This is a genomic window from Aeromonas intestinalis (assembly GCF_054052485.1).
Genome location: NZ_JBSTYK010000020.1, coordinates 1 through 55,893, shown reverse-complemented (window position 1 = coordinate 55,893; position 55,893 = coordinate 1). Strand labels below are relative to the sequence as shown.

The window sequence follows — 55,893 nt, the reverse complement described above, 5'->3', positions numbered from 1 at the left end:
CTCTATGGCAGCAGCCAGAGCCAGCAGATCTATCACATCAATGAAGGCACCCCTTACGACGGTACCTATGCCGAGGACAGAGGCAGCAATCCTCTCGATTTCAGGGATCCGACTCTGGGGATAGGGCTGCGATGGAAGCCTTTCTCCAGCCAGACCTTCTTCCTCGCGGCCGAGGAGCTGCTCCCCCTCAACAACAGCCAGGGGGGCGAACACGACACCCTGATCCGGGCCAGCGCCTCCTTCCTGAATGACGGCAAATACAGCGACGAGTGGCATGTGGGGGAGAGTGGCTGGTGGGCCCAGAACCTCTATCTGGACGCGGCTCGCTACCTGCGTTCACAGCAGACCAGCCTGGTAGCCGATTATCGTCTCAGCTATCACCACAAGATCCGCTGGGGTGACACCCTCGAGCCCTATGCCCATGTGCAGGGGCGCCAGTACTGGAACGACAAGAGCCCGGATCGGGGTTATTACAACGCTGAGGGGGGCACGGTGGAATATTCGTCGGGATCCGATGACTACACCCTGCTGATGGGGGGCGTCGGGGTGCGCTGGAATCACTGGTTCGGGGAGACCCGCTACGATGCCTGGCCCCACAAGCTGAGCCTGGGGATCGAATACCAGCACAGACTGAAGAGCAATCCCGTCATCAAGGACATCGAAACCGGCGATGACTACGACAAAGGCACCCTGATGATGACCATGGGAGTGAGATGGTGATGAGACATTGGATAACGGCATTGACTCTCATCCTGCTGGCGGCGGCATGGCCCGCCCAGGCGAGTCAGGGGATTATTTATCAGCCCCAGCTGCGGGATGCCGCCATCGGCGAGACGCGCTGGGACGAGATCCTGGCCCAGGTGAAACGGGAAGGTTTCGATACCCTGATCGTGCAATGGACCCGTTACGGTGAGGCCTTCGCCAAGCCGGAGGAGAGTGCCTGGCTGGCGGACCGGCTCAAGCGTGTCAAGGAGGCGGGACTGACCCTGATCCTGGGACTCTATTCCGACCCCGAATTCTTCCAGCATCAGGATCAGAGCGCAGGTCATCTCGATCGCTATCTCGGTCAGCAGGAGAGCCACAACCTCTCGCTGGCGCAGGAATGGCAGGCGCGTCTCGGCGAGGGGCACATCGCAGGCTGGTACCTGCCTGCCGAACTCGATGATCTCAACTGGCGGGCGCCCGAGCGCCAGGCACTGCTGGCTCGTCACCTGGCGAGTCTTGGCAAGGCGCTCAATGAGTTGAACCCGGTGCCCGTCTATATCAGCAGCTTCTTTACCGGCAAGATGAGCCCTGAAGCCTATCGGGAAATGCTGACCCTGATGGCGCAGAACGGGGTGAGCCTGCTGGTGCAGGATGGCAGCGGGACCGGCGTATTGAGTCAGCCGGAGCGGAACCTCTATCTGAGCGCCCTCGAGCCCTGCGAGGGACGGGTGGCCGGGCTCATCCACGAGCTGTTCGTCCAGCAGCAGGGCGAAGGCGCCTTCCAGGCCAAGCCCCTGGCTGAGAGCCAGCAACGGGCTCTCTGGTCGGCACCGGGCCGGTGCGGCAGCCAGCGCTGGTTCTTCTCCTTGCGCTACTTGCCAGGCTTGGCAGACCTGCGTTGAAGCCAGGGGCTGCGACACTTGCGGTCGCAGCCCCTGCCGTTTAAAACTGTTAATTTTAATAGCGAATTATCAGCCTCAGGTAGCGTCTATTAATCGATATGGCTTGATAACCCTGGCCATAACAATGTTTTTCGCCGCAAATTTTATCCCCACCATCAGTCTGCGTTCAGGCCAAGTTCATAATATCCCCCCATTGACTAATGTCGACGCAGACTCAAAATCGACCGCCTCGCCACCCCCGATGTGAATCGGGTTCGGAAAGTCGCAGGTCTCCTCTGGAGATGGCTGGACCGCACATACGAAGGGCAATCTCTGCCTTTCACCCTCAAATCCCCGAGTGTCCATGTCCCGTTGAATGATCAGGCTCAACCCTGATCCGCCATGGCTGGCGCCACGAAATCTGGGTGTATGTTGCGAATGAATCGCATGTTTTATCTTCTCGCGTTGTTGCCCGGGTTGTCCCGGGCGGGGGCGCTCGATCAGGAAAGAGAAGCCTGGGTCATCCAGGCGCGGCAGGGGCAGCTCGAGCGTGCTGCCGCAGGTCTGGATGCCCTCTACCGGCGCAGCCAGGATGGCAAGGTGCTCGACGACCTCATCGCCGTGCAACTCTGGCGCAAGGATCCGGCAGCCGCCCTGGCGAGCTGTGAGCCCTGCGAGTTCAAACCCATCTCCGATGTCTCCCTCGAAGCTCTCGCCAGAGCGGCGCGGGACGAGCGTCGTTATCCCCTCGCCATCAGCTACTACCGCATCTTGCAGGGGCGGGCGCCGGATAACCGCAATGCCTGGCTCGGTCTCTACCTGAGCGCCAGCGATCAGGGCAACCTGACCCTGGCCCGGCAGGCCGCCAGCGATTATGAGTCCCGCTTCGGCCGGGATGAGGCCATTCTGGATGCCCGCATCTATGGGGCATGCAGACAGGATGATGCCATGGGGGAGATGCTGGCCCGTCAGCAGTGGCTGGAGCAGGACCCCGACAACCCCGAGCAGCTGCTGGCGCTCTATCGGGTCGCGGTGAGCCTGGGGGCGGGTCCGGCGGCGTCGGATCTGATGCGCCAGCACCCTGCGCTGTTCAATCAGATCGACCGGCTCTGGCTGGATCACTATGAGGCGGTCAGCCTGCTGCGCAGTGTCGCCCAGACCGAGGATCCCGCGCTCACCACCCACGCATTGCAGCGGGCGCTGGCGTTGCAGGAGCGGATCCTGCGCGAGGCGCCGAGCGATCACCCCCTGCATCTGAGCAACGAACGGGATCGCATCGTGACCCTGGTGGCCCTCGGGCGCTTCGCACTCGCCGAGCGGGGCTCCGCCGCCCTGCTGGCCAAAGAGGCCCAGCCCGATTATGTGCTGATGGCTCGCGCCGATGCCCTGGCGGGCCTTGGGCGCAGCCGTGAGGCCAGCCTCATCTACGACGAGTTGGCACAGCGGATGCCGGCGGACAAGGAGCTGCGGGAGAAGCGTTTCTATGCCTACACGGATCAGGAACGTTATGAGGCGGCCAGCGGGGTGCTGACCCAGTGGCAGGAACCCCTGACCCGCTGGGACTTCACCGGCAACACCCGCATGGACAACGACGATTACGAGCGACTGCTGCAGTTGCAAAACCTGCTGCTGGCCTGGCGCGGCCAGGCCGATGAGGCCGAGCGCCAACTGCTTGGCTGGCTTGACAGTGCGCCGGCCAATCCCTGGCTCTGGATGCAGCTCGGGGATCTGCGCCGCTGGCGTGGTCAGCCGGATCGGGCCGATGAGGCCTATGCCCAGGCGGCTCGCTGGCTGGCTCCCGCCAGTCAGGTGCAACTCGAACCGGGGCGGCTCAATGCCCGCCTCGATCGGGGTCAGTGGCAACTGACCCCGGCCCGCATCCGCGCCCTGGGGGAGGGCAACCGGGATCGCAAGGCGCTGGGTCAGCGTCTCAAGCAGGAACAGGCGCCCACCCTGATGACCGAGTTCAACCACGGCAGCAGCGAGGGGGGATCCGTGCTGGCAAGCCGGGACTGGCGCTACGACGCCCGTCTCTACAGCGCCCGCAGCGACGCGGGCCATCGTTTGTTCGTGCGCCGTCAGGGGGGCTTTGGCGAGTTTGACGATGAACCCGAGCGCGCCGCCTACAGCGGCCTTGGCATGGAGCTCGCGTTCTACCCGTTGCAATGGACTGTGGAAGGAGGCATGGGCTCGGAGCTCAATCACAGGGGCTATCTGTGGAACCGGCTGGACTGGCGGCTCGGGGATCAGTGGTCCCTCGCGGGAGCCGTCAACCTCAACAGTGCCGACACCCCCCTGCGGGCACTCGCCCGGGGCGACTACGCCGATCAATATCAGCTCGCGCTGAACTGGCGCCAGGACGAGAGCCGGGAGGCGGGGGCTCAACTCGAGCTGATGGATCTTGGCGACGGCAACCTGCGCAAGAGCGTCTCCGGCTTCGTGCGCCAGGATCTGTGGCGCCGGGATCGCTGGTGGTTCGATGGCACATTGCGCGCCGCCAGCTCCCGCAACGATGACGTCGAGGTGGATTACTTCAACCCTCTCGAGGATCGCAACCTGGAGCTGGAGCTGGGCGCCCGCTATCGCCTGCCGCTGGATGCCAACCGTACCCTGACCCAGGGTCTCTTCCTGTCCAGCAGCAGCTACTGGCAACAGGGTTATGGCGGCAGTCAGGGCTGGCAGCTCAGCTACCGCCATGACTGGGTTATCTCACCAGCCCTGAGCCTGGGTTACGGCCTTGGCCGTAGCAAAGCCACCTATGACGGCGATGCCGAGTACGGCGATTTCGTCTTTGCCAATCTGCAATGGAGCTTCCTGTGATGCGCCGACTGCTCACCCCGTTCTATGTGCTCATCTCTCTGCTGCTGCCCTGGGCAACCCAGGCCGCTCGCGAGGGGGAGGACTATGTGGTGCTCTGCTACCACGACATCATCGACCTCAAGCTGACCCCGGATCGCAAGCTGTATCCCCAGACCATGCGTCGGGACACCTTGATCCGCCATTTCAACTGGATCCGGCAGCAGGGTTATCAGCCGGTCAGCTTCCAGCAGATCCTGGATGCCAAGGCGGGCAAGGCTCCCCTGCCTCCCAAGGCCATACTGCTCAGCTTCGACGATGGCTACGAGAGCTTCTATCGCCTGGTCTATCCCCTGCTCAAGCTCTATCAGTACCCGGCGGTGTTCGCGCTGGTGGGCAGCTGGCTGGATGTCCCCCGGGATCAGATGGTGCCCTATGGCGACGACAAGCTGCCCCGTGACTACTTCGTCGGCTGGCCGCAGATCCAGGAGATGCAGGACTCCGGCCTGGTGGAGATAGCCTCCCACACCTTCGCTTCCCACTTCGGCCTGCTGGCGAACCCCCAGGGCAATGTGCAACCCGCGGTGACCACGGCGGGCTGGAGCCCCAAGGGTTACGAGAGCCAGGCGCAATACCGGGCGCGGCTCAAGGCGGATTTCGAGGCGTCGAGCCAGCAGATCCGCCAGCACCTTGGGCAGAGTCCGCGCATCATGGTCTGGCCCTATGGCGCCTTCAACGAGACCGCGCTAGCGGTCGCCAACGACGCGGGCATGCCCTACACCTTCACCCTGGATGACGGGGTCAACCGGTTGGCGGAGTCCGGCAGTCAGGTGCGCCGCTACCTGCTGGAGGAGGAGACCAGCCTGCAGAACCTGGACGAGATCATGGGGGGCAACACCTGGTCCCAGTCGCTGCAGCGGCTGGTGCACGTGGATCTCGACTATGTCTACGACAAGGATCCGGTGCAGCAGGGCAAGAACCTCGACAAGCTGCTGGATCGCATCAAGAACTACGGCATCACCACCGTCTACCTGCAGGCCTATGCCGATGACAACGGCGACGGGGTGGCGGAGGCGCTCTACTTCCCGAATCGCCACATGCCGATGAAGGCGGACTTGTTCAACCGGGTCGCCTGGCAACTGCGCACCCGGGCCGGGGTCAAGGTCTACGCCTGGATGCCGGTGCTGGCCTATGATCTCGGCCCGGGTCACCCTTATGTCACCGACAGCCGCACCGGCAAGCCGGCCCCGGATCAGTATCTGCGCCTGGCGCCCTGGGATCCGGCCAATCGTCGGTTGATTGCGGACATCTACGAGGATCTCGGTTTTTACACCAAGTTCGACGGCCTGCTGTTCCACGACGATGCCTTCCTCGGGGATTACGAAGGGGAGGGGTTGCTGTCGCGCAGCCCGGCGGCGCTCAAGGCGCAGGGGGAGCACAAGACCCGCCAGCTCATCGACTTCACCCTCGAACTGAAAGCGGCCGCCGCCCGCTACCGGCAGGGAGGGCTGGATGGACTCAAGACGGCGCGCAACATCTATGCCGCCCTCATCACCGAGCCCGAGTCCCAGCAGTGGTTTGCCCAGAGCATGGCAGGCTTTGCCGGAGCCTATGACTACACCGCCGTGATGGCCATGCCCTACATGGAACAAGCCGAGGATCCGGATGCCTGGCTCGCCAAGTTGGCGAAGGATGCGCTGGTGACGGTGCCCGCCGACAAGCTGGTGTTCGAGCTGCAAAGCCGCAACTGGCGCACCGATAAGCCCGTCCCCGATGCGGAGCTGGCGCGCTGGATGCGGATCATCCGCGAGCAAGGGGTGACCAACTTCGGCTACTACCCGGACGATTTTCACAACAACCAGCCGGATCCTGCCGAGTTGAAACCCGTTTTTTCGGCGGCGAGCCAGCCAGGTTCCATGACCGGGGCCGTATCAGGGCAGGCGACAGCCTCCGGTAGTCAGGTCGGGAGCCCGCAGCCATGACGACCTTTCTTGACGGACTGGCAGTCTTCACCCTGGCCTACCCCAGCCTGATGGCCATGGTGTGGATGTGCGGCGGTCTCTATTACTACTTCCAGTGGGAGCGGCGGGATCTGGCGCTGGCGAGGCGGGGGGTGACCCTGCCCCGTTATCCCAGAGTGACCCTGATGGTGCCTTGCTACAACGAGGGGGCCAATGTGGAAGAGACCATAGGCCACCTACTGCGCCAGCGCTATCCCGACTTCGAGGTGCTGGCCATCAACGATGGCAGCCGGGACGACACCGGGGCGCGTCTCGATCGACTGGCACTGAAGGATGAGCGGCTGCGGGTGCTGCACCAGCCCAATCAGGGCAAGGCGATGGCCCTCAACCATGCCCTGGGAGAGGCCAGTGGCGAGATCCTGGTGGGCATAGATGGTGATGCGGTCCTCGATCACGACGCCGTTATCTGGATGGTGAAGCACTTTCTGGATAGCCCCAGAGTGGGTGCCGTGACCGGCAACCCCAGGGTGCGCACCCGTTCCACCATCATCGGCAAGATCCAGACCGGGGAGTTCAGCTCCATCATCGGCCTCATCAAGCGAGCCCAGCGCATCTATGGCACCGTCTTCACCGTCTCCGGGGTGGTGGTGGCGTTTCGCAAAGCAGCGGTGGAAGCGGTCGGTGGCTGGAGCACCGACATGGTGACCGAGGACATCGACATCAGCTGGAAGCTGCAACTGGCGGGCTGGCTCATCCACTATCAACCCCAGGCCCTGTGCTGGGTGCTGATGCCGGAGACGGTACGCGGTCTCTACAAGCAGCGGCTGCGCTGGGCCCAGGGGGGGGCTGAGGTGATGTTGCGCTACGGCTCCCGGGTGCTGCGCTGGCAGAACCGGCGTTTCTGGCCGCTGCTGCTCGAGTATGCCGCCAGTGTGGCCTGGTGTTACGGCATGCTGCTTCTGGCCCTGAGCTGGCTGCTGCACCCGGATCTTGCCGCCCTGGCCGAGGGGCACTTTTTCGCCTGGTCCGGGGTGCTGATGACCGGCATCTGCCTGCTGCAATTTGGCATCAGCATCTTCATCGACAGCCATTACGACCGCACCATGCTGCGCAGTTTCATCTGGTGCGCCTGGTATCCCCTGGTCTACTGGCTGCTCAACCTGGTGACCGTGGTTGTCGCCGTGCCCAAGGCCCTGCTGCGCCGTCGCGGCCAGCTGGCGGTATGGGAGAGCCCGGACAGAGGAGAGTCCTTCCGTGAGTAAACATCGACTCGGCAAGGCGATGATCATTCGCAACGGCAACAGACGCAGCTGGCGTTATCGGCTCCGTGACCTGCTGCTGCTGTTGCTGACCTGGGGCAGCTGGCTGTTTCTGGCGCTCCAGCCCTGGTTCAACTATCTCAAGAGCGGTGAGGAGGTGGGCTTCATCGGCTCGCTGGGCTGGCAGGAGCTGGGACAGCTGTTTCTGGCGCTGATAGCGGGTCTGTTCCTGCTGATCCACTCCTGGGCCAGATACAACAAGTTGCTCCATCGGCTGCTGCAACGGCGTCTCCAGTCACGGGAGCGAGATTGAGGCACCCAAAAAACAGGCCCTGCCAATGAGCAGGGCCTGATGTTTCGGGATGGCTCCGCCTAGATCTTCAACAGACGGACGGGCTGGTCCTTGAGGGCCACCAGCAACTGGTGCCCCGGCAGCTTGTGGCCATCGATCAGGATGCTGCCCTTGCCGAAGTTCGCCACCAGCCGGCTGCAGTCGGAGAAGCGGGTCTCCTGCACCCGTCCCACGCCGTCACGCCAGCGAAAGCCCACCAATGCCTTGTCCCACAGCGCCTCGTGCAGGGGGGCGAACTGGGCATCCAGCTTGACCAGTTCCGGCAGACGGCTCTTGAGGGTGCTGCGGCTCAGGTTGACCAGAGGCGGGGTGTTGTAGAGCAAGCCGAGCAGGGCCCGCTCCTCCCGGATGGCGGGGAACTTGAGATTGTCCAGCAGCCAGTGGTGGCTGTTGATCACCGAGTCGTGGAAGACCGCCTGATAGAGGGGCAGCCTATCTGCCGGGTTGAACACCGTCTTGAGGTAGCGGGGTTTGAGGCGAGCGGGCTGGAAGAAGACCTGGGGCGCCTCGTCCGGCCACCACTGGCCGAGGTAGTAGGGGGACTTGGCCTGCTTGCGCATGGCGGCGTCTTCCCAGCCAAAGCCCCAGCTCTGGATGCCGTGGGCAAACATCAGCGGCTGGCTGGTGAGGGCATTGCCATCCTCCGAGCCCAGCACCAGTCCGAGGCGCTCCCCCACCCAGCTCATGCGGGCGTTGCGGGCGGCAATCATGGCCGCGCTGCCCTGCTGGTGGGCCGGGCTGTAGTCGCTGGAGGCCATGGCGGTGCCATCCACATCGAGGAACAGGCTGTTGATGGCGCTGGCTTTGGCCAGCTCCCCCATGCGCTCCTTGGCGAATGACAGGGTGCAGCCGGGGTTGAGATAGACCCCTTCGCCACCAAAGCCGGGTCTGGGCTTGCCGTCTGCCTCTATGATGGCGCAGCGCTTGCCGAGCTCGGTGGGCAGCTGGGCGGTGAGCCAGCTGTCATTGCTACCCGGGGGAATGGCTGTGTCATAGGAGTCATAGCTGCCCACCAGATAACCCAGTCGCTTGGCGGCAGCGATGGCCTGATCCTGTTGCAGGGCGGCGGTCCATTGGGGGGTACCGAGCCAGAGCTTGCGCAGCCCCGCCTGATGGAGCGCCTCTATGACCGGCAGGGAGAGCCCCTGGCCCCAACGAGCCTGGGACACCAGCTGAGCGCCAAACTGGCTCTTGGCCCACTGCTGACGCAAGGCGAGCACCTTGCCTTGCAGCAGAGGGCCCTGCTGGGCGGGGAGCGGCAGCTGGCGGGCGATCAGCCGGTTGACCCCCTCCATGATCTGGGTCTGTTGCCAGATCTGGGGGGCTGGTGTTGCCAGTGCGGCCTGCTCCTCGCTGCCAAAGGCCTTGAGCCACTCCGGCTTGCTCAGGATCTTGGCCTGCAGGCCGGCCCAGTCTTTCACATCCTGCCTGTCCAGCAGGGCATCCCCCCACAGATAGAGATGGCTGGCACCGATGAGGCGCCGCCCGGCCGGGATGTGGCCGAACTTGTCGGCGAGGGATTGCCAGGCACCCTCGGCCTGCAGCCATTCCCTATAGCGCCTCGCCCCCGCCAGCCAGTCGTCCCCGACGTTCAGGCGCACCACCAGGGGAGCCCGGTTGAAGTGATTGAACTCGTGGCTGGCGGTGAGTTGCAACCTGCCCCCCTTGCGGCTGAAGGCGAGGTGGTTGTCATAGGGGCTCTGCAGGATCCAGCTGTAGGTCTGCTTGCCCGCATCCTGGCTCCACATCGGCAGCTTGAGGTCGTAATGGGTGTCGATCTCGCTCAGCTCGTCGCCGATATAGCCGAGCCAGTCGCTGTCACGCACCGAGAAGCGGCTGCCCTCACCAAAGGCCATGGAGAGGTGGGTCTGGTTCTTTGGCAGGCTGTACCAAGCGATCTGGCGGGGACCGTCACTGGTGAGGGTGAGCAGCAGGTCCTGGCCGTCCAGTTCCACTTCGACCTGGGTCTCCTGTGCGGGCCAGCGCCAGCGTATGCCTTGCTTGTCCTGCTGCAGGTGGCTGACCTGACGAGCCGCCTGTCCCGCGCTGACCGGCACGTCGCCCACCGAGATGGCGAGGGTGTCCGGATCGATGCGATAGCTCAGATGTTCCCCTTGCAGCAGCAGAGGAGCCGCACTCAGGGGGGCGGCCAGCAAGAGGCCGAGCAGGCCGGTGCCGACGAGGGAAAGAGGGGGCATGGGGTCTCCTTGGAACACGATCGGCGTCAGGGTATATCCAGAGGAAAGGGAAGGAAAGTATCAATAAAGAAGTGGGATTATTTGAGTCTTCCTTTTGTGAGCCAATGCCTATCTCTCTGTTTTGGCTGTGCATTCATCCGGGGAAGCATGATCACTGGCATGAGCCCGTCGGACTGGTCTCAGATATGTTTCTCTGGATATATTGAGTATTGATGGCGATCCAATATCATGGCGCTCGCTTGCCACAGTGCCCCCGTCAGGGCGTGGCGACATTCAGATGATGTGCTAACAAAAAAGCCCCAGAGGCTTGTCGAGGGATGGAATGAGAGCCGTATTGCTGTGTTTGCTGGGGCTGTGGCCCGCATTGAGTTTTGCCAGCCTGTCTGCGGACATGGTGGTGGTCAAGAAGTCGAGCTATAGCCTGACCCTGATGAAGGATGGCAAAGAGGTCAAACGCTACTGGATCGCCCTGGGCCCGGCGCCCATCGGTCACAAGCAGAAGGAAGGGGATCAGCGTACGCCGGAAGGACGCTACATCCTCGACTACAAGAAGACCAACTCAGGCTTCTACAAGGCCATCCACATCAACTACCCGAATCTGGACGACATCAAGGCGGCCAACGAGAAGGGGGTCAATCCGGGTGGCATGATCATGATCCATGGTCAGCGCAACGACATCGGCAACCGCCGCCTGCAGCCGTCCAACTGGACCAACGGCTGCATCGCCATGCTGAACCACGATCTGGACGAAGTGTGGGGCGCCATCGAGCCCGGTACCCCCATCGTCATCCAGCCCTGATCCCCATGGATCCTGCCCGTCTCGTCGCCGCATCGGCGAGGCGGGCTGTCTCCTGCTCTGCCCATCCACCCGCCTCGACGGTGGCATGGTATCTCCCCCCGCGCTGTGATAGGTTTTTCGGTTCTCGTTGACAGGACAAGGATGACCTCATGATCTCGCAAACTCGCCCCCAGCCGTCCGGGGCCGAGAGCACGGGTGCGCTCTGGTGGCGCGCCTCCCTCGATATTCTCCCGTTGTCCGTTTCGGTCATTCCCTGGGGTATTCTGTGCGGCGCCCTGGCGCTGCAGGTGGGGCTGAGCCCCATCCAGGCCCAGCTGATGTCCCTGCTGGTCTATGCCGGGGCGGCCCAGCTTTCGGCCACCACGCTGTTTGGCGCCGGCACGCCGCTCTTGCCCATCGTGGGCTCCACCTTCGTCATCACCTCCCAGCACCTGCTGTATGGCTTCACCTTCCGCCGTGATGTGCTCTCGCTCCCCTTGCGTTGGCGTGCCAGCCTGGCCTTCTTCCTGACCGACGAGATGTTCGCGGTGGCCCTCAAGGACAGGGAGCGCAGCGGTGCCTTCAACCACGCCTATGCGTTGATCGCGGGCTTCGTGTTCTATCTGTTCTGGAATGTGGCGACCCTGCTCGGCATCGCCGCCGGTCAGTACATCGAAGGGCTGGATCACATGGGGCTGGACTTCGCCATCGCGGCCACCTTCATCGCCATGACGATCCCGGCCATGAAGAACCTGCCCATGGTGGCGGCGACCCTGGTGAGCGGCGTGACGGCCCTCGTCACCAAGCCGCTGCTGGCGGAGATCCACATCATCGTCTCGGCCCTGGCCGGCATGGTGGTGGGCTATGTGCTGCATCGGATGAGGAGGTAGTCATGGCCTGGCTGATGATAGGGCTGCTGACCTTGATCACCTTCTTCAACCGCTTCGCCTTCTTCTCCCGGCTGACCCGCTATCAGCCCGGTGCGGAGATGGGGGCTTTTCTGAGCTTCTCGGCCCAGTCGGTGCTGACCGCCATCTGGCTGCCCATCGTCTTCAGCTATGAGCCGGGCAAGGGGCTGGACTGGGATCCCGATTACCTCGCCGCCACCCTGTTGGTGACTGTGCTGACCCTGCTGCGGCTGCCGACCCTGGTAGTGGTGGTGGTCGGCATGGGGGGCTTCTTCCTGCTGCGCTGGCAAGGGGGCTTGCTGACCCTGCTGCCCTGGCTGGGTTGAGCCGTGATCCCGCACAGCGGATGTCGTTTATGGATATCCGCTCTGTTGTGAATGTCACTTCAAATAAGGCCCTGCAAGTGTGAGGATTTAGCCTCCACCGTCAAGGAGCCTTCCATGTCCCTCACCGCCACCTGTCAGCGCATCGTTTGCGATCCCTTGCTCTCTCCGGCCCAGAAACGCCAGGCCCTGGCCCTAGCTGCCGAGAACGCCCTGCCTTACCCCGCCCTGCCCACCACCGTCACGGCCGCCATGGCCGAGGGGGCGCTGTGCGACATGTTCGAAGGCCATGCCCCTCACAAGCCACGCTACGTGCTGCCGGATTACCAGCGTTTCCTGAGCCAGGGCTCGGCCTGGCTGGAGCTGTCGCCCCCCCGGGATTTTGACGAGGCTCTCGATGCCCTGCGCATCCTCTACCACCATGTGCCCTCGGTCACCGGCATGCCGGTCTGGCTGGGACGGCTGGATCAGCTGCTGCTGCCCTTTGTCGGGGAACTGGACGACGAGACCCTCTATGGCAAGTTGCGGCGCTTCTGGATCTATCTGGACAGGGTGCTGCCGGATGCCTTCATGCACGTCAATATCGGCCCGGATGACAACCGCCTCTGCCGCCTGATCCTGCGCATCGACGGCGAACTCAAGCAGGTGGCACCGAACCTCAGCCTGTTCCGGGATCCCGATGCGACCCCGGACAGCCTGCTGATGCAGGCGGTAGAAAATATCGCCTTGTGCGGAAAACCCCATATCGTCAACTACCCCATGCACAAGTCTGTGTTCGATGAGCGCGGTTTTGGCATCGTCAGCTGTTACAACGCACTGCCGCTCGGGGGCGGTGCCAATACCCTGGTGCGTCTCTCCCTCAAGGCGTTGGCGGAGCGCAGCCCCGACATCGAGACGTTCATGCACCGCTGGCTGCCCCACTACTGCGAGCAGGCTTCCCTGCTCATCGAGGCGCGCACCCGCTTCCTCCACGACGCGTCCGGCTTCTTCGACAGTTTCCTGGTGCAGGAGAGGCTCATCGACGAGGATCGCTTCGTGCCCATGTTCGGGATCTATGGCATGGCGGAGGCGGTGAACCTGCTGCTGGAAAAAGAGGGGTTGCCGGGGCGCTACGGCCACGACGAGGGGGCGAATCGGCTCGGCTACCGCATCTCGGCCCAGCTGTCGCTGCTTGTGACCGAACGCCCCCAGCCCCGCGCCTGGAACGGGCGGGCCCTGCTCCATGCCCAGGGGGGGCTGAGCGTGGATCGGGGGGTGACCCCAGGGGTGCGGATCCCCTACGGCGAGGAGCCGGATCCCGCCAGTCACGTGCTGGCACTGGCCCCCCATCACGACTATTACGGCTCGGGGATCAGCGAGATCCTGACTCTGGATCCCACCATACGCCAGAACCCGCAGGCCCTGCTGCAGCTCTGCAAGGGGGCCTTCGCCCTCGGCATGCGTGAGTTCAGCGCCAACGTGGCCGACAGCGATCTGGTGCGGGTGACCGGTTACATGATCCGCCAGAGCGATGTGGCCCGCTTCGCGGACGAGGGCTCTCGCTTGCAGACAACCTGCCTCGGCGCCGAGGCTAGCGAGCTGACCGGCATCCGCCGACGGGCTCCCCGGGTGGTGGGGCTGGAGGCGAGCCTGGGTGGGGTCTGACCGGAGCCGTTTGCTGGCGAGAACCGCCATCGTCAGCAGGATTTTGCCCTTCTCCTGTGTGGATGGGCCAGGTAATCGTCTGGTCATCTTCCTGCAGGGGTGCAACTTTCGCTGCCCCGGCTGTCACAATCCGCACACCATAGGGCGATGCGATCACTGCGGCGACTGTGTCCCCGTCTGCCCGAGCGGCGCTCTGCGGCTGGATGAGGGAAAGGTGAGCTGGCAGGCCGACCTCTGCAGCCAGTGTGACCGCTGCACCGATCTCTGCCCGCGCCAGGCCAGCCCCAAGACTCGCGTCATGTCGGTGGCCGAGGTGCTGGCACAGCTGCGCCGTTATGCCTCGCTGCTCACCGGCGTCACCGTTTCCGGCGGTGAAGCCAGCACCCAGCTGCCGTTCGTGGTGGCTCTCTTCACCCTGATCAAGGCCGATCCCGAGCTGGCCCGGCTGGATTGTCTGCTGGACAGCAACGGCTCGCTGGCACCCGCGGGCTGGCAGCGGCTGTTGCCGGTGCTGGACGGCGCCATGCTCGATCTCAAGGGGTGGCGGGACGGGGTACACCGCGCCCTGACCGGGTACGACCGCGAGCGGGTGCTCGCCTCCCTGCAACTGCTGGCACGGTGTGGCAAGCTGGCCGAGCTGAGGCTGCTCCATGTGCCGGGCCGAAGCGACTTTCTCGACGGGGTGGGGGGGCTGGACGCGGGTCTGTGCGCCTTCTTGCAGAGTCTGGGACCGGTCTCCATCCGCCTCAACGGCTTTCGCCACCACGGCGTACGCGGGGAGGCGCTCGACTGGCAGGAGGCCTCGAGAGAGGAGCTGGAGAGGCTGGCCAAGGCGCTGATTGACAAGGGCTTTGTGGCGGTTTCCCTGCCCGCGCTCATATGACATCTGAGCGTTAAGGCAGGTTGAGACCCGATATGACGCAACTGTGAACTTCGTCTATAGGGCCCGGGCCCGGTGATCGCTAGAATGGGTCAATCGTCCACCATCAACAGACAGCCATGAGCGAAGCCAACGCCTTATACCGGGTGCAGTTTATTTGTCACAACGAGCGTTACGAGGTCTATGTCAGGGAGGTCAATCAGGGGCAGCTGTTCGGCTTCATCGAGATCGCGAATTTTGTCTGGGACAACCACACCGCGCTCATCGTGGATCCCAGCCATGAGAAGCTCAAGAGCGAGTTTGCCGACGTCAATCGCACCCTGATCCCCATGCACCACGTGCTGCGGGTGGATCAGGTGCGCAAGCAGGGGGCGGCCCGCATCACGGATCTTGGCAACAACGTCGCCTCCTTCCCGAGCCCCATCTACACCAAGAAGCCCTGAGCCAGCCGAGTGTCATGACTGGCCGAGCCCTCGCCCCAGTTGCAGGATCCGCTGGCGGAACCAGCGCAGGGCGGGATCCTCCCCGGTCGGGCCGTACCACACCAGGCTGTGGGTCAGAGCGCCAAAGTCAAACGGCACCGGACGGCTCACCAGACCCGGCAAGTCGGCCTGCCTCGCCCAGCCCTCCAGGGTGGTGAGGATGAGATCGCTCTGACGCAGCAGGGCAGCCGCACTGCCAAAGTCCGGCAGGGTGGCGCCAATCTGGCGCCGTACCTGCAACTGGGCCAGGCTCTGCTCGAAGAAGGGGCTGGCGAGCTCGGTGTCGCGGATGGCGATGTGACGCCAGCTCAGGTAAGCATCCAGATCCCACTCCCGGGAGAGCGCCGGGTGATCCGCCCGCAGCAGGCAGGTGAGCCTGTCTTCCCGCAGGGGCTCCCACACCAGCCCGGCCTGGCTCGGCAGAGGCTGGCTCTGATCATGGGGCAGGATCACGAAATCGAGTTTGCTCGCCGCCAGCGCCGTCAACGCCTGCTCCTCCTTGTTCCAGATGACCGGCACCAACCCCGGCACTTCCTTCATCAGTCGGCCCAGGATGGGCCCCATGGGCCAGGTCATGCCACTCTCGCGCAGGGCGATGTGCAGCTGACCCTGCCAGTTGGCAGGGTTGAAGCCCTCCTGGCTGGTGAGACCGTTCAGCTCCCTGAGCAAGCGGTGCAGGCTGGGGCCGATCCGCTCGGCAAACGGGGTGAGCAGCAGCTGGTTGCCCTGGCGGTAGAGCAGTTGATCCCCCAGCAGCTCCCGCAACTGGTTGAGGGTCTTGCTGACGGAGGAGGGGGTCGTGCAGAGGCGCTCGGCAGTGCGGGTGACGCTCTGGCTGTCCAGCAGCAGGTGCAGGGTCACCAGATGACGGCCTCCCAAACGGGAGAGGGCGATCAGATCCATCGTGGCTCCAGGGGGGAAATGAGAATGAGCTGGTGGCGGCCCCCCAGTCGAGACAGTGCGATCAGATCCATGGCGGCTCCGGGGAAGGGGGTGGAAACAAAAAGCCCCGCCGAGGCGGGGCTTGGGGCTTAGCCCTTGAGCACGGCGGCCATGGCGTCGGCCACGTAGTCCACGTTGCGGCTGTTGAGGCCGGCCACGCACATGCGGCCCGAGCGCACCAGATAGACGGCGAACTCTTCCCGCAGTCTGTCTACCTGCTCCGGCGTGAAGCCGGTGTAGCTGAACATGCCGCGCTGGTTGATGAAGTAGCTGAAATCGCGGCCCGGCACCTTGGCGCTCAGCACCTCGAACAGCTTCTGGCGCATGGCCTTGATGCGGGTACGCATCTCGGTCACTTCGCCAACCCAGAGGGCGTGCAGGCTGGCGTCGTTCATCACGGCCGCGGTGATTTGGCCACCGTGGGTGGGGGGGCTGGAGTAGTTGCGACGCACGGTCGCCTTCATCTGGCCCAGTACCCGACCCGCTTCTTCGGCATCCTTGCAGATGACGGACAGGCCGCCACAGCGCTCGCCGTAGAAGGAGAGGTTCTTGGAGAAGGAGTTGCTGACGAAGAAGCTGACACCGGCGTCCACCATGGCGCGGATGGCGTAGGCGTCTTCTTCCAGGCCGTCACCGAAGCCCTGATAGGCGATGTCCATGAAGGGAATGAGGTGCTTCTCCACCACCAGGGTGATGAGCTGATCCCACTGGGCACGGGAGAGATCCACCCCGGTCGGGTTGTGGCAGCAGGGGTGCAGCAACACGATGCTCCTGGCCGGCAGCTGGCTCAGACAGGCCAGCATGGCGTCGAACTGGACGCCGCCGGTGGTGGCGTCGTAGTAGGGGTAGTCGTGCACCTTGATGCCGGCCCCCTCGAACATGGCCTTGTGGTTGTCCCAGGTCGGATTGCTGACCCAGACCTCGGAGGTCGGGAAGTAGCGCTTGAGCAGATCGGCGCCGATCTTCAGGGCGCCGGAGCCGCCGATGGTCTGGATGGTGGCGATGCGACCGGCCTTGACCGCGGCATGCTCGGCCCCGAACAGCAGGTGCTGGACGGCGGTGCGGTAGTTGGCGGCCCCTTCCATCGGCTGGTAGGGACGCGGTGCCGGGGCGGCGGCTCGTTGGGCTTCGGCCTGCTGGACCGACGCCAGCAGCGGAATGCGGCCCTGCTCGTCGTAATAGAGGCCGATCCCCAGGTTCACCTTCTGCTCGCGGGTATCTTTGTGGAAGGTCTCGACTAGCGTCAGTATGGGGTCGCCAGCATAGGCATCGACGTGTTCAAACATGGGGGGTCCTTGCGAATTGGAATCCAGAGTGTGGGATCAACGATCGGCGGTCATCATGGCGTAAAGTCGGAGATGGCTCAAGTCTGAACCCCCACTCTTGCCCTCTTTGCATGGAAGGCGGACCGAACCCGGTGTTCGTTTGCAAGCCTGGCTCACCGACCATGGATTATTTCAGATAGGAACGCAGTACCTGCACCACCTGGTCCAGATCCTCCAGCCGCTCGGCCGGGGTCGCCTCGGCGGCGCCCAGGTGTTCGCGCATGTGCCCCTCCAGCACCTCCAGCATCAGGCCGTTGACGGCGCCACGGATGGCCGCGATCTGCTGCAGAATGGCGGCGCAGTCGCTTTCCTGCTCCAGCGCGCTCTCCAGCGCCCCTGTCTGTCCCTTGATGCGTCTGACCCGCGCCAGCAGTTTCTTCTTGTTATGTACCGTGTGTGACATGGGATCCTCTCGCACATTAAAACTATACTGGGGTATAGTATATTGCATTCCATCTTGCAGGAGAAATTCATGTCATCCGCCGCCCCCATGCATTGCTGCCAACCCGTGGTCTATCAGGGTAATCCGCTGGCCGAACAGAAGACTCGCTGGGCCGTGCTGCTCACCGTCGTCATGATGGTGGCGGAGATAGGCGGCGGCTGGATCTTCAACTCCATGGCCCTGCTGGCCGATGGCTGGCACATGAGCTCCCACGCCCTGGCGCTCGGCCTCTCCGTGCTGGCCTATCGCGCCGCCCGCCACTATGCCCGCGATCACCGATTCAGCTTTGGTACCTGGAAGATCGAGGTGCTGGGCGGTTTCACCAGTGCACTGCTGCTGGTGGGGGTAGCCGGGCTGATGTTGTTCGAGTCGGTGGCTCGTCTGCTGGATCCCAGCCCCATTCATTATCAGCAGGCCATCGGCATCGCCCTGCTGGGCCTGCTGGTGAACCTCGCCTGCGCCTGGTTGCTCAAGGATGATCACGGCCACCACCATGGTCACGACCACAGTCATCATCACGGCCACGATCATCATCATGGGGATCACCACGGCCATCAGGACCTGAACCTGCGTGCCGCCTATATCCACGTGCTGGCGGATGCCCTGACCTCGGTGCTGGCCATACTGGCGCTGGTGGGGGGCATGCTGTGGGGGGCCGACTGGCTGGATCCCCTGATGGGGATAGTGGGGGCCGTGCTGGTGGCGGTGTGGGCGAAGGGGCTGCTGCGTGATACCGGGCTGGTGTTGCTGGATGCGGAGATGGATGCCCCCGTGGTGGCGGAGATCCGGGAGGTGATTGCCGAGCTGTCCGGCGCCGAGATCCGTGACCTGCACGTATGGCGGGTCGGGCAGGGGGAGTATGCGGGGGTGCTATCCCTGGCGATGGCTGAGCCTGTGCCGGCGAGCGAGATCCGCGAGCGCCTCGCCATTCATGAGGAGCTGGTGCATCTCACCATCGAAGTTACCCCGCACTAGAACCGATCAGTGGGACTGGTGTTCCCCTTCCTGGGGGGCCTTATGCCAGACGGTGCCGAGCAGCAGCTTGAGCAACAGCGCCGGCGGGTTGTCCAGCAGGCGGCCTGACTCCAGCAGCAGCTGACCATCGGCGTGGTACCCCAGGCTGGCGTGTATTTCACCTTCCTCATCCAGGATCTGCAGAACCCCGTTGAGGGTTCCCCGCTCGCCAGGCTGGCAATGCAACTTCAGCTCCCGGGGTTCCCCCAGCAGGGTGAAGGCGCGCGTCAGGGGAGGGGTATCCTCGTAATCCGGCCAATTGAAGAAGTGATACTGCTCGGCGAGGCTGCCCGCCTGCTGACAAAACTGGTCGAACAACTGGCTGATGGCCAGATAATCCGCATCCAGCCGCTTCGCCTGTTCTTCTATGCGTGCCATCGTTTTTCCTTCCTGTTTCAAGTGTCAATGAAGGGTAATCTACCTACACCTGGGTAGATGGTCAGGCAATAGGATTAATTCATGCCGTCGGTCTGTGAGATCGATCCAACTTTCGTTATGAAAACGTTATCTTGTTGAAAGGGTAGTGGTTTTTTGCCCATCAGCTCACATTTGCCGCAATGCCCGCTGATTAATATGGCACCGCTCGGCCACAACCGGGTACTCGAATATCGAGACTAACTACAGCGGGAATTATAAAAAAATGGATATGAAAAAGACCAAAGTGGCGCTGGTAACAGCCTCACTGCTCGCGCTTTTGTCTGGCTGTAATGACAACGGCTCCTCGTCCCCTACTCCTCCCACACCTCAGGATGAGCCCGTCGCTCGTCTTCCCAATGTGCAACCTCCGGCCGAGCTGCTGGTGGCGGGCCCCAACGAAGCGGTGATCGCCCTGGTGGATACCCAGACCAGCGCGGCGCGCGGCATCGACGGTCCCTTCGCCAGTCACAGTCTGCACCTGTGGAACAACGATGCCTGTAACGCCACCGCCGAAGGCGGCTTGAACGCGAGCTGGGACGATGCCAGCAAGACGGCGTCGGCAGCGGACAGTTTCGGCCCCGCCTGGGTGGTGCCCCTCTCCAAGATGGAAGGCTGCATCAATTTCATCGCCCGTAACGGTGAACTGGCGAACCTGACCGGCGCCGACATGAAGGTGGAGTTCAGCGATCACCCGGATCGCACCGTGGCCATCGTGGCGGGCAAGAACGAGATCTTCGGCAGCCGTGCCGAGGCCTTCACCGCCGCCTTCGGCGTGGCCGGGGCCAGTGCCCATCTGATCGATGGCAACACCCTGATCTGGCAAGGGGGCAAGGACAAACCTCATGTTCGTCTCTACTACACAGAGTCCGGTACCATCACCGCCAACAGCGAAGGGGTGTTCGACTTCCCCTACCTCAAGCTGACCCCCACCAGCCTGACTGCCGAGCAGCAGGCCAAGTACCCGCACCTCAAGGATGCCGCCGCCTTTGCTCTGCCGTCGGCTGCGGATCTCAAGCCCCTGCTCAAGGGGGAGCTGGTGGCCATCGGCACTGACGCGAGCGGTGTGCTGCAGGGGGCGACCCTGGTGCAGAGCGCCGGCGCCCTCGACGCCGTCTACGCCGAAGCCGCCGCCAAGCTCAGCTATGGCGCCATGGTCGAGGGGGGTAACGTCACCTTCCGGCTGTGGGCGCCGACCGCCAAGTCGGTCAAGCTGGCTCTGTTTGATGAGAACCATCAGCCCCTCGGCGAGCGGGCCATGACCCTGGATGAGGCGAGCGGCAGCTGGAGCCTGCAGGGGGGCAGCGATCTCGTCGGCAAGTATTACCGCTACGCCATCGAGGTTTATCACCCCCTCAGCCGCAAGCTGGAATCCTATCAGGTGACCGACCCCTACTCCCTGAGCCTCGCCATGAACTCCGAGTTCAGCCAGGTGGTGGATCTCGACGATCCGGCCCTCAAGCCCGAGGGTTGGGATAGCCTGAAGGCCCCCCACAGCCAGGCCAATCCGGCCGACATCGTCATCTACGAGGCCCACGTCCGGGATCTGACCGGCAATGATGAATCCACCCCGGCCGAGCACAGGGGCAAGTTCCTCGGGCTGACCGATGGCGACAGCGTGCCGGTCAAGCACCTGAAATCCCTGGCCAAGAGCGGCGTCAGCCACCTGCACCTGCTGCCGGTGTTCGACATCGCCACCATCGACGAGGATCCGGCCAAGGTCGCCAACATCAGCGACGACTTCAGCAAGCTGTGCGAGGTCAATCCCGAGGTCAAGAACTCCAAGTTCGCCAGCCACTGTGGCGGCGGCCAGACCATAGCGTCCGTGCTGGAGGATCTGCAGACCACGGACAGCAAGGAAAACCCGGTGGTGCAGGAGCTGTATGGCTATCTGCGCGGGGTGGACTCCTTCAACTGGGGTTATGACCCCTACCACTACACCACCCCGGAAGGCTCCTATGCCACCGATGCGGAGGGGACCGTGCGGATCAAGGAGTTCCGCGAGATGGTGCAGGCCATCAAGCAGAACATCGGCATGAACGTGGTGATGGACGTGGTCTACAACCACACCAACGAGGCGGGGCTGAGTTCGAAGTCCGTGCTCGACAAGATAGTGCCCTGGTATTACCAGCGTCTGAACCCGGAGACCGGCTCGGTGGAAAACTCCACCTGCTGCTCCAACACGGCGCCGGAACACGCCATGTTTGCCAAGCTCATCGACGACTCCCTGGTGACCTGGGCACGGGACTACAAGATAGATGCCTTCCGCTTCGATCTGATGGGGCATCACCCGAGAGATCAAATCGTGCAGGCCCTGGCAGAGGTGAAGAAGGTCAACCCGGAGATGTACTTCTACGGGGAGGGCTGGAACTTCGGCGAGGTGGAGAACGACAAGCGCTTCGTGCAGGCGACCCAGAAGCATCTCGGCGGCACCGGCATCGGTTCCTTCTCCGATCGGCTGCGGGATGCGGTGCGTGGCGGCAGCCCCTTTGATGGCGGCGAGGGGATCCGCAAGACCCAGGGCTTCGGCAATGGGGCCTTCATCGATCCCAACGAGGTGGACGGTGTCGATCTCGCCACCGCCCTGCACCAGTCCGATCTGGTGCGCCTCGGCATGGCGGGGAACCTCAAGGAGTTCGTGCTGACCGACAAGGACGGCATTCCGAAGAAGGGTTCTGACATCGACTACAACGGCCAGGCGGCGGGCTATGCCCAGGATCCGACCGAAATCCAGAACTATGTCTCCAAGCATGACAACCAGACCCTGTTCGACAATCTGGTCTACAAGGCGCCGGCCGGTGCCGATCTGGTGCGGATGCAGGGGGTATCGCTCGCGACCGCCATGCTGGGGCAGGGGATCCCCTTCACCCACGCTGGTAGCGAGTTGCTGCGCTCCAAGTCCATGGAGCGGGACAGCTACGATTCCGGTGACTGGTACAACCGGGTCGATTACACCCTTGGGGACAACAACTTCGACAAGGGTCTGCCACGCAAGGACAAGGATGAGGCCAACTATGGCCTGATCGAGCAGGTACTCGGCCAGCACAGCAAGCCGACGCCGGATCAGATTGCCGAGATGCAGGGCTTCTATCAGGAGCTGGCGGAACTGCGTCAATCTTCCCGTCTGCTGCGTCTTGGCAGCGGTGCCGAGGTGATCAAGCGGGTCGATTTTCGCAACACCGGTCCTGACCAGATCCCGGGCCTTATCGTGATGAGCGTGGATGACGGCACCGGCGCCGGTACGGATCTGGATCCGACCATTGACGGCCTGGTGGTGATGATCAACGCCAGCAACGCCTCCCGGAGCATCGGTGACTTCCGTGACGGCAACGATCAGCCCATCGATCTTTCCGGCATGGTGCTGAGCAGCGCTCATCGCGGCACTGACAGCATCGCCAGTGGAGCCTCGGTCAGTGGTGGCGAACTCAACCTGGGTCCATGGTCTGCCGCCGTCTTCGTCAAGCCGCAGAGCGGTGCCCAGGGCACAGGCCTGCCGGTGGGCAAGAAGACGGATCTGAGTACCCTGCCACCCTTTGGTACGACAGAGGTATTTATCCGTGGTTTCCTGGATGAATGGAATCCTGGCAACCTGATGACTTTCAGTGGCAATTACATGTATGAAGTGTCCACCGCAGTAACTGCGGATCAGTTGGCTGAAACCCAGTTGAAGGTAGCGGATGCGGGATGGAGTGCCGTCAATTACGGTACTTGTGATGGCGCTGATCAGTTGGTTCAGGGCCAGGTTCTGACCCTTTGCTCCGGGGGGGATAATATTCCCCTTACTCTGGACAAGGCCGGTACCTACAAGTTCGTGTTTACCGCCATGAACAAGGACAAGCCTACCTTGAGTGTCAGCTTCTCGGAGCCGGTCACTCCATAAGCCAACCCATCGAGCCCATGGCTGACTCGGCAGTCATGGGTTGAATTCCACCTCGCCAAGGGTGGGATAAGCCGAGAGCGTAAGCACAAGGCGCGGACTGCCATCATCAGCCGCGCCTTGATTTTTTGACTACGTTTCACCGCCCGCATAAAGAAAAGCCGCAACCTGGTTGCGGCCAGCCTTAATGATCAGCGCTTGCGCAGCAGGCGCAGGGCGTTGGCAGTTACCAGAGCGGTGGCACCGGTATCGGCCAGCACGGCTATCCACAGGCCGGTAATGCCCAGCAGGCTGGTGACCAGGAAGATGGCCTTGAGGCCCAGCGCCAGCGCTATGTTCTGGTGGATATTGGCGAGCGCGGCCCGCGACAGCCGGATCATGGCGGCAAGGCCACCGAGCTGGTTGTGGGTCAGGGCCGCATCCGCGGTTTCCAGCGCCACATCGGTGCCGCCCCCCATGGCGATGCCGATACTGGCTCGCTTCATGGCGGGGGCATCGTTGATGCCATCCCCTATCATGGCGACCTTCTGCGTCCGGACCAGCTTGCCAATTTCCTCCACCTTGCCTTCCGGCAGCAGGCCTGCGCGCCAGCCCATGCCGAGTTCAGTGGCGATGGCCTGGGCGGCTCTGGGATTGTCCCCGGTCAGCATGATACTCTGCAGCCCCAGGCTGTGCAATGCTTGCAGCGCCGCGGCAGCGTCTGGCCGGATCTGGTCGCGCAGGGCCAGCAGGGCGACCGGTGCAGTCCCCTCCTGGCAGAGCAGAACGACAGTCTTGCCCTGTTGCTCGAGCGCGGCAATTCTGGCGCCCGTCTCCTCGGTCAGTGCGGCAACCCGGCTTGGGGCCAGCAGTTGCCAGAGCAGACCATCGATGCGTCCCTCCACCCCCATGCCGGGCAGGGCACGAAGGTCTGTGGCGGTAGACAGGGTTAGCCCCTGCTCGTTCGCGGCGACCACCACGGCCCGAGCCAGCGGGTGGTGGGAGCCCTGCTCGATGGCGGCGGCCAGCGCCAGCCACTCGGACTCGGGTCTGCCATCCAGACTGATCAGCTCTGTGAGTTGTGGCTTGCCCAGGGTCAGGGTGCCAGTCTTGTCAAAGGCGACGGTATCGACGTGGGCGAGCCGCTCCAGCGCCGCGCCTCCCTTGATGAGGGCGCCCTGCCGGGTGGCGGCCGCCAGGGCGGAAGTGACCGCAGCCGGGGTGGAGATCACCAGGGCGCAGGGGCAGCCGATGAGCAAGAGCGCCAACCCGCGGTAGATCCACTCATCCCAGCTCTGGCCGAAGAAGAGGGGGGGCACCAGCACCACCAGCAGGGCGACCAGCATCATGGCCGGGGTATACCAGCGGCTGAAGCGATCGATGAAACGCTCGATGGGCGCGCGCTGGCTCTCGGCTTCTTCAATCAGGTGCAGAATACGGTCGATGGCGTTGTTACCGGGCTCGGAGACCACTTCCAAGCGCAACACCCTGTCCGCCGCCAGGCTGCCGGCGGGCACCTTGTCCCCTTGTTTGCGTTCCACCGGAATGGACTCACCGGTCAGGGCGCTCTCGTCGAAGGCGCCGAGGGCGTCGAGCAGGCGGGCATCGGCAGGCAGCCGGGCACCGGGGGCTATCTCGATGAGGTCGCCGGGGCGCAACTCGTCGGCCGCCACCTCTTCACGCAGCTTGCCTTCGGGGGTCTTGCGGATGCGCAGTGCCTTGTCCGGTACCAGCGCCATCAGGGCGGTGACCCCGGCCCGGGCCCGACCGGCGGCATAGGCCTCCAGGTGCTCCCCCAGCATGAACAGCAGCAAGACCATGGCCGCCTCGGCGGTCTCACCGAGGAAGAGGGCGCCGACGGCGGCGACCGTCATCAGGGTCTCGATGGCGAAGGGCGAGCCGCTCCTGGTCAGGGCCCAGGCCTTGCGAGCCACGGGCCAGAGCCCCCACAGGGTGGCCAGGACAAACAGCGGCTTGCCGATGCTATCCGGCAGCAGGGCGGCTACCAGCATCAGGGTCGCCAGCGAGAGGGGCTGCCAGTACTTGCCGAGCAGCGTCATCAGAGGGCTGGCAGGGGGCTGTTCGGCCGTCTTGCCCTGGGCTGTCCCCTTGAGCTGAAAACCGGCTTGCCGCACGGCGGCGGTCACGGGATCGGGGGAGAGGCCGGGGGCGAGATCCACCACCAGCTTCTCGGTCGCGAACAGCACGCGGGCCTGCTGCACACCGGCCACCCGGCCGACGGCAGTTTCAATCTTGCGGGCGCAGCTCGGGCAATCCATTCCAAGCACCTGCCAGCTATGGCGGCTGGCGTCTTGTGCCGGTTCGCCAAGGGGGGCGGGCTCATCATCCTCTTCGGTGTGAGCCGTGTGATCATGGGCATGGGCCGATATCCCGGGCGAGGGGGGCGTGCAACAGTCCTGGTCGACACAGCCACCTCTGGGGGGCTCTTCATCCCCGGGGGAGTCGCCGACGCCATGATCCTGATGCTCATGGGGCTGGCTGGCACTGCAGGCCGCCACTGGCACCGCGTTGTCGCAGCAGTGGCTGTCGTGGTGGTGCTCTGTGGTGCTGGCCCTGATGGCCTTGATCGGGGCGGCAACCGGGTGAGTGCCGCAGCAGGATTTGCTCATATCGCGTTCCTCATGAAGGGGTCCCGCCGATGCGGGATCCTGGATGACTGAGGAGAGTGTAAACCTTGGTGTTTAGTCCAAGGTCAAGCTCCTGTCATCGCCGTTCATCGGGACGGTTCGGTGCGCATCCTGCGTGTGGATCCGAAGCCGTGATATCCCTTATCTTGTCGGGTGTTTGTCTCTGCCCGCTGGGCCTATACTGGGAGCCCGGATCCTCAATCAATCATCAAGGACATAACATGAGCAATACCGTCACCCTGCAAGGCAACCCTGTCTCCGTCTCCGGTCACTTCCCCGTTGCCGGCGAGCAGGCCAAGCCCTTCTCCCTGGTTGCCAAGGATCTGTCCGATGTGACCCTGGAAAACTTCGCCGGTCAGCGCAAGATCCTGAACATCTTCCCGAGCGTGGACACCCCGACCTGCGCCACGTCAGTGCGCAAGTTCAACGAGCAGGCCAGCTCCCTGAACAACGCCGTGGTGCTGTGCATCTCCGCCGATCTGCCGTTCGCCCAGGCCCGTTTCTGTGGTGCCGAAGGTCTGGACAAGGTAGTGAACCTCTCCACCCTGCGCGGTGTCTCCTTCCTGCAGGACTACGGTGTGGCCTTCTCCTCCGGTCCGCTGGTAGGCCTGGCTGCCCGTGCCATCGTGGTGCTGGATGCTGACAACAAGGTGCTGCACAGCGAGCTGGTGGCCGAAGTGGCCGATGAGCCGAACTACGCCGCCGCCCTGGCTGCACTGGCCTGATAGGACGCGAAGAACCTGTCACGCCAGGTTGGAAAGAGAACGGCCCGCTTTGAGCGGGCCGTTTTGTTATCAGCTCTGCTGAAGGGCTGGATCCGTCTGGGCGAGCGCCCGGTGCAGGTGTTGGCCGAGTTGCCGATCCGGATCCTGCGGCAGGGTGAGGACGCCGAGTTGCTGCGCCTGCTCGACCGTTATCTGCCTAGAGAGCAGGGCATTGAGCCCGGCCTCGCTGATCATGACCACCCGATCCTGCGCTGTGGGCGCCGGACTGTGCAGTTGCAGCAGCAAGACCTCCTTGCCCCTCATCTTCGACCAGAGCCCCGAATCCACCAGCAGGATGGAAAAGCCCCCTGGCTGATCGGCCCGCTGCAGGTTGTCTTTGAGCCGTAGTAACCACTGCTGGGCACGCACGAAGCCTTCCCCTCCCGCCATCGCAGGAATGGGGGAGATCCGGTTGGAGGAGATGGCATTGGCGGTCGCGATGGCCACATCCAGTGAGCCAGGCCAGGCCGTGGCGAAGGGGTCACCAACCAGCATATCATAGCCGCAGGCCTCGGTCTGGGAAGAGAAGGGGGCGGCCAGGCCAAGGGTCAACAGGGCGGCAACGAGAGTGCGGGGATAAGCTGTGTCCATCTAGCTGTACTCCTGAATGAGGGGGCCGATGGCCACCCGGACAGATTGATAAGAAGAACACCACAGGGAGTCGGCATTGTCCATGGTTGTTGCACTGGCGTGGGATCGCTGGCTAGACTTCGCCTCCCACTTCTTCATCCATGTAACGCCATGACCTTCTGCGAACTCGAACTGCATCCCGCCTTGCTGGCTAGCCTGCCTGCCACCCTGCAAAGACCGACCCCCATACAGCAACGGGCGATCCCGGTGGTATTGGCGGGAGAGGACCTGCTGGCGCTGGCCCGTACCGGCAGTGGCAAGACCCTGGCGTTCGGGCTCCCCCTGTTGCAGCGACTGGATGCCACCTCGTCCCGGGTGCAAGGGGTGGTGCTGGTGCCGACCCGGGAGCTGGCGACCCAGGTGAGCGAGGCGCTGAAGACGGGGGCCGATGCCCTGGGACTGCGAATCGTGACCCTGTGCGGCGGGGTGGCGCAGGAGCAGCAGATGAGTGAGCTGGCTCTGGGGCCCCAGCTGCTGGTGGCGACACCGGGCCGATTGCGGGATCTGCTGAGTCAGCAGGTTCTGGTGCTGGATGCACTGCGCATGCTGGTGCTGGATGAGGGGGATCGCCTGCTGGAGATGGGATTCTGGCCAGATATCCAGGTGATTCTCAGCGCCATGCCCGATGCCCGCCAGACCCTGCTCTTCTCCGCCACTCTGCCGGCCGAGCTGGAGAGTCTGGTGAGCGGCTTGCTGCGGGCCCCCCGACGTATCGAAACGGATCCGCTCAACGGCGTGGCGGAGGATATCGAGGAGCGGCTCTATCTGGTGAACAAGAGCAGCAAGGTGCCCGCCCTTGTCGCTCTCTTGAAGGAGCATGCCTGGCCCCAGGTACTGGTGTTCATCAGTGCCCGCGACTCCGCAGACGGGGTGGCCCGCAAGCTCATCAAGGCGGGTGTCGCGGTGGCGGCGCTGCACGGGGATAAGGAACAAGGGGTCCGTGAGCAGGTGCTCGCCGATTTCAAGGCCGGCAGGGTGCGGGTGCTGGTGGCTACGGATCTGATGGCCCGCGGCATCCATGTGGAGGCCTTGCCCGTGGTGATCAACCTGGACTTGCCCGTCAGTGCCCCCGTCTATGTGCATCGTGTCGGCCGCACTGCACGGGCGGGGCACGCCGGGCTGGCTATCTCTCTGGTATGCCATGGCGAGACCGAACCGCTGGCCGCCATCCGCACCCTGACCGGGCGGGAGCTGGCGCTGCTGGCATTGCCCGGTTTCCCGGTGACCGATCAGCCCGGTAGCGGCGAGGGCAAGCGTCCACCCCGGGACAAGCAGGCCAACAGACGCACCCAGGCCAAGCGCAGCGTCAAGCAGTTCAAGGGCAAGGCGTAATCTGTCGCAGCCAGGGGCCACCCCCTTGCCGTTTGCCCAACTGGTCAGTATCAAATAGCGCTCGCTTCGCTATGCTCCATGGGTTTCACCATGGAGGGATGACGAATGAGCAGTCTGGTAATGGGGCCCTTGCTGGGGCTCGAATCAGAGACCCAATACAGCATCTGTTTTCTGGCGCAGGCCAGCTGCAAGCGCGCGGCCGTGAGGATCAACGGCGAGGTGCTGGCCGCCAGCAAGCAGGCGGACACCCCGAAAGGGGGTTTCTGGCGACTCGTCTGGCAGGCGAGTCCCAAGAGCAAGGCCGGCACCCCCGTCGACTACGAGATATTGCTGGATGACCAGCCAGCGCAAGATCTCGGTGGATACGATAAATGGCAGTTTTATATGCCAGGAAAGAAGGAGAGTGTGCTGATAGGCTACGCCTCCTGCAACGGTTTCTCCGATTTCAAACTGCTCACCTCCACTCCGGCGCCCTACGCCATGTGGGACAAACTCGCCGCCGAACACAAGACACATCCCTTCTCCCTGCTGCTGATGGGGGGAGATCAGGTCTATGCGGACTCCCTCTGGACGAGCGTGCCGACCCTGAAAGCCTGGAACGAGCTGGACAGGGCGGAGAAGGTCAAACGCAAGGCGACCCAGACCATGGTGGATCAGCTGGATCGCTTCTATTGCGAGCTCTACTGCAAGCAGTGGGGGCGTCTCGAGGTGGCCTTCATGCTCTCCCGGGTGCCGAGCGCCATGATGTGGGACGATCACGACATCTTCGATGGCTGGGGCAGCTACCCGGAGGATCTGCAGCGCTGCGAGGTCTATCAGGCCATCTATGCTGCCGCCACCAAATATTTCCGCTTGTTCCAACTGCGCACCGGCGCCAATGCGGCGTTGCTGGACAAGGCCCTGGATCATCACTCCTGGCGGCTCGGCTTCCGGGGCTACCAGATCCTGGCGCTGGACAACCGGGCCACCCGCACCCTGACCCAGGTGATGAGCCGGTCCCAGTGGGATCAGATCAACGAGGCGCTGGCGGGCTGCACCAGCGGGGATCTGCTGGTGATGACGGGGGTGCCCGTGGTCTATCGGGACTTCTCCTTCAGCGAAGCGGCGCTGGACGCCACCCCCTGGGAGGAGGAGCTGACCGATGATCTCAAGGATCACTGGCGCGCCAAGGCCCATGAAGGGGAACGGGCCCGCCTCATCATGCGGCTGCTGGACAATGCCAGGCAGCGGCGCAAGAACGCCAGGGCGGACAAGGGCAGCAGCCTGGAGCCCAAGACCCTGATCCTGTCCGGAGACGTGCACGTGGGATGTCTCGGGGTCGTTCAGGACAAGCGGGATGGGGTGTTGAACCTGCACCAGCTGGTCTCCTCCGGCATCGTCCACCCGTGCCCCACCCAGTTCCAGTGGATGGGGATCCTCGCCATGACCAACGACAACCCCGAGTACCTGGACGAGAGCCGGCTGATCCGCACCGAGCTTCTCAAGCCGTTCGGGGCGCCTGTCTATCTGCGCACCCGCAACTTCGCCACCCTGCAGATGGGCACGGATGGCAAGCTGTGGGCCAACTGGCGCTGTGAAAATGGACTGGATGCCAGCTATCCCCTGGCCTGATAGCGTCGAGTGACAATCAAAGGGCCCGAATGCGGGCCCTTTTTCTATGTGTTGGGTCCGAAGCCTCTGATATCAGGGGCGGGTCTGCTCCTGGGCGAAGAAGTCCCGTCGCCACTGACCGAGAACCGCCTCCCTGTGCTGCTGCCAGTGCGCTGAATCCATGCTTCCCTGGCTTGCCGCCAACTGCTGCTCCAGTTCGGCCAACTGCTGCTGATAGCGGCCGCGCTGATCCAGCTGCTGCTGGCGCGCTCTGGCAAAGTCGAGACTGGCTTCGACCCGTTCGGCGGGCAGGAAGTGGCGGCTAACCGTTTCCAGCTCCTCATCCCCCCACAGTTGGCGCGCCTGCAGCAATCGGGCGTCCGGGTTGAACAGCTCGGAAGCCAAATCTGGGTACTGCGCCGCCCACTCGTCCTGCAGTTGGGTCAGGGCAGCCAGGCGCTCGCTCAGGGTCATCTGCTCGCTCTCGCTGGCCAACTGTTCCAGCGCCTGGGCATAGCGGCCCTGCAATAAGGTCAGGCTCTCTCCCTCCTCCAGCCACTGCGCCTCCACGCTTTCCAGATTCTCCAGCCGCGCGTCCAGCGGCTGGTTGCTCTCCTGGATGTCACTGGCGAGCCGCTCCTCGGCCTCCTCTGGCAGGGCCCGCCAGCTGGGGGCGGGGGCTTGGGCGGGTGTCTGGCTGCTTGTGAGCACCGATGATGGTGCATCTGTCGAGATGGACCTGGAGGGCGCAGACAGCGCTGGCTGCGGGCGGAGGCTACCCTGACTGGCCTCGGTATCCGCTGAGGCCGTCGGCGCCTCCTGCCAGACGAGATTGAGCACCACCATAGGTACTGTGGCCAAGGCCAGAACCCAGTAGCGCCGTTTCATCGGACAATTTCCCCCTTGACCGGGAAGTGATCCGAAAGGTTGCTGGCGGGCCAAATACTGGCGTCGCTGGTGCGCGGGATCCAGACGCTGTTGAGGTTATGACTCACGGCGCCGTACTCCCGGCTCACCACCAGATAGTCCAGGTACTCGACGTTGGCACCACCGGAGAGGGGCCCACCGGCGTAAGGATTGAGTCTGGGGTCGAAAGTCGCCTCGGTATAGCCGCCGTAGGCGGGCTCATGGGCATTGAGATTGGCCAGCATATTGGCGTAGTCATCGGCGAACTTGCGTTTGTTGACATTGAAGTCGCCGCCGTAGATGACGGTATCCGTGGCCGGGATCGCGAGGCTGGCGGCCAGGGCGCGAATTTGCCCGAACTGGATCTGGCGCAGCCTGCGCGCCTCGTCGGTATCGAAGCTGGCGGTGTGGGTGGCGAACAGGTGCCAGGCCTTGCCCCCCTTGATCACCTCGGCGTACATCACCCCCTTGTCGGCGAAGCAGTCGGTACCGGTGCACTGGGGATAGACCAGCTGGGCTTCGCGCACTATGGGGTAGCGGCTGACGATCACCACGCCGCCGTCGTGGATGTTGACCCCCGGCTTGTCGAGCACCTTGGTCTGATAGGGATATTCCCTGGCGAGCGCCTGCAGGAAGCCTTCGCGGCGGCCGTCAAATACTTCCTGCAGCAGCAGGGCGTCGTAACCCTTGAGATGGTCGGGTAGCAGGGCCAGCCGCTCGCCGATGCTGGAGGCGATGACCGGCAGGGCCCAGACGTTGTAGCTGGCGACCTTCAGCGCGTTTTCCGCCGGTTCGGGTTGTTCCACCTGCGTGGGCGGGGTCAGCATGTAGTGCAGATCGTCGTAGCGGCCGGTGAACTTGGCGGCGAAGGCCAGCTCCTGCGGCCCCGCGAGGCGATGAATGGCGCGATCGCTCTGCCAGCCGGAGGCGCCGGTGGGGGTTTCGCCGCCGTGTTGCAGCGTGGTGTTCCACCAGGTGCCCTCCATTCGCTGGTTGAGGCGATAGGTGTCACCGCTGGCGGTGGTGACGCGGGTCTCGAACAAGTAGTCCTTGCCCGCTTTCACTCCCTCGTAGCGATTGAAGCTGAGCACCATGGCGCTCTCCCAGGGGCCGAGCTCGGTTCGATGCTGCGTCCACTGGCTGCCTTGCTGCAACTGGCCGCTGCCGCTCTGGCGGATCTCCAGTTGCAGGGGCTCGGGGCCGTTGTTGGTGAGGTAGACATCGGTATCGGCCAGGGCCTGCAATGGCAGGGAAGCGGCGAAGATCAGGGCGGTGTATCGGGGGAGCAGGTGCATTATCTAAGTCCTTTTTGGTCGCGGCACGGTGGAAAGTGACTGTTATGGCGGGCACAGGGGTCATTTCATTTACATTTTTGTTACAAACAAATGAAAGGCCCCATATGGGGAGCATCAGCCAAAAAGGATTGATCTCGGGAGAGAGGGGGCGCGGCGGATACGCGCCCCGGACGATGAGCTAGTCGTGGAACTGGTTGATCAGGCGTGAGAGGTTTTGCAGCCGCTCTACCAGGAGAGTGATGCCGTCCAGCGCCTGTCGGCCGTTGTCGGCGGTGAGGTTGGCGAGCTGGTGGATCTGCTGGATCCCCTGATCCAGGGTGCTGGTGACGTCCGCCTGCTGACTGACGGCCTGGGCTATCTCGTCACTGGTGTGGGTGACCTGGGTCAGCATCCGGTTGATCTGGTTGAGCACCTCGGCGGTGTCTCCCATCTGCTGCTGGCACAGAGCCGAGGTCCGGGCCCCCTGGCTCATGCCGTCTGACAACTGCTGTGTGCTCTGCTGCAGCGCCCCTATCATGTCGCTGATCTCGCCGGTGGAGCTGCGGGTCTTCTGGGCCAGGGCCCGGATCTCGTCGGCCACCACCGCAAAGCCGCGCCCCTGTTCGCCTGCCCGGGCCGCCTCGATGGCGGCGTTGAGGGAGAGCAGGTTGGTCTGATCCGCGATCTGGCCTATCACTTCCAGGATCCCGCTGATCTTCTGACTGTCCTGGGTCAGGCGGGCCAGCACGCTCTGGCTGGCATCCAGCTCCTGATGCAGCCGGTTGACCGAGGAAGTGGTGGTGGCGATGGCTTGTTGCCCACTGACGGAGACCTGTTGCACCTCGCTCACCAGGGCATTGGCCTGATGGGCGTTGCCGGCCACATCGCGGATCGACTGGCTCATCTGGGTGATGGCGGCGGCCAGCTGCTCGCTCTGGGCCCGCTGTTGTTGCAAATGGGTATCTATGGTCTGGATATGACCCCTGTCATCCTCGGCGGCCTGCAGGATCTGCTGGTTGGTGTCGACGCTGCGCCCCACCACGGCCCGAAGCTCCGCCTTCTTCATGCGCAGCAGCAGCTCGAGGGCTCCCAGGCTGTCTCGTCGCCGGCTGTAGAGCACCTGGCAGAGCGGGGTGCCGAGCTCTTGCCCTGCGCTGGCGAGAAGTCGCTGCAGCCGCTGTTGCCAATGCCAACCGTGGATCATCTGGCCGAGCAGGCAGAGCAGGGCTATCACCCCCCAGGCGGGCTGGTTCGTGGTGAGCGCGAGGCCGAATGCCAGCAAGGCGATGCCTGACAGGCAGAGGGTGAGGGGGCCGGGTTCCAGCCTGAGGCGGCTCGACCAGGGCAGGGGCTTGCCCGTCCGGACGCGGGCGTAGAGGCGCTCCGCCCAGTCGATATCCTGCTCATTGGGGCGAGTGCGCACCGACTGGTATTCGATGATCTGCCGCTGGTCGTCGAGTATGGGGGTGACATAGGCGTTGACCCAGTAGAACTGGCCGCTCTTGGCGCGGTTCTTGACCAGCCCCATCCAGCTCTTGCCCTGCTGCAGTCTGCGCCACATGTCGGCGAAGGCGGCCTTGGGCATGTCGGGGTGGCGTACCAGGTTGTGGGGCAGCCCTTCCATCTCGCTGGCGCTGTAGCCCGCTACATCGCAAAAATGCTGGTTGGCATAGGTGATGTGACTGGCGGGGTCGGTCGTGGAGATCAGGGATATCTGATCGGGAAAGCGGATCTCGCCCTTCCGTTGGGTTGTGGTCATGTGCGCGTCCTGATTTGAGCCAAGTAACTGATAAAATTGTTTTTATTCTTGTTTCTTATACAGGCTTCATTGTAGGGACGGCTCAAGGGGTCATCTTGGCTTAGGTCAATAATTCAACACTATGACGCATAAAAAAGAGCAGTTGAAAGGTGCATTCAAGGGCCTATCGACCGGCTCTGAAATCGTGGATCTCCCCGCTTCTCGGTTTGAAGCTGGGATCCCGCGTCTTGTCCGCCTCGACCCAGGCCATGGCCTGGCAGAAGCTCTCCTCCTTGGCGTATTCAGTGCGAACCTGATCGATGGCCCGTTCGGCGTTGCGCCGCACCATCTTGCTGGCCTTGCGATCGCTGAACGCCTGCTGCTGGCTCAACATCCAGTCGGTGAAGGCCTGTTGGCATTCGGTTTCGGTGGCGGCTTGGACGGGCAGGGTAGACAACAGCAGGGTCAGGAGCAAAGGGCGCATATACAGAGAGATTCAACGGCTAGGGTCGGCAGAAAGGCAGCATTCTATGTCGATAAAGGCCATAGGAACAGGGTATGCGTGAGGCCAGCCAGGCTGGCCCCGCGCATTCAGCATGGTCTAGTGCTTGATCAGATAGAGCTGGCGACTGTAGGCCACGTCTTCCGGGTTGTTGATGGGATAACCCTTGAGCCAGGGCTTGATGAGACGGGCGTTGGTGTACTGGTAGATGGGGGCGATCGGCGCCTCATCCTGCAGTATGGTTTCGGCCTCATCGAACAGGCGGGCCCGCTCATCGGCATTCTGGCTTTTGGCCGCCTGCGCCAGCAGGGCATCGTAGCGGGCGTTGGCGAAGCGGGCCATGTTGCCGCTGTGCTGGCTGCCCCAGAGGCCGAGGAAGGCGGAAGGATCGTTGTAATCCGCGACCCAGGAGGAGCGGATCACCTCGAACTGGCCGCTCTGGCGACTGTCGAGATAGGTCTTCCACTCCTGGTTGGTGAGTTCGACGCGGGCCCCCAGCTTCTGTTTCCACAGGTTGGCGATGGCCAGCGCCATCTTCTTGTGGATCTCGGCGGTGTTGTAGAGCAGGGTCAGCTTGAGGGGCTTGTCCGGGCCATAACCCGCCTCCTTGAGCAGGGCTCTCGCCCGCTCATCCAGCGCCTGCTGGCTGCTGGTGGAGAGCAGGTTCGGCTTGGGTTCAAAATCGGCGGTCACGTCCGGGGTGAAGTGATAGGCAGGCTTTTCCCCCGTGCCCAGCACCTTGTCGGCGATGAGGCCGCGGTCGATGGTGTAGGAGAGCGCCTTGCGCACCCGCACATCGTCCAGCGGCGCGCGCCGGGTGTTGAAGGCGTAGTAGTAGGTGCCGAGCTGCTCCGGGGTATAGACCTCCCCGGGGATCTGCTTCATCAGCTTCTGGTACTGCTCCTTGGGGAAGGACTCCGTGATGTGCAGATCCCCTGCCAGGTAGCGGCTGGTGGCGGCGCTCTCCTGATTGATGGGGACGAAGGTGACCCGGGTCAGCACAGTGTGTGCCCTGTCCCAGTAGTAGGGGTTGGGGGTCAGTTCCAGCCGCTCGTTCACCACCCGGTGGCTCAGCACGAAGGCGCCGTTGCCCACCAGCTTGCCGGGCTGGGTCCACTGGTTGCCGTATTGCTCCATGCTGGCCTGATGCAGGGGGGAGAGGCTGGGGTGGGTCAGCAGGCTCAGGAAATAGGGCACCGGCTGGGAGAGGCTCACCTGCAGGGTGTGATCGTCCAGGGCCCTGACCCCGAGCTCGCTCGGCGCGGCCTTGCCCGCCACTATCTCGTCCACCTTCTCAAAGTGGGCGAGCTGGGCGAACCAGGCGAAGGTGGCCGCCTCCTTGGGATCCACCAGCTTGCGCCAGCCGTAGACGAAGTCGGCGGCGCGCACGGGATCGCCGTTTGACCAGCGGGCATCCGGCCGCAGGTGGAATGTAAACTTTTGATTGCCCTCGTTATCCCAGCGCAATGCCACCCCGGGTTGTACCTTGCCATCCGGTCCCTGGGTCAACAATCCCTCGTAGAGATCCCGCAGCACCTGCAGCTCAGGCAGGCCGACCAGTTTGAGGGGGCTCAGGCTGGTGGGCTCGTCTTTCAGGTGACGGACGACCGCCTGTTCGGCGGCAAGTTGGGTTCCGGGTGGCACATCAGCAGCCTGCACGCAGGCGCAACCCAGCAGGGCCAGCAGGGGGCTCCATCCTTTCATGACGAATCCTTCAAATAGTGTGAAGCGGGGAGAAACTCGGCGAGAAAAATTCGCCGGCAGATGGGGAATCATGATATCCCCTTTGCTGGTCAGACCGCCAGCGTGAGTCCCGGGATTGCCGGACCGTGCTACCTTGTTTAGCCCGAGCCTTTCGCCCGACAGAGGAGTGTGCGATGAGAATATGGATGTTGTTGGCCTGTGCCCTGAGTCAGAGTGCCTGGGCGCTGGCCCCCTGCGAGCGCACCAGCGCGGTGGGGAGCTGGTGTGAGCTGAGCATTGCCCAGTTGCACCCGACCCAGGGCGGAGTGGGGCAGCTGCAGGTCGATGCGACGGCGCGGGAGCTGGCGGACAAGAGCCCGGAACAGCTCGACAAGTTGATGAAAAAGAAAGAGATCCCCGTGGTCATCGCCCCCGATGGCGGCTACTGGCTGGTGGACAGGCACCACCTGACCAAGGCGCTGTGGCAGCAGGGGGTGAAGCAGGCCAGGGTCAAGGTGATCGCCAGGCTCAAGGACAAGAGCAGCTTCTGGAGCCAGATGCAGAACAACCACTGGGCCTGGCTGAAGGATGAAAAGGGCCAGCCCCTGACCCCCCAGCAGTTGCCCGAGCACATCGGCGATCTGCCGGATTATCCCTATCGCACCCTCGCGGGTCAGCTGCAGGATGCTGGCTACTTCAGCAAGAAGGGGCGGGTCTACTTTGTCGAGTTCGCCTGGGCCAGCTGGCTCGGCCAGCAGATGGACTGGTTGCCGGTCAACGACGCCAATCTGGCGGATCGTCTCTCCCAGGCCAAGCGACTCGCCTGCAGCAGCAAGGCGAGGGAGTTGCCCGGCTATCCCGGCAAACAGTGTCGCGTCAATCAATCCAAAAGTGCGGGCTGAACCCGGTGTGGGCCCCGCAGGTAGCGGTATAGGGTGGATCCTGCACAAACGCTCTGGTTGATATTTATTCTCAATTAGCCATGATACAGCTTCCACTCATGTCGGCAGAGGAGAGGAAGATGATGAATGACAACTGGCAACGCTACATGCTGGAGGCGGAAAACGCCCTGGACATGGGGGCGCTCGGCACGGCGATCTGTCTCTACCAGCAGGCGCTGGGAGAGGTGTATGAACTGGATGCGGACGATCTCAGCGCCGATGCGCTGGATGAACTCGCCAGCATGCGGGTCGCCACCTGCCATCGCCTCGCCGACTTCTGGCGCGCCATGGAGGAGCCAGCCTACGAGCTGCGCTACCTCAAGCTCGCCTCGGAACTGGTCACTGCCCTGGTGCCCCAGTGTCCGAACCGGGAGTGCGAATCTCTCATCAGCGAGCTGGGTTGCTGCCGCGCCGCCCTGCTCTCCTTCCTGAAGCGCCACCCCAACCCCGAGATAGCCAAACTGATCCAGGTGCAGGACAGGGTACAGGGCTGCGAGCTGATCGGCCGCTTCCGCCTAAACTAACTGTCAGTCCCGTCGCCCCAGCTTGCGGGCGATACGGCTCTGGGCCTCTTCTCCCTGCAGGGCCTGGGAGAAGGCGCGCGCCTCCATGTCGATGACGAAATGCACCGCTTGCCTGAGCTCCTGCTTGAGCAGGGCCTTGCTCTTTTGCAGCGCCTTCGGCGGCTTGGCCGCGAGTCTCAATCCGGTTTCCCGCGCAAAGCCGAGCAACTCATCGGCCGCCACCACCCGGTTGGCGAGTCCGAGCCGCAGCGCCTCGCCCGCATCCATGGCCTCTGCCAGCAACAACAGCTCTGCCGCCTTCAGGTGGCCGACGGCCCGGGGCAGCAGCAGGCTGGAGGCGAACTCCGGTACCAGTCCCAGCTCGACGAAGGGCAGTTGCAAGCGCGCGTTGTCGGCCAGATAGACCAGATCGCAGTGCAGCAGCAGAGTGGTGCCGATACCGACGGCCGGGCCCGCGACGGCAGCGATGACCGGCTTGGGGAAATCGGCGAAGGCGTGGAGGAACTGCAGGATGGGATCGTCTGCTTCCAGCGTGGTTTTACCCATGAAGTCGGCGAGATCGTTGCCGGCGGTGAAACAGGTCGCCTGACCCTGCAGCACCACCACATGCACGTGCTCATCCTGGCTCGCCTGTTGCAGCGCGGCGGTGAGGGCCTGGTACATCCCGGTGTCGAGGGCATTGCGTTTGTCGGGTCGGTTGAGGGTCAGGGTGAGCAAGCCATCCTGCTGCTCGACCAGAATTGTGGGGGCCATGTCTGAATCCTTGTCATCTGAGGCTGTCAAAAGCGTGCCACGGGGGTAAGCTTTGCGTCGTTTGACAACATCATAAAAGGATTCAAACCATGTTTAAACGTGCGTTTTACTCCATGCTGACCCTGCTGTTGGCGAGCCCGGCCCTGGCCAAGGTCGAGGCCATCGATGGTTATGTGCGTCTGCTGCCCCCGGGATCCCCCAATACGGCTGCGTTCATGGTGCTCAAGAATGACGGCGACAAGCCGGTGACCCTGACCACCGTCAGCTCTCCCGGCGCGGCGAGGGCCGAGCTGCACACCCATCTGCACGAGAACGGGGTGATGAGGATGCGCCGGGTGGATGGCATCCAGATCCCCGCGAGGGGAGAGGTGGCGCTCAAACCCGGCAGCTTCCACGTCATGTTGTTCGAGGTGCGAGAACTCGCCCGGGACACCCCCTTCCCGCTGACCCTGAGCTTGGACGATGGTCAGACCCTCAGCCTGAGCCTGCCGGTGAAGCCGGTCGAGCCGATGAAAGGCATGCAGCACTGACATTAATGGACGCTGGTTCAGCTTTTTGCTCTAGGTATTCCTTGCGCGCTGGGTAAAATGATGGCCTTTCCAGTCCATAAGGGAGTTATACGATGAAGAAGACCTTGATTGCCGGCAGCCTGCTTGCCCTGTTCAGCCACGCCGCCATGGCCGCCGATGACTGGCGTTTCGCAGCCGGTGCCGATGTGTGGAACGCACAAGGCAGCGGTCAGATCGATGGCGTCGGGGCCGATGGCAGCTATGACGATGACTACAACTGGAACGGCTACCTGCAGCTGGAGCACGGGATCTGGTTCTTGCCCAATGCCAAGTTCGAGATGTCCGACCTCAGCAGCAGCGGTGGTGCCTTCGACAACGAGCTGCAGGCCTATGATCTGACCCTCTACTATCGCCTGATGAACAACGATCTGTTCCAGCTCGATCTGGGTCTGACCGGTCGTCGCTACGACGGTGACTTCAATACCCAGCACTACTCCTATGACAAGGATGTGCTGATGGCCTACACCGGCGGCGAGATCCGCATTCCGGGGACCGGCTTTGCGGCCTTCGGCGATCTGCGTGTGCAGGATGCGGACAACTATGACTACCGTCTGGGCGGCTCCTACAAGTTCGCCTCCGTGCCGCTCAAGCTGCGCGCCGGCTGGCGTGAAGTGGACATGGACTTCGACCGTGTCGACCAGAAAGTCGATGGCTGGTTCATCGGCGGCGAATTCACGTTCTAATCCGAGTATCCAGACCTGATCCGGGAGGAATGATGGGCCACATCATAGTGACTGGCGCGGGCTCCGGCCTTGGACGCGCACTGACAATCGGACTGGTAGCGCGCGGCCACCGGGTTGCCATGATGGGGCGCCGCTACCACAAGTTGCAGGAGCAGGAACAGCTGCTCGGCAAGGCCGTGGTCGGCATCGCCGCCGATCTCGCTCACCACGAGGAGGTGGAGATGGCCTTCTCCGCCGCCGTGGCCTGGGGGGGATTGCCGGAGCTGGTGATCCACTGCGCCGGGGTGGGGGAGTTCGGCCCGGTCGGGGTCTACACCGCAGAGCAGGTGCGCCGGGTGGTGGAGAGCAATCTCGTCTCCACTATCCTGGTGGCCCAGCAGACGGTGCGCCTGATCGGCGAGAAGGGGGGCGTGCTGGCCAATGTGCTCTCCTCTGCGGCCCAGAGCGGCAAGGCCAACGAGAGCCTCTACTGCGCCTCCAAGTGGGGCATGCGGGGCTTTCTGGAATCCCTGCGGGCCGAGCTCAAGGGCTCGCCCCTGCGACTGGTGAACCTCTACCCGAGCGGGATCAAGAGCGAGTTCTGGGACAACTCGGAACACGTGGATCCGAGCCGTTTCATGACGCCGGAGGATGCTGCCGCCTACATGCTGGATGCCCTCGAGGCGCGCAGCAGCTGCCATGTGACGGATCTCTTCATTGGACGCAACGACTGAACATCAGAGTCCTGGCAGCATCAACCACTGCCAAAGTGACAAAAAGCGCGCCAATTGGCGCGCTTTTTTATTCGCAGGCAGTGTTGGCTCCTTCTGGCCGTCTGTGCGCCGGGTCTCGATGGGCATTAAAGACGGGTCAATTGGATGTCGGCATGGATGAGGGGGGAGGCATGTCGGCACAGATCATGTCCGGGTCGCATATTCCCGCAGGAAGGATGCCATCGCCTGTTTTGGCTTCTTGCCCAGGGTCAGCAGCAATGCAAAATCCGGGTCGATAATGCCATGTCGACATTCCAGCTCTTCCAACAAGGCAAGCCAGAGGTGAGCCGTTACCTCGGCATCCGCCAGGGCGCGGTGAAATATCCCGTCATTGGGCAGGCGCTTGTATTGCACCAGGGTGCCCAGCTTGTGATCCGGCGCATCGGGAAACAGCCGCCTCGACAGCAGCAGGGAGCAGGCAAATTGCCCGCGATATCGCGCCGGCAGCCGCTCGACTTCCGCATCCAGGAAGCGCTTGTCGAAGGAGGCGTTGTGGGCGACCAGATTGTCATCCCCGATAAAGTCGACGAAATCCGCCATCACCTCGTTGCAGGGGGGAGCCTGTTTCAGCATGGCGTTGCTGATCCCGGTGTATTGCTCGATGAAGCTGCTGACGTTGAAGCCCGGATTCATCAGCGCCGAGAAACGTTCGCTGATATGGCCATCCTTGATCCTGACGGCGCCGATCTCGATGGCTCTGTCCCCCTGTCTGGGTGAGAGCCCTGTGGTCTCGAAGTCGAGCACGACAACGGTATTGGCTGAGGCGATGGGCATAGCTTCTCGGGTACGCTGGGTAAAGAGCGCCAGTCTAGGAAATCAGCCGCGCCCTGTACAGCGCGATATCCCTTGGCAGCAGCATTGCATTGTGGTGGGTCATGGAGGAGAGATGCCACATGTAAAAAGCCCCGAGTGCCGTGGCACTCGGGGCTTTCTTATGATTTGCGGAAGGCTGCGTGGGTGCTATCAGCGACCCAGCTTGCCCTTGAGCTGGGCGATGATGTCGCCAATGGCCACTTCCTGCTTCTCACCGGTGCGGCGGCACTTGTATTCCACCACGCCGTTGTCCAGACCGCGATCGCCGATGACGATGGCGTGGGGAACCCCCAGCAGCTCCATGTCGGCGAACATCACGCCCGGGCGCTCCTTGCGGTCATCGAACAGCACGTCCACACCGGCGGCTTTGAGCTCGGCGTAGAACTGCTCGGCCTGCTCGGCAACGCGTTCGGACTTGTGCATGTTCATCGGCACGATGGCCACTTCGAACGGGGCGATGGCTTCCGGCCAGATGATGCCGTACTGGTCATTGTTCTGCTCGATGGCGGCGGCCACCAGGCGGGAGACCCCGATACCGTAGCAACCCATCTCCATGGTGACGGACTTGCCGCCCTCGTTCAGCACGCTGGCCTTCATGGCTTCGGAGTACTTGGTACCGAGCTGGAAGATGTGGCCCACTTCGATGCCGCGCTTGAGCAAGAGCTTGCCCTGGCCGCAGGGGCTGGAATCGCCTTCTACCACGTTGCGCAGGTCAGCGACTTCGTAAGAGGCGATGTCGCGATCCCAGTTGGCGCCGGTCAGGTGGAAGCCGGTGTCGTTGGCACCGCAGACGAAGTCCGCCAGGTGGGCAGCGCTGCGATCGGCGATGATGCGACCGGCGAAGCCGACCGGGCCGATGGAACCTGCATCACAACCGGCGGCAGCCTTGATCTGCTCGTCGCTTGCGAAGGTGAGCGGGTTGGCGACACCCGGCAGCTTCTCGGCCTTGATCTCGTTCAGTTCGTGATCGCCGCGCAGCACCAGGGCGATGACCGCCTGCTTGCCGTGCTCGTCCGCTTCACCCAGTACCAGCAGGGTCTTGGCGATGGTGGCCGGGGCCACATTCAGGAAGGCGGCAACATCAATGATGGTGTGCACGCCCGGGGTGGCGACCTTGGTCAGGGCTGCGGTGGCAGCGGCACGCTCACCGGCCGGGGCCAGGGCTTCGGCCATCTCGATGTTGGCGGCGTAGTCGGAGCTGTCGGAGAAGGCGATCAGGTCTTCACCGCTCTCGGCCAGCACCTGGAATTCGTGGGAGCCGGTGCCGCCGATGGAGCCGGTATCGGCCTGCACCGGACGGAAGTTCAGACCCATGCGGGTGAAAGCGGCGCAGTAGGCAGCGTGCATCTTCTCGTAGGTGTCGATCAGGGATTCCTTGCTGATGTGGAAGGAGTAGGCATCCTTCATCAGGAATTCCCGGCCGCGCATCACGCCGAAACGGGGACGTACTTCGTCGCGGAACTTGGTCTGGATCTGGTAGAGGTTGAGTGGCAGCTGCTTGTAGCTGTTCACTTCGTAGCGGATCAGGGCGGTGATCACCTCTTCGTGGGTCGGGCCCAGCACGAAGGGACGGTTGTGACGGTCGGTCAGACGGCACAGCTCGGGACCATAGTCGTCCCAGCGGCCGGACTCCTGCCACAGCTCGGCGGGTTGGACCACCGGCATGGACACTTCGATGGCACCCGCTCTGTTCATCTCCTCGCGAACGATGTTCTCGATCTTCTTCAGGACCCGCAGGCCGGACGGCAGCCAGGCGTACATGCCGGAGGCCAGTTTGCGGATCATGCCGGCGCGCAGCATCAGCTGATGGCTGACGACTTCCGCATCGGAGGGAGTTTCCTTGAGAGTGGAGAGCAGATATTGGCTGGTACGCATCGCGGTAGACCTTAGCTAGTTCGGGCCCGGAGCCCTGGAAAATTTCAAGTGCGGAATTTTAACAGGCCGAGGCGCGCGGCCCAAGGGCTAAATTCAGTGCGCCGAGGAATGGGGAAGGGGCATGTCGGGCAGGGAGGGGGGCCGGTTGGCAGGCGCTTTGCCCGGCGATTCACCACAGGCCTATGCTGGATACTTATCCAGTTATTCTTTATGCTATGGCCCAATTCATACAGTGTCTGCGTGGCGAGGAAGAGAACATGATCGGTCGCTTGAGAGGCGTCATCATCGAGAAGCAGCCCCCCGAGGTGTTGCTGGAGGTTGGCGGTGTGGGCTATGAGGTGCACATGCCCATGAGCTGCTTCTATGATCTGCCGGATCTCGGCAAGGAAGCGGTCATTCACACCCACTTTGTGGTGCGGGAAGACGCCCAGCTGCTCTATGGCTTCAACCACAAGCAGGAGCGGGCGCTGTTTCGCGAGCTGATCAAGACCAACGGGGTCGGCCCCAAGCTGGCGCTGGCCATTCTTTCCGGCATGACCGCCACCCAGTTCGTGATGAGCGTCGAGCGTGAAGAGATAAGCTCCCTGGTCAAGTTGCCGGGGGTGGGCAAGAAGACCGCCGAGCGTCTGGTTGTGGAGATGAAGGATCGCCTCAAGGGCTGGGTCAGCCACGATCTCTTCTCCCCCGCCGCCATCAGCCTGCCCGAGAAAGAGAGTGTCCTGCGGGCGCCGGATGCCAGCGAAGAGGCCGCCAGTGCCCTGGTGGCACTCGGCTACAAGCCCCAGCAGGCGAGCCAGATCGTTGCCAAGGTGGCGGCCGATGGCATGTCGGTCGAGGCGATCATCCGTGAATCCCTGCGCAGTCTGGTGTAGGGATGGCGATATCTAAGACAGAGCCTGTGGCCATGGCGATACAGCCAGGTGAGGTAGTACATGATTGAAGCGGATCGTCTGATATCGGCGGGGGAATCCCGCGAGGATGCGGTCATCGACCGGGCCATCCGTCCCAAGAAGCTGGCGGATTATACCGGTCAGGATCACGTCTGCGGCCAGATGGAGATCTTCATCGAGGCGGCCCGCCAGCGGGGAGAAGCCCTGGATCACCTGCTGATCTTCGGCCCCCCCGGCCTTGGCAAGACCACCCTCGCGAACATCGTGGCCAACGAGATGGAGGTCAACATCAAGACCACCTCGGGCCCGGTGCTGGAGAAGGCCGGCGATCTGGCGGCCCTGCTCACCAACCTCGAGCCCCACGACGTGCTCTTCATCGACGAGATCCACCGTCTCAGCCCCGTGGTGGAGGAAGTACTCTACCCGGCCATGGAGGATTATCAGCTCGACATCATGATCGGGGAGGGCCCTGCCGCCCGCTCCATCAAGCTGGATCTCCCCCCCTTCACCCTGATCGGCGCCACCACCCGGGCCGGTTCCCTGACCAGCCCGCTGCGGGATCGGTTCGGTATCGTCCAGCGTCTCGAGTTCTACAACGTCAAGGATCTCACCGACATCGTCGCCCGCAGCGCCCGCTGCCTCGGACTGGAGATGTCGGACGACGGGGCGCTGGAGGTGGCGAGACGCTCCCGCGGTACCCCGCGTATTGCTAACCGTTTGTTAAGACGGGTGCGGGATTTCGCCCAGGTGAAATCCGATGGCCGGATTGATGGACCCATAGCGGCCCGCGCCATGGACATGCTGGACGTGGATAACGAAGGTTTCGACTTCATGGACCGCAAGCTATTGTTGGCCGTCATCGACAAGTTTATGGGAGGGCCTGTGGGCCTCGACAACCTGGCGGCCGCCATCGGGGAAGAGAAGGACACCATCGAGGATGTGCTGGAACCCTATCTCATTCAGCAGGGTTATCTGCAGCGGACCCCAAGGGGGAGGCTGGCGACAGCAAGAGCGTATGCTCACTTCGGCCTGCAGCGGCCGCCGGAAGCATAGAAATATCTGATTGAACAAAAAACCGCCTCCAGGGGCGGTTTTTTACTATTCTGACAAAATTCCCGAGGCCAAAAAAAAGCCCACGGCAGATGCGGTGGGCAAAGACAATTCAGGATGGATGTTCACAGACAGTGAGAGCGTCTGCAGACCGGTCAGGAAAACACGGAGGAGCCGTCGCGAGGCCTCAGAGTCGGTTCATTTGATAGAGCTGAACGAACGAAAGCTTGTAGTAACGAATGGTCTTGGCAACAAACTTTTTCATCATTAATCCCAACAAACAGGTTCGAAATGTTCATCGAATACGTACCGGGAACCCAGTATGACCGGCCTGTATCCAGAGGTATGCCCTCACTGCGAGGCGCATTGTAGGAGCACTCGACAAGCCGGACAAACAAGAAAATTTGCCACATTCGGATTAGATTAACTAATCAAATATGCGGGCGGTAAAATAAGCATAAACATGTGTTTTTACTGGTTTTAAATTGCAATCGAGATCACCTATTCAGTATGGAAAATACAAGATTCACCATAGTGGTTCTATTATTTATTTAACAGAATTGAAACTATTTCCCGGTGCGTTAAAATTGATTTAAATCAAAGATTTACGAGTCTCATCTTTTTGTGATTCAGCTCCCATAATTAAGGGTTTCGCACCGATAAGTTGCCTTGAAAAGGCATGTATAGGTGATGGTTTTACATTGATTTCAATCAAATAAAGGTGATATAAAACAGCGGTCATTATAGGCGGGAATAGAATCGCTGTTATTGTTTACCAGATGTTAAACATTAGCTTTTTTTGTTCTTGTATATTGCCTTGTTGTTAATGTGGTTGCAGTCGAATCCGGTCATCGTTCTTGGTATGGCCGATCATTCGGGGCCTTCCAATGGAAGCTTTGTCCTTAAAACTTAAAATAGCCGTGCCAATAATCGGTGAGGAAACATCATGATTGCTGAGCATGTGGTAGACCTATCGCGGTTCCAATTTGCTGCGACGGCCCTTTATCACTTCCTGTTTGTACCCTTGACGCTGGGGATGGCCTTCATCCTGGCGATCATGGAGTCTGTCTATGTGATGACCAACAACACTGTCTACCGGGACATGACCAAGTTCTGGGGCAAGTTGTTCGGGATCAACTTCGCCCTCGGGGTGACCACAGGGCTGACCATGGAGTTCCAATTCGGAACCAACTGGGCCTACTACTCTCACTATGTCGGCGATATCTTCGGGGCTCCCCTGGCCATCGAAGGGCTGATGGCCTTCTTCCTGGAGTCCACCTTCGTCGGTATGTTCTTCTTCGGTTGGGATCGCCTCAGCAAGCGCCAGCACCTGGCCGCGACCTGGCTGATGGCCCTCGGGACCAACCTCTCCGCCCTCTGGATCCTGGTCGCCAACGGCTGGATGCAGAACCCGGTCGGTGCCGAGTTCAACTTCGAATCCATGCGCATGGAGATGGTGAGCTTCGCCGAGCTGGTGTTCAACCCGGTTGCCCAGGTCAAGTTCGTCCACACGGTAGCGGCGGGCTATACCACGGGCGCCATGTTCGTGCTGGGTATCTCCTCCTACTACCTGCTCAAGAATCGTGATGTGGCTTTCGCCCGTCGTTCCTTCGCCATCGCGGCCGCGTTCGGCATGGCCTCCATCGTTTCCGTACTGATCCTGGGTGATGAGTCCGGCTACGAGACCGGTGAAGTGCAGAAGGTGAAACTGGCGGCCATCGAAGCCGAGTGGAACACCGAGCCGGCGCCAGCCTCCTTCACCCTGTTCGGCATTCCGAACCAGGAAGAGATGCGCACCGACTACGCCATCAAGATCCCCTATGCCCTGGGCATCATCGCGACCCGTTCCCTGGACGGTCAGGTAACCGGCCTCAAGGATCTGAAGAGCGAGCACGAGCTGCGTGTGCGCAACGGCATGGTCGCCTATGACCTGCTGACCAAGCTGCAATCCGGTGACAAGTCCGACGATACCCGCGCCCGTTTCGACGAGGTGAAGCAGGATCTGGGCTACGGTCTGCTGCTCAAGCGCTACACCCCGAACGTGACCGATGCGACCGACGCCCAGATCAAGTCCGCCGTGGATGACTCCATCCCGCAGGTGGCACCGCTGTTCTTCGCGTTCCGCATCATGGTGGCCTGCGGCATCGTCATGCTGCTGCTGATCGGCATCGCCTTCTACGACAGCACCCGCCACAAGATCGGCGAGCGCAAGTGGCTGCTCAAGGCGCTGCTGTACGGGATCCCGCTGCCCTGGATCGCCATCGAATGTGGCTGGTTCGTCGCGGAATATGGTCGCCAGCCCTGGACCATCGCCGAGATGCTGCCAACCTCCGTTTCCGCCTCCAATCTCCCGGCATCGGAGATCTGGTTCTCCCTCATCGGGATCTGCCTGTTCTACACAGTGCTGCTCGTCATCGAGATGTACCTGATGTTCAAGTACGCACGTCTGGGCCCGAGCAGTCTGAAAACGGGCAAGTACCACTTCGAACAGAGCAAGGCTTAAGGAGAAGATCCCATGTTTGATTACGAAGTATTGCGTCTGGTCTGGTGGGTTCTGGTCGGCGTGCTGCTGATTGGCTTCGCCATCACCGACGGTTTCGATATGGGGGTCGGTGCCCTGCTGCCCTTCGTTGGCAAGAAGGATGTTGAGCGTCGGGTGATGCTCAACACCATGGGCCCGCACTGGGAAGGCAACCAGGTATGGCTGGTGACCGCCGGTGGTGCCCTGTTTGCGGCCTGGCCCATGGTCTATGCGGCAGCCTTCTCCGGCTTCTACATTGCCATGATCCTGACCCTGATGGCCCTCTTCCTGCGCCCGGTCGGCTTCAAGTACCGCTCCCTGCGGGAAGATGCCAAGTGGCGCAACAACTGGGACTGGGGGCTGTTCGTCGGTAGCGCCGTACCGCCCGTCATCTTCGGGGTCGCCTTCGGCAACCTGCTGCAGGGTGTACCGTTCAGTTTCAACCAGTTCCTGATGTTGACCTATCACGGCAACTTCTTCGGCCTGCTCAACCCGTTCGGCCTGCTGGCCGGTCTGGTGAGCCTGTGCATGATCATCACTCAGGGTGCCACCTGGCTGATGATGAAGACCGAAGGGGAAGTGCTGGCCCGTTCCAGCACCGCCGCCATGATCTTCTCCCTGCTGACCCTGGTGCTGTTCGCGCTGGCCGGTGTCTGGGTGAGCGGCATGGACGGTTATGTGGTCGTTGGTACCATGGCGACCGATGCCGTCACCAACCCGCTTCACAAGGAAGTGGTGGTGCAGGCCGGTGCCTGGATGAACAACTACAACCTCTATCCCTGGATGATCGCGGCGCCCGTGCTGGGTCTGGCGATGAGCCTGCTGACCGCGGGCGCGGCCAAGCTGGGTAAAGGTTGGCTGGCGTTCCTCTGCTCTTCCCTGGCTATCGCAGGCATCATTCTGACGGCGGGCTTCTCCATGTTCCCGTTCCTGATGCCGTCCAGCCTTGAGCCTTCCCAGAGTCTGACCATGTGGGATGCCACCGCTTCCTTCAACACCCTCAAGGTGATGACGGTCGTGGCAGTCATCTTCGTCCCGACTGTGCTGGCGTATACCCTCTGGACCTACATCAAGATGTTTGGCCGGGTGAGCAACAAGCACATCGAAGACAACCAACAATCGCTCTACTAAGAAGGTGCCCTGATATGTGGTATTTCACCTGGATCCTGGGTCTGTTGCTGGCCTGTGCCTTTGGCGTCATCAACGCGCTCTGGCTGGAGCACACTGAGAACATGGATCGCAAGATTGATGAAAACAAGTGATCGCCTCGCCCGGTTGGCGGCTCCCCTGGAGCGCCAACCCTGGCAAGGGGTGATGTTGGTGGCGGCGACCCTGCTCGCCGTCGCCATCTTGCAGGCTCCCAACCTGATTGCGGCCAACACCAGCGAGCACGGGCTCTTGCTCGCCCCCTGGCTGATGTGGGCGGTCAGTTGTGGCGTGATGCATGGCCTGGGGTTCCATCCCCGCAGCCTCGTCGGTCGGTTGCTGTTTTGCCCCTGGCTCGCTTTGCCCACGCTGTTGTATGGGCTCTGGCTAACCCAGGGATATTTCCTGTCGTAAAAAGGAAGGGAGGCAGAGCGTTATCTGCCTCCCTTCTGCTTTTACCGCGCCTGTCGGCGATGCCCTGTAGCCTCATGTCATCTTGCGGTTCATCTGGGCACGACCATCCCTTGGTCGTTGGCGAGACAAGTCGACCTTCCCCGGCACTTCATACTGGTTATCTCGTATTCGAAGGCGACTTCATTCCGCTGTGTTTTCCAATGCCAGTGACTTCTCTTGGCATGGATCTAGCCTGAAATATTTCCTGCCATAAAAAATAGTGGAGGATGGGATTTCCCTGTCTCCCCCTGCTTCTTTCCTATTCAGCCCTGCGCTATGATAGCCCCCCATCTGACTGTCGAATGGATCACAGATTTTTATGGGGGAAGTCTCTGAGTTTCCGGTGCGTGTCTACTACGAGGACACGGACGCTGGAGGCATCGTCTACAACGCCAATTATCTCAAGTTCATGGAGCGGGCCCGTACCGAATTCCTGCGTGCCGGCGGCATCGAGCAGGACGTCCTGCTGCAGGCCGGGCTTGCCTTCGTGGTGAGTCGGACCGAGATCGATTTTCGCGCCGCAGCCCGCTTCAATGAACTACTGACCGTATTGACGCAAGTGACTGAAGTGAAACGCGCATCCATGCGTTTTTCACAACGGATCCTGGCGGCTGATGGACGACTGATCACCCAGGCCATGGTACAGATAGCCTGTGTCAGTCATCCGCAAATGAAACCTGTCGCAATACCTGAAAATATCAAGGGAGTGCTGTTAAGTGCACGCTGAAATTTCGTTTATTGGCCTGTTCTGGCAAGCCAGTCTGTTGGTCAAACTGGTCATGATGACCCTGATGGGCATGTCGGTCGTCTCCTGGGCGCTGATCATCCAGCGTTCCAAGGCCATCAAGGCGGCCAATCAGGCCTCCGAGCAGTTTGAGGACAGATTCTGGTCCGGGGTCGATCTCAACCGTCTCTATCAGGAGTCCTCCTCCCGCCGCGATGACATCGAAGGCATGGAAGACATCTTCTACTCCGGCTTCAAGGAGTATGCCCGTCTGCTCAAGGCCGGTGCCCGTGGCCAGGATGCGGTGATGGACGGTACCTATCGTGCCATGCGGGTCTCTTTGTCCCGCGCGGTGGACGATCTGGAGTCCAACCTGCCGGTACTGGCGACCATCGGCTCCATCAGCCCCTACATCGGTCTGTTCGGTACCGTCTGGGGGATCATGAACGCCTTTATCGCCCTGGGTCAGGTTCAGCAGGCCACCCTGCAGATGGTCGCACCGGGCATCGCGGAGGCATTGATCGCCACCGCCATGGGTCTGTTTGCGGCCATCCCGGCGGTCATCTTCTACAACCGCTTCACCAACAAGGTGGAACGACTGGAAAACGCCTACGCCAACTTCATGGACGAGTTCACGACTATCCTGAACCGCCAAATTGCACAGCAGGGTGAGAAGTAAATGCAAACCTATCAGCGGATCCGACGCAAGAAGGTCGCCGAGATCAACGTGGTGCCCTACATCGACGTCATGCTGGTGTTGCTCATCATCTTCATGGCGGTGACGCCGGTGATCACCCAGGGGGTCAAGGTTGACTTGCCCCAGGCGGAATCCGAGCAGTTGCCCGAGGATGCCAAGCCCCCCTTCATCGTCAGCGTGAACACCGAAGGGGAGTACGTCATCAAGGCGGGTGAAGCGGACGACGAGCCGGTGCCGAGCGGCACGCCCGAGGCGATGCAGCAATACATCACCGAGAAGGCCATGGGGTATCTCGCGATCAACCAGAACGCCCCCGTGGTGGTGGCCGGTGACAAGTCCGTGCGCTACGAAGAGGTGATCCTGTTGATGGTCGCCCTCAAGAAAGCCGGTGTGCCTCAGGTTGGCCTGATGACGGATCCGGTGAACTGACGGAGATGGATGTGAAGCGTGGTATTTCCGGTTATCTCGTCGCGTCGCTGCTGCTGCATCTGATCATCGGCATCATACTGCTGGTCGGTATCGACTTCAGCAAGCCCAAGCGCCCCGAGTCAAAGGGACAGATCGTCAACGCGGTGATGCTGGACAGCGACTTCCTGGAACAACAGGCACAGCAGATCCAGCAGCAGAAGCAGGCACAGCCCAAAGCGGTCCAGCAGCAAAAGGAAAAGGACAAGGAAGACGCCGATCAGGCCAAACGCGAGTTGGCGCAGGAGCAAGAGCGTCTGCGCATCGCCGAGACCAAGCGCAAGGAAGCCGAAGAGGCGACCCGCAAGGCCGAGATCGAGAAGCAGAAGAAGGTCGCCGAGCAGAAGCAGGCGGAAGAGAAGGCTCAAAAGGCCGAGGAAGCCCGCAAGCAGGCGGCCGACAAGGCCAAGGCGGAAGCCAAGCGTCAGGAAGAAGAGCTGGCCAAGGCGCTGGCGCTGAAGAAAAAGAAAGAAGAACTGGAGAAGAAGCAGGCCGACGAGAAAGCCAAGGCGGACGCGGCCAAGAAGGCGGAGGCCGACAAGAAGGCCAAGGCCGAGGCAGAGAAGAAAGCCAAGGCGGAGGCCGACAAGAAAGCCGCAGATGAAGCCGCCAAGAAGGCAAAAGCTGACGCAGAGAAGAAGGCGAAGGCAGAAGCCGACAAGAAGGCCAAGATAGAGGCTGAGCGCAAGCGCAAGGCGGCGGAAGAAGCCAAGTTGCAAAAAGAGATGGAAGCCATGATGGAGCAGCAACTGGCCGCTGAGGCCAATGCGCGCAGTCAGGCTGCATCTGCTGCCGCCAAGGGGGAAGTGGACAAGTACGCCGCGCTCATCAAGGCCACGGTGGAGCGCTACATGATCCTGGATCCCACCATGCGGGGCAAAACCTGTACTATCGGTGTCAAATTGGCCAGTACCGGTTTCGTCATCTCGGTGGACAATGGTCAGGGTGACCCGGCTGTCTGCCGCTCCGGCAAGGCGGCGGTGCTGAAGGCGAATCAACTGCCAGTGCCGAAGGATCCTGCGGCGTTCGAGATGTTGAAGGAGTTTAACCTCAAGTTAGAACCAAGCATCTAAGCGTGATACAACTGAGTAACAGATTGTGATTGGCAGCTTCTGCTGATAAAGGATTTTCACCTCTCATTTTTTTGGAACAGAGTATTTAAGCCATGATAAGAAAAGTGTTTTTTGCTTTGGTTGGCTGCCTTCTGCTGGGCCAGAGCGCTCAGGCGGCCCTGGACATCGTCATCACCGGCGGTATCGACAGCGCACGTCCCATCGCCATCGCTCCCTTCAAGTGGGAAGGTAATGGTCAACTGCCCCAGGACATCGCCGAGGTGGTGTCCAACGACCTGATGCGCAGCGGCAAGTTCAAGCCCCTGGCCCGTGGCCAGATGCCGCAGACCCCGAGCACCAGCGGCGAGATCAACTTCGCACCCTGGGCCTCCCAGGGAGTGGAGGCCGTGGTGGTGGGTACTGTCTCTGCGGTGGGGGATGGCTCCTACAAGATCAACTTCGAGCTGGTCGACGTGCTGAAGGGCCAGCTGGCCAAGACCCAGGGCGGAGAGGCCAACGGCTATATCCTGGATAGCCGCATGGCGACCATCCCGGGTGCCCAGATGCGTCAATTCGCCCATCGCATCTCCGACATCGTCTATGAGCGTCTGACCGGTGAACGTGGCGCCTTCCTGACCCGTCTGGCCTATGTGTCGGTGGAGCAGGGCACCCAGTTCCCGTACCAGTTGCGGATCTCCGATTACGATGGCTACAACGAGAAGACTCTGCTGCGCTCCCGCGAGCCGCTGATGTCTCCGGCCTGGTCACCGGATGGCAGCAAGCTGGCCTATGTCAGCTTCGAGAACCAGAAGTCCGAGATCTATGTGCAGGATATCTACAGCCAGCAGCGCAGCCTGATCACCAGTTTCCGCGGCATCAACGGGGCTCCTGAGTGGTCTCCGGATGGTCGTCGATTGGCTATCGTTTTGTCCAAAGATGGTCAGCCGGATATCTATGTTGTTGATGTTGCTAGCAAGCAACTCACTCGAGTCACAAATAACCGTACCATCGACACCGAACCCTCCTGGATGCCGGATGGTCAAACTTTGCTGTTCACCTCTGAACGTGGTGGCAAACCCCAGATTTATAGCGTAAATTTGGCGACTGGTGTCACTCGCCGGATGACCTGGGAAGGAGATTCCAACCAAGGTGCATCCATCACCCCGGACGGCAAGTCCATGGTGATGGTGACCCGGGTTCAGGGACAATATCGCATCGCTCGCCAGGATATGGAAAATGGAGCCATGTTGGTGTTGACCCAGAGTGCTCTGGATGAGTCGCCAAGTGTGGCTCCCAATGGCAGCATGATCATTTATGCCACCATCTATCAAGGTCGCAAGAGTCTGGCTTTGGTGTCGACCGACGGTCGCTTCAAGGCAGTGCTTCCGACCAATAGCGGTGAAATTCGTGCACCAGCTTGGTCGCCCTTCTTGAATTGATAAAAAAATCGATTGTTTTTTGTTTTGTTATAAAGGTTTAAGGAAATAGCATGCAACTCAATAAACTGCTCAAGGGTCTGGCCATCGCACTGCCACTGTTCACCCTGGCTGCCTGTAGTTCTTCCTCTGACTCCGACGCCGCTGGTGCCGAGTCTGGCATGACCGACGGCATGGGCGGTGTACAAACCGGTGGCGCCAACGGCATGTTGTCCCCGGAAGAACAGATGCGTCAAAAGTTCGAAGCGCTGCAGCGCGACAACGTGATCTACTTCCCGTATGACGGTTACGACATTCAGGGTCAGTACGCCGACCTGCTGGATGCCCACGCCAGCTACCTGCGTGAGCGCCCGAGCGTCAAGGTTCTGATCGAAGGCCACGCCGATGAGCGCGGCACGCCGGAATACAACATCGCCCTGGGCGAGCGTCGTGCCAAGGCTGTTGCCAAGTACATGCAAACCCTGGGTGTTCAGGCCGAGCAGCTCTCCATCGTCAGCTATGGCGAAGAGAAGCCGCTGGATCTGTCCCACACCGAAGAAGCCTTTGCCAAAAACCGCCGCGCGGTCCTGGTTTACTAAGGTTTGAAGTGAACAAAATTCGTGTATAAGCTAACGGCCATCTTGATGGCCGTTTTATTTACATCGAATGTGCCGATTTGATCCGAATGAAATTTATGTATCAGCAAGCGACTGCCGTGATGGCCGCTCTGCTTGCACCCAACGCTAAGGTTTGATCCGAATGAAATCTGTGTACAAGCTAACGCCGATCGTGTTGACCATGCTGGTCGCATTGAACGCCCAGGCGGCCGCGCCGGTGAGCGATCTCAGCGGTGACAGTGGCAGCAGTGTCGCGCTCAGCGGCAACAATGGTGCCATCGTGCCAACAGGCAGTCTGGAAGACAGGGTTGCCTTGCTGGAGCGAACCCTCAACGCCCGCCTGCGTCTGCAGGCCGATCTGCAGCAACAGGTGGATTCCCTGCAAGGGGAGGTTTCCGAGCTGCGTGGTCAGCTGGAACAGCAAACCTACCAGATGGAACAGTCCCAGGAGCGCCAGCGTCAGCTCTATCAGGAGCTCGACAAGGTAGCAAACAGCCAGCCAGCCGCCACACCAGCGGCACCGGCAGCCGCTGCCACACCCGCCGCCGCAGCCAACTACTCGACCAATCAGAGCGAGAACCAGGCCTATGACGCCGCGGTGAACATGGTGCTCAAGGAGAAGAACTACGACAAGGCCATTCCCGCCTTCGAGGGCTTCATCAAGCAGTTCCCGAACTCCAGCTATGTACCCAATGCCCATTACTGGCTTGGCCAGCTGATGTTCAACAAGGGGGACAGAACCGGCGCCGCCGCCCAGTTCACCACGGTCGCGACCAAGTACAGCAAGTCACCCAAGCGGGCCGATGCCTTGCTCAAGCTCGGCATGCTGGCGCAGCTCGATGGCAAGAAGGCGGAAGCCAAAAACTTCTATGAGCAGGTGATCAAGGGATATCCGAACACCTCGCCGGCCCAGCTTGCCAAGCAGAGTCTGAGCAAGCTGTAACATTGCCGTAGGTCACTGTTTTCGTAACACTCTTGTAAACAGTGCCCGGCTTTGTATGCACAGTGAGCAAACAGATTTAATTTGAGAATTTTCTATTGCGCCAGGATGATAAATCCGTAATATAGGCCGCCGTCAGAGCCGGTGCAGCAGTGCACTCGAATCTGGTCGTGGTGAGGGTCGTTAGCTCAGTCGGTAGAGCAGTTGACTTTTAATCAATTGGTCGCTGGTTCGAATCCAGCACGACCCACCATTTCTTCACTTCAAGGTGAAGACAGTATTCCCAGGTCGTTTAGCTCAGCTGGGAGAGCACCTCCCTTACAAGGAGGGGGTCACTGGTTCGAGCCCAGTAACGACCACCATGTTTTGCACTGCCCGCCACATGCGGTTGGTGACAGGTTCAAGATGGGTCGTTAGCTCAGTCGGTAGAGCAGTTGACTCTTAATCAATTGGTCGTAGGTTCGATCCCTACACGACCCACCATCTTGACCACCGAGTTCCCAGGTCGTTTAGCTCAGCTGGGAGAGCACCTCCCTTACAAGGAGGGGGTCACTGGTTCGAGCCCAGTAACGACCACCATGCTTTAAAAATGATTACGATGGGTCGTTAGCTCAGTCGGTAGAGCAGTTGACTTTTAATCAATTGGTCGCTGGTTCGAATCCAGCACGACCCACCATCATTTCACTGTTTCCCAGGTCGTTTAGCTCAGCTGGGAGAGCACCTCCCTTACAAGGAGGGGGTCACTGGTTCGAGCCCAGTAACGACCACCATGCTTTAAAAATGATT

Annotated in this window: 51 protein-coding genes and 6 tRNA genes (1 of these 57 only partly in view); 41 read left to right on the top strand and 16 right to left on the bottom strand. The window is 61.9% G+C overall.

Translation table 11 applies throughout. The features are described from left to right. From ACW5W7_RS19520 to ACW5W7_RS19495, 6 genes are all read left to right on the top strand, one after another. Positions 1-720 carry the end of an NfrA family protein gene (locus tag ACW5W7_RS19520; RefSeq protein ID WP_456502774.1) on the top strand. It extends 2,241 nt beyond the left edge of the window, so only the last 720 of its 2,961 coding nucleotides appear in the window; its start codon lies off the left edge, out of view; its stop codon occupies positions 718-720. After that, positions 720-1,607, top strand: coding sequence for a DUF4434 domain-containing protein (locus tag ACW5W7_RS19515; RefSeq protein WP_456502773.1), 888 nt, complete (start codon positions 720-722; stop codon positions 1,605-1,607). The genes ACW5W7_RS19520 and ACW5W7_RS19515 overlap by 1 nt, the downstream gene beginning before the upstream one ends. A gap of 426 nt (positions 1,608-2,033) precedes the next feature. After that, positions 2,034-4,406 carry a poly-beta-1,6 N-acetyl-D-glucosamine export porin PgaA gene (pgaA, locus tag ACW5W7_RS19510; protein ID WP_456502772.1) on the top strand — a complete coding sequence of 791 codons (2,373 nt, stop codon included), beginning with the start codon at positions 2,034-2,036 and terminating at the stop codon, positions 4,404-4,406. Further along, entirely contained in the window at positions 4,406-6,364 is a 1,959-nt protein-coding gene (pgaB, locus tag ACW5W7_RS19505; protein WP_456502771.1) for a poly-beta-1,6-N-acetyl-D-glucosamine N-deacetylase PgaB, read from the top strand. The genes pgaA and pgaB overlap by 1 nt, the downstream gene beginning before the upstream one ends. Continuing rightward, positions 6,361-7,605, top strand: a complete 1,245-nt coding sequence (gene pgaC, locus ACW5W7_RS19500) for a poly-beta-1,6-N-acetyl-D-glucosamine synthase (RefSeq protein WP_456502770.1) — start codon at positions 6,361-6,363, stop codon at positions 7,603-7,605. Before pgaB ends, pgaC begins: the two co-directional genes overlap by 4 nt. Then, positions 7,598-7,915, top strand: a complete 318-nt coding sequence (locus tag ACW5W7_RS19495; protein ID WP_456502769.1) for a hypothetical protein — start codon at positions 7,598-7,600, stop codon at positions 7,913-7,915. Before pgaC ends, ACW5W7_RS19495 begins: the two co-directional genes overlap by 8 nt. A gap of 59 nt (positions 7,916-7,974) precedes the next feature. On the opposite strand, the gene ACW5W7_RS19490 is transcribed toward ACW5W7_RS19495, so the two are convergent. After that, positions 7,975-10,152, bottom strand: coding sequence for a glycoside hydrolase (locus tag ACW5W7_RS19490; RefSeq protein WP_456502768.1), 2,178 nt, complete (start codon positions 10,150-10,152; stop codon positions 7,975-7,977). Positions 10,153-10,474: 322 nt separating this feature from the next. On the opposite strand from ACW5W7_RS19490, the gene ACW5W7_RS19485 reads away from it, so the two are divergent. The 6 genes from ACW5W7_RS19485 (at position 10,475) to ACW5W7_RS19460 (ending at position 15,128) form a co-directional block, all read left to right on the top strand. Next, a complete protein-coding gene (locus ACW5W7_RS19485) occupies positions 10,475-10,951 on the top strand; it encodes a L,D-transpeptidase family protein (protein WP_349919577.1) in 477 nt (158 codons plus the stop codon). A gap of 149 nt (positions 10,952-11,100) precedes the next feature. Then, a complete protein-coding gene (locus ACW5W7_RS19480) occupies positions 11,101-11,820 on the top strand; it encodes an AzlC family ABC transporter permease (RefSeq protein WP_456502767.1) in 720 nt (239 codons plus the stop codon). Positions 11,821-11,822: 2 nt separating this feature from the next. After that, positions 11,823-12,164 carry an AzlD domain-containing protein gene (locus ACW5W7_RS19475; protein ID WP_349919575.1) on the top strand — a complete coding sequence of 114 codons (342 nt, stop codon included), beginning with the start codon at positions 11,823-11,825 and terminating at the stop codon, positions 12,162-12,164. A gap of 114 nt (positions 12,165-12,278) precedes the next feature. After that, the gene (locus ACW5W7_RS19470) at positions 12,279-13,805 is read left to right on the top strand and encodes a YjjI family glycine radical enzyme (protein ID WP_456502766.1); all 1,527 of its coding nucleotides are present in this window, start codon (positions 12,279-12,281) and stop codon (positions 13,803-13,805) included. Positions 13,806-13,815: 10 nt separating this feature from the next. Beyond that, positions 13,816-14,688, top strand: coding sequence for a YjjW family glycine radical enzyme activase (locus ACW5W7_RS19465; RefSeq protein WP_456502765.1), 873 nt, complete (start codon positions 13,816-13,818; stop codon positions 14,686-14,688). A 116-nt stretch (positions 14,689-14,804) separates the two neighbouring features. After that, positions 14,805-15,128 (top strand): DUF1820 family protein, encoded by a 324-nt coding sequence (locus ACW5W7_RS19460; protein ID WP_349919572.1) that lies wholly within the window; start codon positions 14,805-14,807, stop codon positions 15,126-15,128. 12 nt (positions 15,129-15,140) lie between these two features. Here the strand turns inward: ACW5W7_RS19460 and ACW5W7_RS19455 are convergent, their stop codons facing one another. The 3 genes from ACW5W7_RS19455 to ACW5W7_RS19445 all read right to left on the bottom strand — a co-directional run bounded on the left by ACW5W7_RS19455 (position 15,141) and on the right by ACW5W7_RS19445 (position 17,837). Next, positions 15,141-16,070, bottom strand: a complete 930-nt coding sequence (locus ACW5W7_RS19455) for a LysR family transcriptional regulator (protein ID WP_456502764.1) — start codon at positions 16,068-16,070, stop codon at positions 15,141-15,143. A 128-nt stretch (positions 16,071-16,198) separates the two neighbouring features. Next, on the bottom strand, positions 16,199-17,395 hold the full coding sequence (locus ACW5W7_RS19450) for an amino acid aminotransferase (RefSeq protein ID WP_456502763.1): 1,197 nt from the start codon (positions 17,393-17,395) through the stop codon (positions 16,199-16,201). A 166-nt stretch (positions 17,396-17,561) separates the two neighbouring features. Continuing rightward, a complete protein-coding gene (locus tag ACW5W7_RS19445; protein ID WP_349919568.1) occupies positions 17,562-17,837 on the bottom strand; it encodes a metal/formaldehyde-sensitive transcriptional repressor in 276 nt (91 codons plus the stop codon). Between the two features lie 69 nt (positions 17,838-17,906). Between ACW5W7_RS19445 and dmeF the strand changes: the two genes are divergently transcribed. Further along, the gene (gene dmeF, locus ACW5W7_RS19440; RefSeq protein ID WP_456502762.1) at positions 17,907-18,851 is read left to right on the top strand and encodes a CDF family Co(II)/Ni(II) efflux transporter DmeF; all 945 of its coding nucleotides are present in this window, start codon (positions 17,907-17,909) and stop codon (positions 18,849-18,851) included. Positions 18,852-18,857: 6 nt separating this feature from the next. Here dmeF and ACW5W7_RS19435 read toward each other — a convergent pair whose 3' ends face one another. After that, positions 18,858-19,268, bottom strand: a complete 411-nt coding sequence (locus tag ACW5W7_RS19435) for a protein-tyrosine phosphatase family protein (RefSeq protein WP_349919566.1) — start codon at positions 19,266-19,268, stop codon at positions 18,858-18,860. Positions 19,269-19,530: 262 nt separating this feature from the next. Here ACW5W7_RS19435 and pulA point away from each other — a divergent pair, with 262 nt between their 5' ends. After that, on the top strand, positions 19,531-23,184 hold the full coding sequence (pulA, locus tag ACW5W7_RS19430) for a pullulanase-type alpha-1,6-glucosidase (protein ID WP_456502761.1): 3,654 nt from the start codon (positions 19,531-19,533) through the stop codon (positions 23,182-23,184). Positions 23,185-23,372: 188 nt separating this feature from the next. Here pulA and ACW5W7_RS19425 read toward each other — a convergent pair whose 3' ends face one another. Next, positions 23,373-25,790, bottom strand: a complete 2,418-nt coding sequence (locus ACW5W7_RS19425; RefSeq protein WP_456502760.1) for a zinc/cadmium/mercury/lead-transporting ATPase — start codon at positions 25,788-25,790, stop codon at positions 23,373-23,375. 239 nt (positions 25,791-26,029) lie between these two features. Here ACW5W7_RS19425 and tpx point away from each other — a divergent pair, with 239 nt between their 5' ends. Further along, positions 26,030-26,533 (top strand): thiol peroxidase, encoded by a 504-nt coding sequence (tpx, locus tag ACW5W7_RS19420; protein WP_349919562.1) that lies wholly within the window; start codon positions 26,030-26,032, stop codon positions 26,531-26,533. A gap of 69 nt (positions 26,534-26,602) precedes the next feature. Here tpx and ACW5W7_RS19415 read toward each other — a convergent pair whose 3' ends face one another. Then, positions 26,603-27,163 carry a hypothetical protein gene (locus tag ACW5W7_RS19415; RefSeq protein WP_456502759.1) on the bottom strand — a complete coding sequence of 187 codons (561 nt, stop codon included), beginning with the start codon at positions 27,161-27,163 and terminating at the stop codon, positions 26,603-26,605. Further along, entirely contained in the window at positions 27,164-27,301 is a 138-nt protein-coding gene (locus ACW5W7_RS19410; protein ID WP_456502758.1) for a hypothetical protein, read from the bottom strand. A 12-nt stretch (positions 27,302-27,313) separates the two neighbouring features. Between ACW5W7_RS19410 and ACW5W7_RS19405 the strand changes: the two genes are divergently transcribed. Both ACW5W7_RS19405 and ACW5W7_RS19400 read left to right on the top strand, forming a co-directional pair. Next, positions 27,314-28,534 carry a DEAD/DEAH box helicase gene (locus tag ACW5W7_RS19405; protein WP_456502757.1) on the top strand — a complete coding sequence of 407 codons (1,221 nt, stop codon included), beginning with the start codon at positions 27,314-27,316 and terminating at the stop codon, positions 28,532-28,534. A 105-nt stretch (positions 28,535-28,639) separates the two neighbouring features. Then, entirely contained in the window at positions 28,640-30,145 is a 1,506-nt protein-coding gene (locus tag ACW5W7_RS19400; RefSeq protein WP_456502756.1) for an alkaline phosphatase D family protein, read from the top strand. Positions 30,146-30,217: 72 nt separating this feature from the next. Here the strand turns inward: ACW5W7_RS19400 and ACW5W7_RS19395 are convergent, their stop codons facing one another. The 5 genes from ACW5W7_RS19395 to ACW5W7_RS19375 all read right to left on the bottom strand — a co-directional run bounded on the left by ACW5W7_RS19395 (position 30,218) and on the right by ACW5W7_RS19375 (position 36,248). Next, complete coding sequence (locus tag ACW5W7_RS19395; protein WP_456502755.1) at positions 30,218-31,012, bottom strand: hypothetical protein; 795 nt, start codon at positions 31,010-31,012, stop codon at positions 30,218-30,220. Further along, positions 31,009-32,325 (bottom strand): sphingomyelin phosphodiesterase, encoded by a 1,317-nt coding sequence (locus tag ACW5W7_RS19390; RefSeq protein ID WP_456502754.1) that lies wholly within the window; start codon positions 32,323-32,325, stop codon positions 31,009-31,011. The genes ACW5W7_RS19395 and ACW5W7_RS19390 overlap by 4 nt, the downstream gene beginning before the upstream one ends. A 178-nt stretch (positions 32,326-32,503) precedes the next feature. Beyond that, the gene (locus ACW5W7_RS19385; protein ID WP_456502753.1) at positions 32,504-34,063 is read right to left on the bottom strand and encodes a methyl-accepting chemotaxis protein; all 1,560 of its coding nucleotides are present in this window, start codon (positions 34,061-34,063) and stop codon (positions 32,504-32,506) included. A 163-nt stretch (positions 34,064-34,226) separates the two neighbouring features. Then, positions 34,227-34,526: a hypothetical protein gene (locus tag ACW5W7_RS19380; RefSeq protein ID WP_456502752.1), complete on the bottom strand. Its 300-nt coding sequence runs from the start codon at positions 34,524-34,526 to the stop codon at positions 34,227-34,229. A gap of 117 nt (positions 34,527-34,643) precedes the next feature. Next, positions 34,644-36,248 (bottom strand): peptide ABC transporter substrate-binding protein, encoded by a 1,605-nt coding sequence (locus ACW5W7_RS19375; protein WP_456502751.1) that lies wholly within the window; start codon positions 36,246-36,248, stop codon positions 34,644-34,646. A gap of 173 nt (positions 36,249-36,421) precedes the next feature. Between ACW5W7_RS19375 and ACW5W7_RS19370 the strand changes: the two genes are divergently transcribed. Further along, positions 36,422-37,129, top strand: coding sequence for a ParB-like protein (locus tag ACW5W7_RS19370; protein ID WP_349919547.1), 708 nt, complete (start codon positions 36,422-36,424; stop codon positions 37,127-37,129). Between the two features lie 119 nt (positions 37,130-37,248). Next, on the top strand, positions 37,249-37,692 hold the full coding sequence (locus ACW5W7_RS19365) for a DUF2753 family protein (RefSeq protein ID WP_434668504.1): 444 nt from the start codon (positions 37,249-37,251) through the stop codon (positions 37,690-37,692). A gap of 3 nt (positions 37,693-37,695) precedes the next feature. Here ACW5W7_RS19365 and ACW5W7_RS19360 read toward each other — a convergent pair whose 3' ends face one another. Beyond that, a complete protein-coding gene (locus tag ACW5W7_RS19360; protein ID WP_456502750.1) occupies positions 37,696-38,445 on the bottom strand; it encodes an enoyl-CoA hydratase-related protein in 750 nt (249 codons plus the stop codon). Positions 38,446-38,534: 89 nt separating this feature from the next. Here ACW5W7_RS19360 and ACW5W7_RS19355 point away from each other — a divergent pair, with 89 nt between their 5' ends. The 3 genes from ACW5W7_RS19355 to ACW5W7_RS19345 all read left to right on the top strand — a co-directional run bounded on the left by ACW5W7_RS19355 (position 38,535) and on the right by ACW5W7_RS19345 (position 40,410). After that, positions 38,535-38,975, top strand: coding sequence for a copper chaperone PCu(A)C (locus ACW5W7_RS19355; RefSeq protein ID WP_349919544.1), 441 nt, complete (start codon positions 38,535-38,537; stop codon positions 38,973-38,975). A gap of 92 nt (positions 38,976-39,067) precedes the next feature. Then, complete coding sequence (locus ACW5W7_RS19350) at positions 39,068-39,697, top strand: TIGR04219 family outer membrane beta-barrel protein (RefSeq protein ID WP_349919542.1); 630 nt, start codon at positions 39,068-39,070, stop codon at positions 39,695-39,697. Positions 39,698-39,729: 32 nt separating this feature from the next. Then, complete coding sequence (locus tag ACW5W7_RS19345) at positions 39,730-40,410, top strand: SDR family NAD(P)-dependent oxidoreductase (protein ID WP_434664102.1); 681 nt, start codon at positions 39,730-39,732, stop codon at positions 40,408-40,410. Positions 40,411-40,593: 183 nt separating this feature from the next. On the opposite strand, the gene ACW5W7_RS19340 is transcribed toward ACW5W7_RS19345, so the two are convergent. Both ACW5W7_RS19340 and ACW5W7_RS19335 read right to left on the bottom strand, forming a co-directional pair. After that, entirely contained in the window at positions 40,594-41,223 is a 630-nt protein-coding gene (locus ACW5W7_RS19340) for a 3'-5' exonuclease (RefSeq protein ID WP_456502749.1), read from the bottom strand. Positions 41,224-41,412: 189 nt separating this feature from the next. Further along, positions 41,413-43,137 (bottom strand): proline--tRNA ligase, encoded by a 1,725-nt coding sequence (locus tag ACW5W7_RS19335; protein ID WP_456502748.1) that lies wholly within the window; start codon positions 43,135-43,137, stop codon positions 41,413-41,415. A gap of 257 nt (positions 43,138-43,394) precedes the next feature. Here ACW5W7_RS19335 and ruvA point away from each other — a divergent pair, with 257 nt between their 5' ends. The 19 genes from ruvA to ACW5W7_RS19240 all read left to right on the top strand — a co-directional run bounded on the left by ruvA (position 43,395) and on the right by ACW5W7_RS19240 (position 55,877). Next, positions 43,395-44,009: a Holliday junction branch migration protein RuvA gene (gene ruvA / locus ACW5W7_RS19330; protein WP_434664094.1), complete on the top strand. Its 615-nt coding sequence runs from the start codon at positions 43,395-43,397 to the stop codon at positions 44,007-44,009. A 60-nt stretch (positions 44,010-44,069) separates the two neighbouring features. Next, complete coding sequence (gene ruvB, locus ACW5W7_RS19325) at positions 44,070-45,080, top strand: Holliday junction branch migration DNA helicase RuvB (protein WP_349919537.1); 1,011 nt, start codon at positions 44,070-44,072, stop codon at positions 45,078-45,080. 943 nt (positions 45,081-46,023) lie between these two features. After that, a complete protein-coding gene (gene cydA / locus ACW5W7_RS19320; protein ID WP_434664090.1) occupies positions 46,024-47,580 on the top strand; it encodes a cytochrome ubiquinol oxidase subunit I in 1,557 nt (518 codons plus the stop codon). Between the two features lie 12 nt (positions 47,581-47,592). Further along, positions 47,593-48,729 (top strand): cytochrome d ubiquinol oxidase subunit II, encoded by a 1,137-nt coding sequence (gene cydB / locus ACW5W7_RS19315; RefSeq protein WP_434664087.1) that lies wholly within the window; start codon positions 47,593-47,595, stop codon positions 48,727-48,729. 14 nt (positions 48,730-48,743) lie between these two features. Next, a complete protein-coding gene (gene cydX / locus ACW5W7_RS19310) occupies positions 48,744-48,860 on the top strand; it encodes a cytochrome bd-I oxidase subunit CydX (protein WP_100859361.1) in 117 nt (38 codons plus the stop codon). Further along, complete coding sequence (locus ACW5W7_RS19305) at positions 48,847-49,158, top strand: cyd operon YbgE family protein (RefSeq protein WP_456502747.1); 312 nt, start codon at positions 48,847-48,849, stop codon at positions 49,156-49,158. Before cydX ends, ACW5W7_RS19305 begins: the two co-directional genes overlap by 14 nt. A gap of 358 nt (positions 49,159-49,516) precedes the next feature. Next, positions 49,517-49,924: a tol-pal system-associated acyl-CoA thioesterase gene (gene ybgC / locus ACW5W7_RS19300; protein WP_349919530.1), complete on the top strand. Its 408-nt coding sequence runs from the start codon at positions 49,517-49,519 to the stop codon at positions 49,922-49,924. Beyond that, a complete protein-coding gene (gene tolQ, locus ACW5W7_RS19295; protein ID WP_349919529.1) occupies positions 49,914-50,600 on the top strand; it encodes a protein TolQ in 687 nt (228 codons plus the stop codon). Before ybgC ends, tolQ begins: the two co-directional genes overlap by 11 nt. Further along, the gene (gene tolR, locus ACW5W7_RS19290) at positions 50,601-51,047 is read left to right on the top strand and encodes a protein TolR (protein WP_005331545.1); all 447 of its coding nucleotides are present in this window, start codon (positions 50,601-50,603) and stop codon (positions 51,045-51,047) included. A 5-nt stretch (positions 51,048-51,052) separates the two neighbouring features. Then, positions 51,053-52,156, top strand: coding sequence for a cell envelope integrity protein TolA (gene tolA, locus ACW5W7_RS19285; RefSeq protein ID WP_456502746.1), 1,104 nt, complete (start codon positions 51,053-51,055; stop codon positions 52,154-52,156). 92 nt (positions 52,157-52,248) lie between these two features. Further along, positions 52,249-53,574, top strand: a complete 1,326-nt coding sequence (gene tolB / locus ACW5W7_RS19280) for a Tol-Pal system beta propeller repeat protein TolB (protein ID WP_349919526.1) — start codon at positions 52,249-52,251, stop codon at positions 53,572-53,574. 50 nt (positions 53,575-53,624) lie between these two features. Continuing rightward, the gene (pal, locus tag ACW5W7_RS19275; RefSeq protein ID WP_100859355.1) at positions 53,625-54,149 is read left to right on the top strand and encodes a peptidoglycan-associated lipoprotein Pal; all 525 of its coding nucleotides are present in this window, start codon (positions 53,625-53,627) and stop codon (positions 54,147-54,149) included. A gap of 160 nt (positions 54,150-54,309) precedes the next feature. Next, positions 54,310-55,110 carry a tol-pal system protein YbgF gene (ybgF, locus tag ACW5W7_RS19270; protein ID WP_456502745.1) on the top strand — a complete coding sequence of 267 codons (801 nt, stop codon included), beginning with the start codon at positions 54,310-54,312 and terminating at the stop codon, positions 55,108-55,110. Positions 55,111-55,284: 174 nt separating this feature from the next. Beyond that, positions 55,285-55,360: transfer RNA gene (locus ACW5W7_RS19265), tRNA-Lys, on the top strand. A 33-nt stretch (positions 55,361-55,393) separates the two neighbouring features. Beyond that, positions 55,394-55,469, top strand: a tRNA-Val gene (locus tag ACW5W7_RS19260). 45 nt (positions 55,470-55,514) lie between these two features. Next, positions 55,515-55,590, top strand: a tRNA-Lys gene (locus tag ACW5W7_RS19255). A gap of 20 nt (positions 55,591-55,610) precedes the next feature. Further along, positions 55,611-55,686 (top strand) — tRNA-Val (locus tag ACW5W7_RS19250). A 21-nt stretch (positions 55,687-55,707) separates the two neighbouring features. After that, positions 55,708-55,783: transfer RNA gene (locus ACW5W7_RS19245), tRNA-Lys, on the top strand. An 18-nt stretch (positions 55,784-55,801) separates the two neighbouring features. Then, positions 55,802-55,877, top strand: a tRNA-Val gene (locus ACW5W7_RS19240). The last annotated feature ends 16 nt before the right edge of the window (positions 55,878-55,893 follow it).

What these genes read in the sequence shown, in the direction of transcription:
- ACW5W7_RS19515 (WP_456502773.1), top strand. Translation starts at nt 720, where the DNA reads ATGAGACATTGGATAACGGCATTGACTCTCATCCTGCTGGCGGCGGCA.
- pgaA (WP_456502772.1), top strand. Translation starts at nt 2,034, where the DNA reads ATGTTTTATCTTCTCGCGTTGTTGCCCGGGTTGTCCCGGGCGGGGGCG.
- pgaB (WP_456502771.1), top strand. Translation starts at nt 4,406, where the DNA reads ATGCGCCGACTGCTCACCCCGTTCTATGTGCTCATCTCTCTGCTGCTG.
- pgaC (WP_456502770.1), top strand. Translation starts at nt 6,361, where the DNA reads ATGACGACCTTTCTTGACGGACTGGCAGTCTTCACCCTGGCCTACCCC.
- ACW5W7_RS19490 (WP_456502768.1), bottom strand. Translation starts at nt 10,152, where the DNA reads ATGCCCCCTCTTTCCCTCGTCGGCACCGGCCTGCTCGGCCTCTTGCTG.
- ACW5W7_RS19485 (WP_349919577.1), top strand. Translation starts at nt 10,475, where the DNA reads ATGAGAGCCGTATTGCTGTGTTTGCTGGGGCTGTGGCCCGCATTGAGT.
- ACW5W7_RS19480 (WP_456502767.1), top strand. Translation starts at nt 11,101, where the DNA reads ATGATCTCGCAAACTCGCCCCCAGCCGTCCGGGGCCGAGAGCACGGGT.
- ACW5W7_RS19475 (WP_349919575.1), top strand. Translation starts at nt 11,823, where the DNA reads ATGGCCTGGCTGATGATAGGGCTGCTGACCTTGATCACCTTCTTCAAC.
- ACW5W7_RS19470 (WP_456502766.1), top strand. Translation starts at nt 12,279, where the DNA reads ATGTCCCTCACCGCCACCTGTCAGCGCATCGTTTGCGATCCCTTGCTC.
- ACW5W7_RS19460 (WP_349919572.1), top strand. Translation starts at nt 14,805, where the DNA reads ATGAGCGAAGCCAACGCCTTATACCGGGTGCAGTTTATTTGTCACAAC.
- ACW5W7_RS19455 (WP_456502764.1), bottom strand. Translation starts at nt 16,070, where the DNA reads ATGGATCTGATCGCCCTCTCCCGTTTGGGAGGCCGTCATCTGGTGACC.
- ACW5W7_RS19450 (WP_456502763.1), bottom strand. Translation starts at nt 17,395, where the DNA reads ATGTTTGAACACGTCGATGCCTATGCTGGCGACCCCATACTGACGCTA.
- ACW5W7_RS19445 (WP_349919568.1), bottom strand. Translation starts at nt 17,837, where the DNA reads ATGTCACACACGGTACATAACAAGAAGAAACTGCTGGCGCGGGTCAGA.
- dmeF (WP_456502762.1), top strand. Translation starts at nt 17,907, where the DNA reads ATGTCATCCGCCGCCCCCATGCATTGCTGCCAACCCGTGGTCTATCAG.
- ACW5W7_RS19435 (WP_349919566.1), bottom strand. Translation starts at nt 19,268, where the DNA reads ATGGCACGCATAGAAGAACAGGCGAAGCGGCTGGATGCGGATTATCTG.
- pulA (WP_456502761.1), top strand. Translation starts at nt 19,531, where the DNA reads ATGGATATGAAAAAGACCAAAGTGGCGCTGGTAACAGCCTCACTGCTC.
- ACW5W7_RS19425 (WP_456502760.1), bottom strand. Translation starts at nt 25,790, where the DNA reads ATGAGCAAATCCTGCTGCGGCACTCACCCGGTTGCCGCCCCGATCAAG.
- tpx (WP_349919562.1), top strand. Translation starts at nt 26,030, where the DNA reads ATGAGCAATACCGTCACCCTGCAAGGCAACCCTGTCTCCGTCTCCGGT.
- ACW5W7_RS19415 (WP_456502759.1), bottom strand. Translation starts at nt 27,163, where the DNA reads ATGGACACAGCTTATCCCCGCACTCTCGTTGCCGCCCTGTTGACCCTT.
- ACW5W7_RS19410 (WP_456502758.1), bottom strand. Translation starts at nt 27,301, where the DNA reads ATGAAGAAGTGGGAGGCGAAGTCTAGCCAGCGATCCCACGCCAGTGCA.
- ACW5W7_RS19405 (WP_456502757.1), top strand. Translation starts at nt 27,314, where the DNA reads ATGACCTTCTGCGAACTCGAACTGCATCCCGCCTTGCTGGCTAGCCTG.
- ACW5W7_RS19400 (WP_456502756.1), top strand. Translation starts at nt 28,640, where the DNA reads ATGAGCAGTCTGGTAATGGGGCCCTTGCTGGGGCTCGAATCAGAGACC.
- ACW5W7_RS19395 (WP_456502755.1), bottom strand. Translation starts at nt 31,012, where the DNA reads ATGAAACGGCGCTACTGGGTTCTGGCCTTGGCCACAGTACCTATGGTG.
- ACW5W7_RS19390 (WP_456502754.1), bottom strand. Translation starts at nt 32,325, where the DNA reads ATGCACCTGCTCCCCCGATACACCGCCCTGATCTTCGCCGCTTCCCTG.
- ACW5W7_RS19385 (WP_456502753.1), bottom strand. Translation starts at nt 34,063, where the DNA reads ATGACCACAACCCAACGGAAGGGCGAGATCCGCTTTCCCGATCAGATA.
- ACW5W7_RS19380 (WP_456502752.1), bottom strand. Translation starts at nt 34,526, where the DNA reads ATGCGCCCTTTGCTCCTGACCCTGCTGTTGTCTACCCTGCCCGTCCAA.
- ACW5W7_RS19375 (WP_456502751.1), bottom strand. Translation starts at nt 36,248, where the DNA reads ATGAAAGGATGGAGCCCCCTGCTGGCCCTGCTGGGTTGCGCCTGCGTG.
- ACW5W7_RS19370 (WP_349919547.1), top strand. Translation starts at nt 36,422, where the DNA reads ATGAGAATATGGATGTTGTTGGCCTGTGCCCTGAGTCAGAGTGCCTGG.
- ACW5W7_RS19365 (WP_434668504.1), top strand. Translation starts at nt 37,249, where the DNA reads ATGATGAATGACAACTGGCAACGCTACATGCTGGAGGCGGAAAACGCC.
- ACW5W7_RS19360 (WP_456502750.1), bottom strand. Translation starts at nt 38,445, where the DNA reads ATGGCCCCCACAATTCTGGTCGAGCAGCAGGATGGCTTGCTCACCCTG.
- ACW5W7_RS19355 (WP_349919544.1), top strand. Translation starts at nt 38,535, where the DNA reads ATGTTTAAACGTGCGTTTTACTCCATGCTGACCCTGCTGTTGGCGAGC.
- ACW5W7_RS19350 (WP_349919542.1), top strand. Translation starts at nt 39,068, where the DNA reads ATGAAGAAGACCTTGATTGCCGGCAGCCTGCTTGCCCTGTTCAGCCAC.
- ACW5W7_RS19345 (WP_434664102.1), top strand. Translation starts at nt 39,730, where the DNA reads ATGGGCCACATCATAGTGACTGGCGCGGGCTCCGGCCTTGGACGCGCA.
- ACW5W7_RS19340 (WP_456502749.1), bottom strand. Translation starts at nt 41,223, where the DNA reads ATGCCCATCGCCTCAGCCAATACCGTTGTCGTGCTCGACTTCGAGACC.
- ACW5W7_RS19335 (WP_456502748.1), bottom strand. Translation starts at nt 43,137, where the DNA reads ATGCGTACCAGCCAATATCTGCTCTCCACTCTCAAGGAAACTCCCTCC.
- ruvA (WP_434664094.1), top strand. Translation starts at nt 43,395, where the DNA reads ATGATCGGTCGCTTGAGAGGCGTCATCATCGAGAAGCAGCCCCCCGAG.
- ruvB (WP_349919537.1), top strand. Translation starts at nt 44,070, where the DNA reads ATGATTGAAGCGGATCGTCTGATATCGGCGGGGGAATCCCGCGAGGAT.
- cydA (WP_434664090.1), top strand. Translation starts at nt 46,024, where the DNA reads ATGATTGCTGAGCATGTGGTAGACCTATCGCGGTTCCAATTTGCTGCG.
- cydB (WP_434664087.1), top strand. Translation starts at nt 47,593, where the DNA reads ATGTTTGATTACGAAGTATTGCGTCTGGTCTGGTGGGTTCTGGTCGGC.
- cydX (WP_100859361.1), top strand. Translation starts at nt 48,744, where the DNA reads ATGTGGTATTTCACCTGGATCCTGGGTCTGTTGCTGGCCTGTGCCTTT.
- ACW5W7_RS19305 (WP_456502747.1), top strand. Translation starts at nt 48,847, where the DNA reads ATGAAAACAAGTGATCGCCTCGCCCGGTTGGCGGCTCCCCTGGAGCGC.
- ybgC (WP_349919530.1), top strand. Translation starts at nt 49,517, where the DNA reads ATGGGGGAAGTCTCTGAGTTTCCGGTGCGTGTCTACTACGAGGACACG.
- tolR (WP_005331545.1), top strand. Translation starts at nt 50,601, where the DNA reads ATGCAAACCTATCAGCGGATCCGACGCAAGAAGGTCGCCGAGATCAAC.
- tolA (WP_456502746.1), top strand. Translation starts at nt 51,053, where the DNA reads ATGGATGTGAAGCGTGGTATTTCCGGTTATCTCGTCGCGTCGCTGCTG.
- tolB (WP_349919526.1), top strand. Translation starts at nt 52,249, where the DNA reads ATGATAAGAAAAGTGTTTTTTGCTTTGGTTGGCTGCCTTCTGCTGGGC.
- pal (WP_100859355.1), top strand. Translation starts at nt 53,625, where the DNA reads ATGCAACTCAATAAACTGCTCAAGGGTCTGGCCATCGCACTGCCACTG.
- ybgF (WP_456502745.1), top strand. Translation starts at nt 54,310, where the DNA reads ATGAAATCTGTGTACAAGCTAACGCCGATCGTGTTGACCATGCTGGTC.